This is a genomic window from Micromonospora sp. L31 (genome assembly GCF_052068075.1).
GTDB classification, from domain to species: domain Bacteria; phylum Actinomycetota; class Actinomycetes; order Mycobacteriales; family Micromonosporaceae; genus Micromonospora; species Micromonospora purpureochromogenes.
In genome coordinates this window covers 343495-400242 of sequence record NZ_JBQHDC010000006.1, presented here as the reverse complement: position 1 = coordinate 400242, position 56748 = coordinate 343495, and the positions used below count along the sequence as shown (strand labels likewise).

The following is a 56748-nucleotide window of genomic DNA, read 5'->3' as shown; positions in this document are numbered from 1 at the left end:
GCGCTGGACGGCGGGGCGGACGGGCTGGCCGTGCTGCGCCGGGTGGCCGCCGGGGCGGTGGACTGGCTGGCGCCCGGTGGGCACCTGGTGGTGGAGGTCAGCGAGACCCAGGCGGACACCCTCTGCGCGGCGATGAGCGTGCTGGGGCTGGTGCCGACGGTGGTGCGGGAGCCGGAGTGGGACGCCACCGCGGTCACCGCCCGCCGGCCGGGCTGACCGCCCGGCCGCCGGATCGGCGGGCGTGATGGCCGTTCGCGGCATGGCGGGGGCGAAAGACGGGAACTAGCCTCGTTCCAAGGTCGGGCGGGAGGCGGTGGCAGCGTGGACGTGCCGGTGGTGGTCGGTCTGGACAACGGTGGCACGAGCGACAACGCCACCGTGCTCACCCTGGACGGCCGGTTTCTGGTCGACGGGCTGCTGGAGATCCCCAGCGAGGTCCAGGCCGGCCCGGAGGCGGCGATCGAGGCGCTGGCCCGCGCGCTGGACGGCGTCCTGGCGCACACCGGCGTGCCCCGCGAGCTGGTGCGGGCGGTCGGGCTGGACACGCCGGGACCGGCCAGCGCGACCGGCGTCATCTCCTCGCGGGGGTCGACCAACTTCGCCCAGCCGGCCTGGCACGGGTACGACGTGCGCGGCGCGCTGGAGCGGCGGCTCGGCCTGCCGGTGGTCTACCACAACGACGGCAACGCGGCCGCGCTCTACGCCCACCACGTCCACTTCGGAGCGGAGGCGATGGTCCGGTCCTCGGTGTCGGCGATCGTCGGCACCGGGCTCGGCGGCGGTGTGGTGGAGAACGGTCGGGTGGTCACCGGCGCGGCCGGGATGGCCGGCGAGTTCGGGCACGTGCACATCCCGCTGACCGGGCTGCTCGCTCCCGGCCAGCCGGAGCCGACCTGCGCCTGCGGCTTCGTCGGGGACGCCGAGAGCATCGCCTCGCTGACCGGGATCCGGCGCAGCCTGCTGCCGTTCTGGCTGGGGCGCCACCCCGACCACCCGCTCGCCGCCGAGCCGGCCGACCGGGCCGCCAAGCTGCTGCGGGGGTACGCCGAGCGCGGCGACGAACTGGCCCGGGAGGTCTTCGCCCAGCAGGCGGCGGCGCTCGGCCGGCTGTTCACCATCGCGGCCAACTTCACCGACCCGCACGCGTACTTCGTCGGGGGTGGGGTGGTGGAGGCGGCGCCGGAGTTCCGGGAGTGGTTCCTGGCCACCGTGCGGGAGAACACCGTGCTCCGCGCCGAGCAGGCGGCGGTGGCCACCTTCGCCCTGGTGCCCGACCGCGACATGGCCGGCGCGCGTGGCGTCGCCATCGCCGCGTTGGAGGCGTTGCGCGCCGCTCCCGCCCCCCAGCCCACCCTGGCGGCCTGACCCGCCCCGGCCCCACCGGGTTGACCACTCCAGTTCGCGTCCCGGATCGGGCCATCCGGGACGCGAACTTCGTGACCAACCCGATGGGTGGGGCCGGGGTCAGGCGTGGGGTGGGGCGGTGGCGAAGGCGGCCCAGGCGGCCGGGGGGAAGAGCAGCACCGGGCCGGCCGGGTCCTTCGAGTCGCGGACCGCCACCAGGTCCGGCACGGTCGCCAGCTCCACGCAGGCGCCCTGGTCCCCGCTGTATGTGCTCTTGCGCCAGCTGGCCGTCGCCAGCGCCGCGCTGATCGTCGGTGTCATGGTCCTACCGTCCCTTCAACAGTTGCAGGAGCTGGTCGCGGCTGTCCGTCGGGCTGAGCGCGACGGTCCGCAGGTGTTCCATGATCTTGGTGCAGGTACGCAGGTCGCCCGGCCGGTCGAGGACCATCTGCCCGGCGACCGTCTCCACCGAGGCGATGATCGGGTCCTCGGGGTCGGCGAACTCGAGGATGTGCAGCGAGCCGCGGGTGCCCCGGTGGTAGCCCGCCGCCAGCGGGATGACCTGCACCGTGACGTTGGGCAGTTCGGCCATCTTGAGCAGGTGGTGCAGCTGCCGCTCCATCACCGAGCGGTCACCGACCGGGCGCAGCAGCGCGCCCTCGTCGATGATCGCGTCGAAGATGGGCGGGTCGTCGGCGGTGATCCGCTGCTGCCGGTCCAGCCGCAGCTGCACCCGCTGCTCGACCTGGTCGTCGCCGAGGGTGTGCGGCCCGCCGCGCATCACGCCCCGGATGTAGTCCGCGGTCTGCAACAGGCCGGGCACCACCGAAGGCTCGAAGTTGGCGATGCCGGTCGCCTCCGCCTCCAGGGCGATGAAGTCGATGGTGCGTTTGTCCAGCAGGTGCGAGTACGGCACCCACCAGCCGGGCTTACGGGTGTCCTTGGCCAGTTGCACCGCCGCCGCGATGTCGTCCGACCCGACGCCGTAGAGGCTGAGCAGCGCGCGCACGGTGGCCGGGCTGACCAGCGTCTGGGCGTTCTCGTAGCGGGACAGGGTGCTGCGGGTGCTGTTGATCTCGTCGGCGGCGGCCTCGAGGGTCAGGCCGGCGGCCTCGCGGTGGGTGCGCAGGGCGATGCCCAGCCGGCGGGCCCGGGCGGTCTTCGGAGCCATACGTCGATGGTGACATATGTTCACGGGAACGTGTGCATGAGAGAACGTCGATGAGAGTTGCATTCACGCGTGTCCACCTGTCAATCTGTGATGGCGTCCTCACCAACGGTTGTCGTGGCGACGGCGGTGGTGAGCGACCGGAGGGGATGGGGCGCGTGGCGATCGGGTTTACTCCCCCGTACCCGATCGCCACGTGCCACCGCCACCGTCCATCGCGGAGGGACTGCGGGATGAGGCTGACCGGATGGCAGGGCGAGCGGCGATGACCCGTTTCCTCGTGGTGCTCACGGACGTCCGCCCCGTCGAGGGCGAGGTCCGGGACGAGCGACGGGCCCCCGAGCGGCGCCGCCAGGTGGTCGGTGCGAGCAGCCGGGAGGCCGCCGACCGGATCGCCGGGGCGTTCATGGCGCTGGGCATGGTGCGCGCCGGGCGGCAGCGGGTGAAGGTCATCGCCGTCGGCCGCCGGCACGGCGCCGTCAGCGTCGGAGGCGACTGAGTCGACTACGCACCGTATCGGTACGGGTGACCGTTTGCGAGGGACGTACGCGTCCTCCCGGGTATCACCTTCGGCGCGCCGCCACCCACAGTAAGGTCGACCGGGTGAGCGCCGCTGGCGGCTCCGCAGTCGCGTACCGAGAGGTGACCCAGTGACCACCCCAGGCAAGACCCGCGTGGCGATCGTCTTCGGCGGCCGCAGCCCCGAGCACGGCATCTCCTGCGTCAGCGCCGGCAGCGTGCTCGGCGCGCTGGACCCCGACGAGTTCGAGGTGGTGCCGGTCGGCATCACCCGCCAGGGGCAGTGGGTGCTGGCCAGCGGTGACCCGGCCCGGCTCGCCATCAGCGACCGCAAGCTGCCGGAGATCACCGCCGGCTCCGGTGCCGAGGTGGTGCTCCGCGCCGACCCGACCGCGGGTGGCCTGATGGTGCTCGACCCGACCGAGGGGCCCCGGGCGCTCGCCGACGTGGACGTGGTCTTCCCGGTGCTGCACGGCGCGTACGGCGAGGACGGCACCATCCAGGGCATGCTGGAGATGGCCGACATCCCGTACGTCGGGGCGAACGTCTTCGCCTCCGCCGCCGCGATGGACAAGGAGTTCACCAAGAAGCTCTGCGCCGCCGAGGGCATCCCGGTCGGCCCGTACGCGGTGCTGCGCAACGGGATGACGCTCAGCGAGCAGGACAAGCAGCGCCTCGGCCTGCCGGTCTTCGTCAAGCCGTCCCGGGCCGGCTCGTCGTTCGGCATCACCAAGGTCGACGACTGGGCGCAGCTCGACGCGGCGGTCGCCACCGCCCGCGAGATCGACACCAAGGTGCTGGTCGAGGGCGCCATCGTCGGCCGGGAGATCGAGTGCGGGGTGCTGGAGGGCGAGGCCGGCGGCGCGCCCGAGGCGTCCGTGCTGGCCGAGGTGCGGGTGGTCTCCGGCCACGACTGGTACGACTTCGAGGCCAAGTACATCGACGACGCCTGCGAGTACGACATCCCCGCCGGGCTGCCGGACGAGGTGACCCGGCAGGTGCGCGAGTACGCCACCCGGGCCTTCACCGCGCTGGACTGCTCCGGCCTGGCCCGGGTCGACTTCTTCGTCACCCCGGAGCTGGACGTCTACCTCAACGAGATCAACACGATGCCGGGCTTCACCCCGACGTCGATGTTCCCCCGGATGTGGGCGGCCTCCGGCCTGGAGTACCCCAAGCTGGTCAACCGCCTCATCCGCACCGCCCTGCACCGCAACGCCGGCCCCCGCTGACCCGCGCACACCCCGCTCAAGATCCGCCCACTTCACGGAAAAAGTGGCCATCCGGGCGCGGATGGCCACTCTTTCTCAGAAAGTGCGCCCGAGTGGGGCGTGGGGCGGGGGGTCAGGCGGTGCAGCCGGCGGGGGTGTCGCCGGCGGAGGGGACCGAGGCGACCACGGCGTCGGCGAGCGGGGCGATCCACTGCAACGGCTGCTCGTACGCGCGGGGGACGGTCACCCGGACCGCGGTCTCCCGGTCGACGGTGGTGAGCACGGTCGCGTCGGCCTCCTCGGCCGCGTACCAGCAGACCTTGTTGATCGTCCAGACGTCGCCGGTGGCCGGGACGGCCGGCTCGGCGCCGCCGCAGGCCACGGTGAGCGCCGGATCACCGTACGCGGCGTTCTGCTCGGCGCCGGCGGTCACCGGCCGCTGGGCCAGGTCCCGCACCGACGGCGGGAGCTGCGACATCAGCGCCCGGCAGACGGTGGCCGGCCGGGCGGCCAGCGCCGGGGCGGCCATCTCGACCGGGGTGGTGGACTGCGGGCGGGCGGTGGTGGCGGTGGGGCTGGGCGCGGCGGCCGGGGTGTCCGGCGCCAGCTTGGCGAAGGTGAAGCCGGCCACGGCCACCGTCACCGGCACCGCGACCAGGGTGGCGACCAGCGCGGCCCGGCGGGTCGACCGGTCCCAGCCCGGCTTGCGGGCGGCGGTCGGCGCGGCCGGCTTGCGGCTGACGGTCTGCTCGGCCGGCTCGGCGCCGGCGGTCGGGGAGGAAGTCATCTCGTCCACTTACAGGCGCACCACCGAACACGTGAGGGTGCGGGTGATGCCGGGCACCATCTGCACCTTGCTGACGATGAGTTTGCCGAGCTCGTCGACGGTGTTCGCCTCGGTGAGCACCACCACGTCGTACGGCCCGGTGACGGCGTCGACCCGTACCACGCCGGCAAGGTCCGCGATCAGCCCGGCCACGTCACGCGCCCGGCCGACCTCGGTCTGGATGAGGATGTACGCCTGTACCACGACTCGACCTCCGTCCGTCGCCGCCCGTGGGCGGCCCGAAGGGTGAAAGTACCTTACGGAGCAGGCGTGATCCCTATCGGTGGTCGAGGGGAAGCAGTGAGCGAGCGCGGCGAGGGAGTGGCATGAGTGTCGGGGGTCTCGGGGAGTTCGGCCTGATCGACCGGGTGACCGCGCGGCTGACGTACGGATCGGGCTGCCTGCTCGGTCCGGGCGACGACGGCGCGGTGGTGGCCGCCCCGGACGCGCGGGTGGTCGCGTCGACGGACGTGCTGGTCGAGGGGCGGCACTTCCGGCGGGACTGGTCCGGCGCGCGGGACGTCGGCCACCGGGCGGCGGCGGCCAACCTGGCCGACATCGCCGCCATGGGGGCCACCCCGACCGCGCTGCTGGTCGCCCTCTGCATGCCGGCGGACCTGGAGACGGCCTGGGCGGAGGAGTTGGCCGACGGGCTGGCCGCGGAGGCGGCCACGGTGGGGGCGAGCGTGGTGGGCGGGGACATGTCCGCCAGCCCGACCCTGACCATCGCCGTCACCGCCCTCGGCGACCTCGGCGGCCGGGCGCCGGTGGTGCGCTCCGGGGCGCGGCCCGGGGACGTGGTGGCGGTGGCCGGGCGCAGCGGCTGGGCGGCGGCCGGGCTGACCGTGCTCTCCCGCGGGTTCCGCACGCCCCGGCTGCTGGTCGAGGCGTACCGGCGGCCGGAGGTGCCGTACGCCGCCGGCCCGCACGCGGCCCGGCTCGGCGCCACCTCCATGATCGACATCTCGGACGGGCTGGTGGCCGACCTGGGGCACGTGGCGAAGGCCAGCGGGGTCGGCCTCGACGTGCACCGGGACGCCTTCGAGGTGCCCCGGCAGATGCGCGACGCCGCGCAGGCGCTCGGCGTCGACCCGTACTCGTGGATCCTCGGCGGGGGCGACGACCACGCGCTGGCCGCGACCTTCCCGCGCTCGGTGGCCCTGCCCGACGAGTGGCGGCCGGTCGGCCGGGTGGTGGCGGGCGCCGGCGTCACCGTCGACGGTGAGAAGTACGACGGTCGGGGCGGCTGGGACCACTTCCGGTAAGGGGTGGTCGTACCCTTCACCCGTGAGTGAGATCGAGATTCGCCCGCTGGCCTTCGACTCGCCGGTGGCGCGGTCGCTGATCAGCGCGGCCCTGGCCGACCTCGGCGAACGGTACGGCGGCAGCGGCGACGACACGCCGGTCGACGCGGGCGAGTTCGTCCCACCGCAGGGCGCCTTCCTGGTCGCGTACCTCGACGGCGAACCGGTCGGCTGCGGCGGCTGGCGCAGCCACGGCGACGACACCGCCGAGCTGAAGCGGATGTACACCGCCCCGACCGCCCGGGGCCGCGGGGTGGCCCGCGCCGTGCTGGCCGCCGTCGAGGAGTCCGCCCGCTACCACGGGCGCAAGCGGATGATCCTGGAGTGCGGCGACAAGCAGCCCGAGGCGATCGGCATGTACACCTCGGCCGGGTACGAGCGGATCCCCAACTTCGGCTTCTACGCCGACGCGCCGGGCTGCCTCTCCTTCGGCCGTACCCTCTGACCCGGCCCGGCGGGCTCGGTCTCAGCCGACGCTGATCTCCACCAGCCCCGCCGCGTGCCGGGCGGCCCGGGTCGCCTCGGCGGGGTCGTCGCCCCAGGCCAGCACCAGACCGCTGCGCCGGGCCGAGCAGACCACCTCGCCGAGGGTGTCGCCGACCGCGACGTCCACCTGCGCGCTGAGCACCCCGGGCGCCCGCAGCGCGGCGCGCACGCCGGTCACCGCGGTCACCGTGCCGGGCGGGGCGAGCAGGAACTCCACCGCCGCCGCGCCCGCCGGGCGGGCCGGCAGCGCGGGCCGTTCGCCGCGCAGCAGCCGCAGGTACGCGGGGATGAACCCGCAGTCGTACGCGACCGAGACCAGCGCGGCGATCATGTCACCGGGCAGTCGGGCGGCGCACTCCACCAGGGTCGGCACCCCGTCGGCGAGGATCCACTCGCTGTGCAGCACCCCGGTGCGGAACCCGGCCGCCGCCGCCAGCCGGGTGGCGACCTCGACCAGCTCGGCCCGGGCGGTCGCGGGCAGGGCCGACGGCACGGTGTGACCGGTCTCGACCGGTCGGGGGCCCGGCAGCACCCGCTTGTCGGTGACGTTGGCGAAGCACACCTCGCCGTCGGCGACCAGCAGCTCGACGCTGTGCTCCGGGCCGACGACCAGCTGCTCGACCAGCACCTCGGTGGGCAGGCCCCGGTCGGTGGCCTCGGGCGGCTCCTCCGGCGTGGCGGTCGACGCCCAGGCCGCGGCGATCGCCGCCGGTTTGGTGATCAACTGCACGCCCAGGCTGCCGGAACGCCGGGTCGGCTTCAGCACGCACCGGCCGCCGAAGCGCTCCGCGAAGGCCGCCGCCCGCGCGGGCGTGCCGACGAGCTCGTACGCCGGGTTGGGCAGCCCGGCCCCGGCCGCGACCTGCCGCATCCGGTGCTTGTCGGCGAAGACCTCGGCGGCCTCCGGGCCGGCGCCGGGCAGGCCGAGCCGGTCGGCCAGGCGGGCGGCGGCCGGGACGGCGTACTCGATGCCGGGCACCACCAGCCGCGCGGCGGCCAGCCCCGGTTCCCGGGCCAGCAGCGCGTCGACGTCCAGCCCGGTCTGGTACTCGGCGGGCACCACCCGCGAGACGACGGGCAGGTCGGCCGCGAGCGCCGCGACCTCCCGACGGTGGATGACGTCGGGCTCCTCCACCAGCACCACGGCGCCGGGCGGGAGTTGCTCGTCGAGCCAGCGCAGCATGCCGAGCGCCGCGCCGATGAAGATCAGCTCGTCGCGGCCCAGGTCCAGGTCCACCGGTCGTCCTCCGTACGGCGTCGGTGCGCCGAGGCCGGAGACCGGTCGGTCGGGCGGCGCAGGCAGACCGTAGCCGGGCGCCCGGGGCTGGTCGAGAGAGTCGTCGGGGACCGGTCACCGGTGCGGCGAACGGCCCCGGACACGACAGAACCGGCGGACCGTCACGGCCCGCCGGTGCTGGCGAATGTTCGAGCTGGAGGCGTTACCGCGTCAGGCGCGGGTGACCTTGCCGGCCTTGATGCACGAGGTGCAGACCTGCATCTTCTTGGTGTTACCGCCACCGGCCGGGGTACGCACCGACTGGATGTTCGGGTTCCAGCGGCGGTTGGTCCGCCGGTGCGAGTGGGACACGTTGTGGCCGAAGCCCGGCCCCTTGCCACAGACGTCGCACACGCTAGCCACGGGATACTCCTGGGATTGATACGTTCATGAGGTCGCCGGCAGGCGCTGCCCGGGCAACCTGGCCAGGTTACCCGATGAACGGGGTGTCCGACCAACCGCCCCGGAGGGACCGGCCGGCTGTGAGCCGGGCCACCGTCACGGCGGGCGCGGGAGACACGCCGGGGCGGGCCGTCCGGCCCGGGCGGGTGTCGGTGCGCGACAGTAGGCTTCTGGCCGTGCTGGACACCCTCGACGCCGCCGCGGTGCGCCGCTGGTGCGCGGGTGGGCTCAGCGCGCTGCGGCGCCACCAGGGCGAGATCGACGAGCTCAACGTCTACCCCGTCCCCGACGGCGACACCGGCACCAACATGGTGCTCACCCTCACCTCCGCCCAGCAGGCGCTGGCGATGGACCTCGACACCCTCCCGGCGGACGGGCCCACCGCGCACGGGCACGCGCTGCGGCTGATGGCGCGGGGGGCGCTGCTCGGCGCCCGGGGCAACTCCGGGGTGATCCTGTCGCAGATCCTGCGCGGCCTGGCCGACGCGCTCGCCCCCGTCCCGGCCGTCGCCGGCCGGGAGTTGGCCGTCGCGCTGCGCGTCGCCGCCGACGCGGCCTACGCGGCCGTCGCCCGCCCGGTGGAGGGGACACTGCTGACCGTGGTCGCGGCCGCCGCGACCGCCGCCGAGCAGGCCGACAGCGACGACCTGCGCACGGTGGCCCGGGCGGCGGCGGGCGAGGCCGCCCGCGCCCTGGCCCGCACCCCGGAGCAACTGCCCGAGCTGGCCCGGGCCGGCGTCGTCGACGCCGGCGGCCGGGGGCTCTGCCTGCTGCTCGACGCGCTGGTCGAGGTGGTCACCGGGGAGAGCCCACCCCGGCCGGCGCCGGTGACCCGGGCGGTCCGCCCGCCGCTCACCACCGTCCGCGAGGCCGGCTCCGACGAGTACGCGTACGAGGTGCAGTTCCTGCTCGACGCCGACCACGAGGCGGTGGCCCGGATGCGCGCCGAGCTGGCCGGGCTGGGCGACTCGCTGGTGGTGGTCGGCGACGGCGCCTCACCGGCGGCCTCCACCACCTGGAACGTGCACGTGCACGTCAACGACGTGGGCGCCGCGGTCGAGGCGGGCGTGGTCGCCGGCCGGCCGTACCGGATCTCGGTGACCCGCTTCGCCGACCAGACCGCGCCGGCGCCCCGGCCCGGCCCGTCCGCCGCCGGTCGGGCGGCCGTGGTGGTCGCGGCCGGCGCGGGCATCGCGGAGCTCTTCGCCGGCGAGGGCGCCACGGTCGTGCCGGGCAACCCGTCCACCGGCGAGCTGCTGGACGCGATCCGCGCCACCGACGCGGCCCGCGTGGTGGTGCTCCCCAACGACCCGAACACCCAGGCCGTGGCGAGCGCCGCCGCGAAGGAGGCGCACCGGCTGGGCATCAAGGTCAGCGTGGTGCCGACCCGCTCGCCGGTGCAGGCGCTGGCCGCGCTCGCGGTGCGCGACCCCCGGCGGCGCTTCGAGGACGACGTGATCGCGATGGCCGAGGCCGCCGGCGCCTGCCGGTACGCCGAGGTGTGCCACGCCAGCCGGGAGGCGCTCACCGTGGCCGGCCCCTGCCGCCCCGGTGACGTGCTGGCGCTGGTGGAGGGGGAGGTGCACCTGATCGGCGCCGATCTGGTCGACACCTGCGCCGCGGTGGTCGACCGGATGCTGGGCGGCGGTGGTGAGCTGGTCACCCTGCTCACCGGCGCGGACGCCCCGGACGGTCTCGCCGACGCGGTGCGGGCGCACGTCGGCCGGCGCTGGCCGTTTGTCGAGGTGCAGGCGTACCCGGGCGGCCAGCCGCACTATCCGCTCCTGGTGGGGGTCGAATGACGTCCGAGGCGTCCACGGTGGACACGCCGTTGAAGAAGCTGGTCGGGGAGAAGACGGCCAAGGCCCTGGCCAGCCACCTCGACCTGCACACCGCCGGCGACCTGGTCTACCACTTCCCCCGCCGGTACGACGAGCGCGGCGAGCACACCGACATCCGCTCCCTCGACGTGGGCGAGCAGGTCACCGTGCTGGCCCAGGTGCAGCGCACGGCGGTGCGGCCGATGCGCCAGCGCCGGGGCAACCTGCTGGAGGTCACCGTCGGCGACGGCTCCGGCGGCGTGCTCACCCTGACCTTCTTCGGCAACCAGGCGTGGCGGGAGCGGGAGTTGCGCCCCGGGCGCTGGGGGCTCTTCGCCGGCAAGGTCACCGAGTTCCGGGGCAAGCGGCAGCTCAACGGCCCGGAATACCAGCTCCTCGGGGACTCGACCGACGGCGAGGCGGCGGCGAGCGAGGAGATCGAGGAGTTCGCCGGCGCGCTGATCCCGGTCTACCCGGCCGCCGCGGCCGTACCGACCTGGGTGATCGCCCGCTGCGTCCGGGTGGTGCTGGACACCTTCACTCCGCCGGAGGACCCGCTGCCGGCGACCGTGCGGGCCGGGCGCAACCTGGTCGGCATCGGCGCCGCCCTGCGGGAGATCCACCGCCCCTCCAGCAAGGAGGAGCTGTACCGGGCACGCCGCCGGCTCAAGTGGGATGAGGCGTTCGCCGTCCAGCTCACCCTGGTGCAGCGCAAGCACCGGGCGGCGTCCTGGCCGGCCCGGCCCCGCCCGCCGAAGCCCGGCGGGCTGCTCGACGCGTTCGACGCCCGGCTGCCGTACGAGCTGACCTCCGGGCAGCGCGACGTCGGCGTCGAGATCGCCGCCGACCTGGCCACCCCGCACCCCATGCACCGGCTGTTGCAGGGCGAGGTGGGTTCCGGCAAGACGGTGGTGGCGCTGCGGGCCATGCTCCAGGTGGTCGACGCCGGGGGGCAGGCGGCGCTGCTCGCCCCGACCGAGGTGCTCGCCGCGCAGCATTACCGGGGCATGCTCGACCTGCTCGGCCCGCTGGCCACGGCCGGGGAGCTGGGCGCGGCCGACGACGCCACCCGGGTGGAGCTGGTCACCGGTTCGCTCGGGGCGGCGGCCCGGCGGCGGGCGTTGACCGAGGTCGCGGAGGGGCGGGCCGGCATCGTGCTCGGCACCCACGCCCTGCTCTACGAGGGGGTGGACTTCGCCGACCTGGGCCTGGTGGTCGTCGACGAGCAGCACCGGTTCGGCGTCGAGCAGCGCGACGCGCTGCGGTCCAAGGCCGACCAGCCGCCGCACGTGCTGGTGATGACCGCGACCCCGATCCCGCGCACGGTGGCGATGACGGTCTACGGCGACCTGGAGACGTCCACCCTGTCCCAGCTGCCGCAGGGCCGCTCGCCGATCGCCTCGCACGTGGTGCCGGCGGCGGAGAAACCGGCCTTCCTGGACCGGGCGTGGCGCCGGCTGCGCGAGGAGGTCGCCGCCGGCCACCAGGCGTACGTGGTGTGCCCCCGGATCGGCGAGGGCCCGCAGAGCGAGGAGGAGCCGCCGCGGGAGGACGACAACGGGCGGCGGCCCCCGCTGGCCGTGACGGAGGTGGCGCCGCTGCTCGCCGAGGGGCCGCTGCACGGGCTGCGGATCGGTGTCCTGCACGGGAAGCTGCCCGCCGACGAGAAGGACGCGGTGATGCGCTCCTTCGCCGACGGCAACCTGGACGTGCTGGTCGCCACCACCGTGGTGGAGGTCGGCGTCAACGTGCCGAACGCCACCGTGATGATCGTGCTGGACGCCGACCGGTTCGGCGTCTCCCAGCTGCACCAGCTGCGTGGCCGGGTGGGTCGGGGCACCGCCCCCGGGCTCTGCCTGCTGGTGACCGAGGCGGCCGAGGGGTCCTCGGCCCGGGAACGCCTGGACGCGGTGGCCTCCACCACGGACGGTTTCAAGCTGGCCGAACTGGACCTGGAACAGCGCCGGGAGGGCGACGTGCTCGGCGCCACCCAGTCGGGGCGCCGCTCGCACCTGCGGTTGCTGTCCCTGCTGCGCGACACCGACCTGATCCGCGACGCCCGCGCCGAGGCGATCGCCCTGGTCGAGGAGGACCCGGAGCTGGACCGGCACCCGGCGCTGGCCGCGTCGGTCGCCGCCCTGGTGGACGAGGAACGCGCCGAGTACCTGGAAAAGGGCTGACCACCGGGCGTAGCGTCTCCCGCGCGGTTGCGTCCCGCGGGGCTGCGTCCCGCGCGGATGCGCGCCGCGCGGCTGCGCGCCCCGGCGGGGTGTGGGCCCGGGCGTTGCCGAATCGTCGGGCTGTCGGTCCGTCCCGCCGGGGCGAGGCCACGTCACCCCCTGCGCGTCCTTTCGAGCTGATGACGTAGACGATTCACGGCGGCCTTCCTCGCCCTCGCCCCGCGCCCCTTGGCGGCCAGCTTCGACCACCCCCTGCCGTGCCGCGGGGTTGCTGGTGGACCGGCGGGGTGAGCCGCACCACGTGCGTCTCTCTCTTACCGTGTGCGGATTTTGGCGGGTGCACGGGGGAGGCCGACGCCCGCGCCCCTCATCACCCAGCGTGAGTTCACGCCGCCCCCCGGCGTGCACTTTCGCGGAAAGCGTGGCTATTCCGCGCGCCGCTTGGCCACTCGTTCCCACGCCGGGCCGCGGGCATCGCCCCGCACCTGCCGCGCTGAATCGTTCACGTCATCAGCTCCAAAGGACGCGCAGGGGGTGACGTAGCCCCACGGGTCCGGCAGGCCGCGAGGACCGGGCGTCGGGCGCGCGCTGTCCGCACCGCCCGCACCGCCGCGCCGCCCGCACCGCCGCGCCGTCCGCGCTGTCCGCGCCGCCCGCGCTGTCCGCGCTGTCCGCGCTGTCCGCGCCGCCCGCGCTGTCCGTGCTGACCGCGCCGGCCGGCGTGGGCACCGGTCGAGCTGAGCCCCAGCCGGCGCTGCCGCGGATCCAACAGGGCGGGCGGGAACGGTGCGAGGGCGCGCCGACCGGTCGGTCGACGCGCCCTCGGCTTCAGGCAGGTGGTGCTCAGGCGGTGAAGCGCACCCGGCGGCGGCGGGCCACCACGAACAGGATCGCGCCCGCGGCCAGCAGCACGACGGCGCCGGCGGCGATGCCACCGGTGGCGGCGCCGGTGACCGGCAGGCCACCACCCTCACCCTCGTCGCACTTCTTCGGCTGGGTGTACTCGATGGTCTCGGAGCCCTCGACCACGTCGTAGGAGACGGTGACCTTCAGGCCCTGGTACGCGTCGAAGGTGACCGAGCTGGTCTTGCCCGGGGTCGACTCGAGCTTCTTGGTAACGCCCTTCTCGGTGGTGAGCGTGGCGGTGAAGGGGATGCCCTTCGCCGGGTTCTCCACGATGAAGGTCATCTCGTCGCAGGTCTCCTCGAGCCGGAACACCGGCTCCTCCGGCGCGCTCGGCGTGCTCGACGGCGTCGCGGTCGGGCTGGTGGTCGACGGCGACGGGGTGACCTCGGGGGACTTGGTCGGCTCCGGGGACTTGGTCGGCTCCGGCGTGGTCGGCGCGCTCGGCGACGGCGACTCGGTTGCGGCGCAGTCGCCGGCCGGCTTCGCGGCGACCGTGCGCTCCTCGGTGATGATCCGGTCGCCCCGCTCCCACCGGGCCTCGACGGTCAGCTTGAGCTCCGGCAGCGCGCCGGTGAAGGTGTGCGCTTGGGTGCCGGTCAGCGGGCCGTCACCCTTCTTGGGCAGCACCGCGTTCAGCGCCAGCGCGCCGGTGAAGCTACCCGGCACGGTCGACTCGAGCTTGGTGATGGTGCCGGCGAGGTCGGTCTCGCTGTTGCCGACGGTCCAGCTGACGACGATCTTGCCGTCGGGCGCGGCGCAGTAGGTGCCCGAGGGCTCGGGGTGGTGGGCCATCGCGGGTCCGGCGACCGTGGCGACGCCGGCGAGGCCGATCAGCGTGCCAGCGGCGATCGCCGCGACGCGCCGGAACTTCAGGCGGTTCACGTGTACTCCTGACGGGGGGAGATTCGCGGGGTGTGCGGCCGGGGAGGCGGGAGCCGGCGGGACCGAGCGGTCGTGCGGGACCGAGCGGTCGTGGCTCAGCGCGACCTCCTCGGGATCGCGGCGCGTCCGCGCGAGCGCGAGCGCGCCGGGTGACTGTACCGACGGGTAGTGAACGCTCCCGCCGCCGGAGGTTGTTGTTGCCGTTTCGAGATCATCGATGGACCGAGCGTCACCGGACGACTGCGCCTCCATGGTGGACGATCGATATGCGAAGGGCGCGCCGACCGGTCGGTCGGCGCGCCCTCAGGCGACCACAGTGGATCAGGCGGTGAAGCGGATCCGGCGGCGTCGGGCCACGACGAAGAGCACCGCGCCGGCCGCCAGCAGGGCGAGCGCGCCCGCAGCGATGCCGCCGGCCGCCGCGCCGGTCACCGGCAGGCCCTCACCGGGCGTACCGCCGCCAGCGCCGCCCTCGGCGCAGTCCTTCGGCTGCTCCCAGGCCAGCGGCCCGCCGGAGTCCAGGTCGCCGGTCACCGTCACGGTCAGGCCCTTGCTGGCCTTGAAGCTGACCGAGCCGGTACGGCCCGGCTCGACGGTCAGCGTCTTGGCCTCGCCCTTGCTCGGGGTGAAGGTCGAGGTGACGGTCGCGCCGTCCTCCGGGTTGCTGATCCGGAAGGTCATCGCGTCGCAGGTCGACTCGTAGACGGCGTCCGGCGCGCCGACCTCGGGCTGCTGGCAGTCCTCGGGCTTCTGCCAGCCGCCGGTGAAGTTCTTCATGCCCGCGGCGGTCACGGTGATCTCCTGCGCCTGCCCGGGGTTGAGCTTCCGGGTCTCGATCTTGCGCATGGGCACGGTGACGGTCTCGGTGAAGCCGCTACTGCCGGTGACGGCGAAGGTCGCCGCGGCGTTGCCGGTCCGGTTGACCAGGGTCAGCTCGACGCTGCCCTGGCAGTCGGACTCGGCGATCACCTCGGGCGCCGCCGAGCAGCTGCCCGAGCCGCCGTTGTACCAGCCCTTCGGGCCGGTGGACCGGGCGCCGATGCCGGCGGAGCTGCCGACCTTGCGGTCGCCGTACCGGTCGCTGGTGTCGGTGAGCGGGTCGATGATCGTGCTGCCGAAGAGGAAGTCGACCTGGGTGTGGCAGTTCGGCACCTCGACCCGGAAGTCCAGGGTGGCCACACCCAGCTCCCCGTCGGCCACGCCGACGAACTTCTTGATCGACTTGTCGAGCACGTACTGCGGCACGGCGAATGTGGCCGACGGCGTCACGTACGACACCAGGGCCAGTTCCTGCTGCTCGCCCGGGCAGAGCGGGCCGTTGGTGAGGGTGATCGAGGCTTCGCCCTTCGGGCCGTCGAAGGTGTGCGTGTATTTCGCGTCGTCGGCCTTGACGCAGTTCGGCGCCGGCTGCGTCGGCGTGCTCGGCGAGGCCGTCACGGTCGGGGAGGCCGACGGCGAGGGCGACGTGTTGGTGGCGCTCGCCGGCGCCGTGAGGGCGAAGGCCGTGGCGAGGCCGGCCAGCGCGGCGGCGGCCACGGCGAGCGGTCGCCGGAGCGACGGCTGGGGACGGATCACGCGTACTCCCGGGGTGAAGATGCGTCAGGGTGCGGCGTGGGGTGGCGGTGGCTCTGGTCCCGGTCGCATTGCGGCACGGCCCGTGACGGCGCGCTCCCCGGCGCCGCGCGGCCGGCGGAGCGTCGCCGGCACCCGGCCGACCCTAAAGGGATCGCCGTCGGCGTTACAACGCTCAGGAGGAGCTAAGGATCATGTTATGAATCTGAGATCACTGATATACCGGCAGTGATCATGGAGGTACCCGTCCGGGACGCACCGTGTCGGCCGGGCCGACCCGGCCGTCGCGTAGCGTCATCTCCATGAGCAGGGGTAGACCGTGACCCGGATCGTCGCCGGCACGCTCGGCGGCCGGCGGATCGCCGCGCCGCCCGGCGCCGGCACCCGACCCACCTCCGACCGGGTCCGCGAGGCGTTGTTCAGCGCGGTGCAGACCGAGATCGACCTGTCCGGCGCCCGCTTCGCCGACCTGTACGCCGGCTCCGGCGCGGTCGGGCTGGAGGCGCTGTCCCGGGGCGCCGAGCACGTGCTGCTGGTCGAGTCCGACCCGCGCGCCGCGCGCGTGATCAGGGAGAACGTCGCCGCGCTCCGGGCCGCCCCGGCCGCCCGGCTGGTCACCGGCAAGGTGGCCGGCGTGCTCGCGGCCGGGCCGGGCGGCGAGCCGTACGACGTGGTCTTCGCCGACCCGCCCTACGCGGTGCCCGACGCCGAGATCACCGCCATGCTGGCCGCCCTGGTGGAACACGACTGGCTGGCCCCCGGAGCCCTGGTGGTGGTGGAGCGCTCCAGCCGCACCGGCCCGGTCGAGTGGGTGGAGGGCGTCACCGCGGAGCGCAGTCGCCGTTACGGCGAGACCACCCTTTGGTACGGTCGCCGATCATGAGACGTGCGGTGTGTCCCGGCTCGTTCGACCCGGTCACCAACGGACACCTCGACATCATCGGACGGGCCAGCCGGCTCTTCGACGAGGTGATCGTCGGCGTGCTGGTGAACCAGGCGAAGAGTGGCCTGTTCACCGTCGAGGAGCGGATCGACATGCTCCGCGAGGTGACCTCCTCGTACGAGAACGTCCGGGTCGAGTCCTTCCGTGGCCTGCTGGTCGACTTCTGTCGGGCGCAGGAGGCCAGCGTGCTGATCAAGGGCCTGCGGGCGGTCAGCGACTTCGACTACGAGTTGCAGATGGCGCAGATGAACATCGGCCTCGCCGGGGTCGAGACGCTGTTCATGCCGACCAACCCGCTCTACTCCTTCCTCTCCTCCAGCCTGGTCAAGGACGTGGCGAAGTGGGGTGGCGACATCTCCGCGCACGTGCCGGACGTGGTGCGCCACGAGCTGGTCGCCCGGCTCGGCCCGGAGCGCCGGGGCTGACACCTCGCCACGCACCGCCGCCCGCCGGAACCGGCGGGCGGCGCGTCGCGACGCGCCGCGCCGGGGTGGATCGGGCGGGGCTCGCCCGCGCAGGACATCATGTGTGGAGCGGGAACCCGGCCGTAACCCGCATCATGTAGGTCGGCCGACGAACGACAGGAGTGAGGTACCGGTGGACCCGCTCGATCGCATCGACGAACTGATCGCCATGGTGGAGCAGGCCCGCTCCGTACCGATGTCGCGGAACAACTGCATGGTCGACCGGGGCGAGATGATCGCGGTCCTGGACGAGCTGCGCGCCGAACTCCCCGCCGACCTGCGCCGGGCCGCCGCGCTCCTGGAGGAGCGGGACAAGATCATGGAGGCCGGCAAGCGGGAGGCCGACCGGATCATCAGCGAGGGTGAGGCGGAACACGCCCGCCTGGTGTCGGTGAACGAGATCACCGTCTCGGCGGAGCACGAGGGCGCCCGGATCATCGCGGAGGCCCGGGCCGAGGCGCAGCGGCTGCGCGACGAGGTCGACGACTACGTCGACACGGCGCTGGCCAACTTCGAGCAGTTCCTGACCCGGGCGCTGGCCTCGATCGAGCGCGGCCGGGACAAGATGCACGCGCTGCGCGAGATCGGCACCTTCGGTGGGGACGAGGCCGAACGCCCGCTACCCTTCTGAGCGGCACCTCACCAGCCGACACTCGGGGCGGGGGTCGCCCCCGGTTCGACGCTGGGGCGGTCGCCCAGGTAACCTTTTTTGTCGGCCTCTCACCGGCCGGAGTCTGACTATGCCCAAACACTCGCCATCGACACTCAATCCCAGGTCGCCGCTGGTCCTCGACACGAGGGACCTGCCGCGTCGGCCTGGTGCGTTGCGTACGGTCAAGCGGGTCGCCTCGGCACCGGCGGACCTCGGCGTGGAGTTGATCGGCGTGCCGGAGGGCGCGGACCTCGACCTCGACCTGAGGTTGGAGTCGGTGTCCGAGGGCGTGCTCGTCTCCGGGACCATCAGCGGTCCCGTCCGGGGCGAGTGCGGCCGGTGCCTGCGCGAGATCAACGACTCGGTGGTCGTGAACATCCAGGAGCTGTACGCGTACGAGAACAGCACCACGGACGACACGACCGACGAGGACGAGGTGGGCCGGATGCAGGGCGATCTGATCGACCTGGAGCCGGCGCTGCGGGACGCGGTGGTGCTGACGCTGCCGACCAACCCGCTCTGCCGGGAGGACTGCCCAGGACTGTGCCCCGAGTGCGGGGTGCACTGGGACGATCTGCCGGTCGACCACAGCCACCAGCAGATCGACCCGCGTTGGGCGGGCCTGTCGCAACTGAACCGTACAGAGGAGTAGGAACCGTGGCCGTCCCGAAGCGCAAGATGTCGCGCAGCAACACCCGGTCCCGCCGGGCGAACTGGAAGGCGGCCGTGGTCGCGACCGTGGCCTGCCCGCAGTGCAAGTCGCCCAAGCTGCCGCACGCCGCGTGCTCCGTCTGCGGCACGTACAACGGCCGCCAGGTCCTCGAGGTCTGAGACCTGGACGCCGAGTGACGCCCCCGACCACGGGTCGGGTGGCGCGCGCACCCTGGCGATCGCCCGGTGCCCCGGCTCCTTCCGACGCCGGCCGGCCTGCTCCGGCCGGCGTTCCGATGGAGCCGGGCACCGCGCGGATCGCCGTTGACCTCCTCGGCGGGGACGATGCCCCCGCCGTCGTGGTTGACGGCGCTCTGCGAGCCGTACGCGCCGATCCGAACCTGCACCTGCTGCTCGTCGGCCCGACCGAGGTCGCGGCCGCGGTGACGGACGCCCTCACCCCGGCGCAGCGCGCCCGGACGACGGTCCGCCCGGTGCGGGCCGCCGCCGGCCCGGCGCACCACGCGCCGCGCGCCGACAGCACCGTCCGCGCGGCGGTCGCCGCCATCCGCGACGGTGCCGCCGACGCGCTGGTCTCCGCCGGCTCGACCGGCGCCACCGTCTCCGCCGCCGCGCTCGGCTTCGGCCGCTGGGCCGACGTCCGCCGGCCGGCCCTGGTGGCCACCCTGCCGGCCGTCGCCGGCCCGGTGGTCCTGCTCGACGTCGGCGGCTCCCTGGAACCCCGCCCGCTCACCCTCGCCCGGCACGCCGTGCTCGGTGCCGCCTACGCCGCGGTCGCGCACGCCGTCGACCGGCCCCGGGTCGGCCTGCTCTCGGTCGGCACGGAGGCCGGCAAGGGCGACCGTCCCCGCAAGGCCGCCGACGCCCTGCTCACCGCCGCGTCGCTGCCCTGCGGGGCGCGCTACGTCGGCCTGGTCGAGGGGTACGACGTCGCGCTCGGCGCGCGCGCCGACGTGGTGGTCACCGACGGGTTCACCGGTAACGTGCTGCTCAAGGCGATCGAGGGCGCGTACGCGATGGCCGGCGGCCCGCCCGCCGGCGGCGGTGCCCCCCGCGCAGCGGCCCTGCTCGGGGTGGCCGGGACGGTGGTGGTGTGTCACGGCGCCGCCGGGGCCGAGGACGTGGCCTCCGGCATCGCCCTCGCCGCCCACCTGTGGCGGCGGGGCGCCAGCGACCGGGTCCGCGCGCTGCTCGACGGCGCCGCCGTCGGGTCGCCGGCCGTGGACCGCATCGACGAGGTACGCCCGTGAGCGCGAGAACGGGGTTCGCGCCCCCGGCAGTCCCGAACGAAGAGGTAGGCACATGACGAACGACAAGCGGCGGCGTGCTCCCGTCGGTCACCTCGAGGCGGCGTTCGGTGTGACGCTCGACCCCGAACTGCTGGAGCGCGCGCTCACCCACCGCTCGTACGCGTACGAGAACGGTGGCCTGCCCACCAACGAGCGGCTGGAGTTCCTCGGCGACTCGGTGCTCGGGGTGGTGATCACCACCGCGCTCTTCCGCAACCACCCGGACCTGCCCGAGGGGCAGCTCGCCAAGCTGCGGGCCAGCGTGGTGAACATGCGCGCGCTGGCCGACGTGGCGCGCGGCCTGGGGCCGGACGGGCTCGGCGCGTACCTGCTGCTGGGCAAGGGCGAGGAGAGCACCGGCGGCCGGGACAAGGCGAGCATCCTCGCCGACACCCTGGAGGCGCTGCTCGGCGCGATCTACCTCCAGTACGGCCTGGAGACCGCCGCGATCGTCATCCACCGGCTCTTCGACCCGCTGATGGCGGAGTCGGCCGGCCGGGGCGCCGCGCTGGACTGGAAGACCAGCCTCCAGGAGCTCACCGCCGCGCTGGGGCTGGGCGTCCCGGAGTACCGCATCGAGGGCACCGGGCCGGACCACCTCAAGACCTTCACGGCCTGGGTGGTGGTGGCCGGCAACCGCTACGGCGGGGCCGAGGGGCGCAGCAAGAAGGAGGCCGAGCAGCGGGCGGCCGAGGCGGCCTGGCGGAAGCTGACCGAGCAGGCCGAGAAGGAGCAGGCCGAGCGGGCCGAGAAGGAGCAGGCCGAGCGGTCGGCGGCGGAGGCCGGAGCGGCCACCGACCCGGCCGAGGCGGGGCTGGGCCGTGCCTGAGCTGCCCGAGGTCGAGACGGTTCGGCAGGGCCTGGCCCAGTGGGTCACCGGCCGCCGGATCACCTCGGTCGAGGTACGCCACCCGCGCGCCGTCCGGCGGCACGTCCCCGGCGCGGGCCACTTCGCCGACGTGCTGACCGGTCGGACGGTCACCGACGTGCGCCGGCGCGGCAAGTACCTCTGGCTCCCGTTGGACAGCGGCGACGCCCTGATCGGCCACCTCGGGATGTCCGGCCAACTGCTGCTCCAGCCGATCGCGGCGGCCGACGAGCTGCACCTGCGGGTCCGGTTCCGGTTCGCCGACGACGGTCCGGAGCTGCGCTTCGTCGACCAGCGCACCTTCGGTGGCCTCTCGGTCAGCGAGGGCGGCGCCGAGCTGCCCGCGGAGATCGCGCACATCGCGCGGGACCCGATGGACGAGGAGTTCTCCGACGCCGGGTTCGTCGCGGCGCTGCGGCGACGGCGTACCGAGGTGAAGCGGGCGCTGCTGGACCAGACGCTGATCTCCGGGGTGGGCAACATCTACGCCGACGAGGCGCTCTGGCGGGCGAAGCTGCACGGCGCCCGCCCGACCGACGCGCTGACCGCGCCGGCGGCCACCCGGCTGCTCGGCCACGTCCGCGACGTCCTCGGCGAGGCGATCAAGCAGGGCGGCACCAGCTTCGACGAGCTCTACGTCAACGTCAACGGCGAGAGCGGCTACTTCGACCGGTCGCTCAACGCGTACGGCCGGGAGGGTGAGCCCTGCCGGCGGTGCGGTACGCCGATCCGGCGCGAGTCGTTCATGAACCGGTCGTCGTTCAGCTGTCCGCGGTGTCAGCCGCGGCCCCGCGGCGCCCTGAAGGGGTGACCCCGAGCCGGCTCGGGGTTGCGCCGGTGTGCCGTCCCCCGGCGTCCCGCAGATCCGCCCGGTTTGCCCGGCCGTCCGCTCCGATCACCCGCACGGCCGGCCTTCGCCGCGTCCGGGACGAGCCGGGGCCGATCCCCGATGTCCGCGCCCGCCGTTGTCCCTAGCGTCGACACGGTCGGCAGCGGGCCGACGCGTGGAGGGGGGCCCGGGAGATGGGCAGGAGACCGGTGACGGTGCGGGTGGCGCGGTGGAGCGCCGAGCACCCGTGGCGGGCGATCGCGCTCTGGGTGGTGTTCGTGGCGGTGTGCTTCGTCGGGGGCAACGCCGCCGGCATGAAGGAGGCGACGAGCGCCGACCAGGCGGTGGGGGAGTCCGGCCGCGCCGAGGCGATCGTCACCGAGGGGAACTTCGCCGACCCGGCGGTCGAGAACATCCTGATCACCTCCCGGGCCGGGGCGCTGGACCAGGCCGCGGCGAAGCGCGCGGCGGCCGACGCCGCCGACCGGCTCCGGCAGGTCACCGGGGTCGCGTCGGTGGGCACGCCGGTGCCGTCCCACGACGGCGACGCCCTGCTGCTGCCGATCACCATGTCCGGCGAGCGCGAGGACGCGTCCGACCGGGTGCAGCCGCTGCGCGACGCCACCGCCGAGGTCCAGGCGGCGCACCCGCAGCTGCGCGTCGAGGAGGTCGGCGGGCCGTCGATCAGCCAGGCGCTGGACGAGACCCTGGGCAAGGACTTCAAGCAGGCCGAGCTGCTCAGCCTGCCGGTCACCCTGGCCATCCTGATCGTCGCGTTCGGCGCGCTGATCGCCGCCGGCGTGCCGGTGCTGCTGGCGCTCTCCTCGGTGGCCGCCGCGATGGGGCTGTCCACCCTGGCCTCGCACCTGGTGCCGGCCACCGACACCACGGCCAGTGTGATCCTGCTGATCGGCATGGCCGTCGGCGTCGACTACTCGCTGTTCTACGTCCGCCGGGAACGGGAGGAACGGGCCAAGGGGCGCTCCGGGCTCGACGCGGTGGAGATCGCGGCGGAGACGTCCGGGCACGCGGTGGTGGTCTCCGGCTTCGCCGTGGTCATCTCGATGGCCGGGCTGCTGCTCGCCAACGACGCGGTCTTCTCGTCCCTCGCGGTCGGCTCGATCCTGGTGGTCGCGGTCGCGGTGACCGGCTCGCTGACCGTGCTGCCGGCGCTGCTGGCCAAGCTCGGCCGCTGGGTCGACCGGCCCCGGGTGCCGCTGCTCTGGCGGCTCACCGCCCCGCGTACCGGGCCGGACGGTCGGCCGGCGACGCCGCGCTTCTGGCCGGCCGTGCTGCGCCCCGCGCTGCGGGCGCCGCTGGCCACCCTGGTCGTCTCGGTCGGGCTGCTGCTCGCCCTGGCCGCGCCCGCGCTGGGCATGAAGCTGAACTTCCCCGGCATGGAGGACCTGCCGCGCACCACGCCGGCGATGCAGGCGTACGACCGGCTCACCGCCGCCTTCCCGAGCACCGGCACCAGCCACCAGGTGGCCGTGCGGGCGCCCGCCGAGCAGGCCGACCGGGTGCGCGCCGCGCTGACCGAGCTGGCCGGGCGGGCCGGTGCCGACCCACTGTTCGCCCCGGTCGAGGCGGACGGCCCGAAGATCGAGGTGTCGGCCGACCGGCGGGTGTCGGTGCTGGAGCTGGCCACCCCGTACGCCGGTCGGTCCGACGAGGCGGCGCGCTCGCTGGACGAGCTCCGCGACGACCTGCTGCCGGCGGCGCTCAAGGGCATCCCCGGCGTCGAGTACGCGGTCGGCGGCGAGGTCGCCGGCAACCAGGACTACGCCCGGCACATCGGGGAGAAGCTGCCGATCGTGATGGCCTTCGTGCTGGCGCTGACGTTCGCGGTGATGGTGCTGACGTTCCGTTCGGTGGTCGTCGCGCTCACCTCGATCGTGCTCAACCTGCTCTCCGCCGGCGCCGCGTACGGCCTGCTGGTGCTGGTCTTCCAGGGCACCTGGGCGGAGGGGCTGCTCGGGTTCACCTCGATGGGGGCGATCGTCTCCTGGCTGCCGCTCTTCCTCTTCGTGGTGCTCTTCGGGCTCTCCATGGACTACCACGTCTTCGTGGTCAGCCGGATCCGCGAGGGGGTCCGGGCCGGCATGTCGAACCGCGACGCGGTGGCGTACGGGATCACCTCGTCGGCGGGCGTGGTGACCAGCGCGGCGGTCGTCATGGTCGGGGTGTTCGGGATCTTCGCCTCGCTCAGCACGATCGACATGAAGCAGCTCGGCGTCGGGTTGGCCGCCGCGATCCTGCTGGACGCCACGATCATCCGGGCGGTGGTGCTGCCGTCGCTGATGACGCTGCTCGGCGACGCCAACTGGTGGGCCCCGCGCTTCCTGCGGCAGAAGGCGGCGGCCCCGCCGGCCGACCCGCCCGCCCCGACCCCGGAGCTGGTCGGCGCCCGCTGAAAATCCCCGCCGAGGGGCCCCTGCCGCAGCAGGGGCCCCTCGCGGCGTCAGGGGAGCTGGCAGGGGTCGCGCCAGGCGTCCAGCGACCGGTTCTTGCGGATGGAGGCGAAGCCGTACCCGAGGGTGGTCACGCAGAACGTCGCCGTGTGCCCGGTGTACTCGACGTGGAAGACCGGCTTGTCCGCGTCGGCGAACGGCAGCAGCTTGGCGCAGACCTTCAGCCGGACGCACTCCTCGACGACCGCGAAGTCGAAGTCGGGCGCGAGCGCGGCCACCTGGCCCACGTCGTTCATCAGGCCGGGGGAGAGGTCGAGGGAGCGGGCCAGCACCGCCAGCCGCCGGTTGAACGTCAGTTGTTCGTCGTAGCCGAGCGGGAAGCCGGAGCGGTGGGCGTACCCGTCGGCGTCGGCCAGCGCCACCGCGCCGAAGCCCTTGCCCCGGCAGAGCCGGAACCGGTCGGCCAGCACCGGCTCCAGCACGTCCCACCGGCGTACGTCGAGCCAGCGGCGCTGCGCCCGGCCGGTGGGGGTGCCCCGCACGGCCGTCGGGAAGCGGGTGGCGTCCGGGTCGGTGCCGGCGTATGAGCCGACGTGCACCTGGCAGACCAGCCGGCGGTCCCGTCCGCGCAGCGCGGAGGTCTCGGCGGCGGTGGTCCGTACCGGGTCGAGCAGGAAGACGTCCGCCGCGACGTCGGTGTCGACCGGTCCCTCGAGCTGCCACTGCCACTGCCACCGGTGCGCGTACGCGGACGGCCACGGCGTCGGCGCGCCCGGCGGGACCAGCGGCGTGTGGCAGGCGGGGGTCAGCAGGGTGAGCGCGACGGCGGCCGGCAGAGCCCGGCGGACGCCGCGCCGGGTCGGCGGTCGCCGGCGCGCGGCGCTCGGCAGCGGCCTGCTCCGCCGCGCGGACGCTGGCAGCCGGATCCGCATCGGCAGCTCCCGGGTCGTCGGGCGGCGCGACACCGCCCCGCGCCGTCCCGCACGGCGCACCTCACCCGGTCAAACGAGAGCGCCCCCGCCGACGACGCGGTCGCGTCGTGGACGGGGGCGCCCGCGGTACGCCTCAGCGCGGTGCGGCGAAGACCTGGGTCCAGTACGGCCCGTTGCTGCTGGCCACGCCGACGCCGATCTCGGTGAACGCGCAGTTGAGGATGTTGGCCCGGTGCCCGGAGCTGTTCATCCAGGCGTCCATCACCGCGGCCGGGGTCTTCTGGTTCCAGGCGACGTTCTCGCCGTAGGTGCGCCAGGTGTAGCCGACCCGCTCGATCCGGTCACCGGCGTCGCTGCCGTCGCTGCCGTCGTGCGACATGTTCTGGTGGTCGGCCTGGTCCTGGCTGTGCCGCTGGGCGGCCAGCATCAGCTTGTCGTCGATGCTCACCTTCCCGCAGCCGGCCTTGGCCCGTTCGGCGTTGACCAGGTCGACGACCTGCTGTTTCTGGCTGCTGACGCCGGGGCTGACGGAGTTCGGGGTCGACGCGCTGCTGGTCCGGGTGCTCTGCCGGGACGCGGCCGTGGTCCGCTTCGGCGCGGGTGTCGGCTTGACCGTCCGGCTCGGCGACGGGGTCGGGCGGGCGGTGGTCGGCGTGCCGGTGGGGGAGGCGGTGGCGGCGCCGGCCAGCGCGTCGGCGGGGGTCCCGGCGTCCGGCGCCAGCGGGGCGGCGGCGACGGTGTCGTCGACGGAGGCCGGGTCGGCCGCTCCGCCGTCGCCACCGGCCAGCGCCAGGGCGCCCACGCCGAGGCTCACCACCAGCGTGGCGGCCGCGGCGGCGCCGCCGATGACCAGCGGGCGCGGGAACCGGTTCCGCTGCCGGTGCCGGCCCTGCCCCTCGGCCGACGGCTCGGCGTCGACGGCCCGCAGGCTGCCGGTGGCGTGCCGCCAGTCGGCGGGCGGGGCGAACTCGGGGGCGGGCGCGAAGGGAGCACCGGGTGCGTCCGGGTACGCCGCCGGGTCGAGGTGACCGTTCGGCGGGCCGGCCGGGGTCCGGTCGGTCCACGCGTACGCCCGGTCGTCCGGTTCGGTACGCCACTGCGCGGTCGGGGCGTCCGCCAGGTCGTCGCCCGGCTGCTCCGGGTCGTCGCCGAAGAGGTACGCCGAGCGCGGCTCGGGACGGTCGGTCAGCCAGGCCGGCGGCTCGTCGGTGGGCGGTTGCGGGCGCCGGGGGGCGCCGTCCGGGTCGATCGGGTCGGTCCAGCCGTACACGCCTGTCGCCTCCACGGGGTCGGTTGTGGGCCGCGCTGACGCTACGGGTGCGCCCTGAACTGCGGCAACGTGGCTAAGGAAGAGTTAAGGCGATGTCGACTCACGTAGTGACCGTACGCACATTTCCCGGCGTACAGTTAAGGAGTCCGGACAGAGCGTGTCCGAGCCTTGCGGCCCCCCGGCAAGTGGACAGGGTAGACGTGGAGATGATCTACGGCCTGCGTGAACTTGACGAAGAGGGGGGTGTCGGCTCAATATGTAGGTGTCGCCAGTCGCGCCCAGTCATGCCCGGATTATGCCGGGGTGGCAGTCGCGGACAGTTATTGGGCGCGCGTTGGCCGGCCATTCCGGCAGCGCATATCAAGGAGTCAGCATGGCGAAAGCCCTCTACGGCCACGTAGGCGCAGCGCCCGACCGGCGTCTGCTCGACGAGGTCACCCGTCTGCGGGCCAGGGTTCAGGCACTCGAGTTCGAGATCACGCGGCTGCGTGCCGACAACGATCGGCTCGCCGCGGCCGCCGCGGAGGCCGACGACCTCCTCCGGCTGGCCGAGCCGGCCCTGACCTGATCCACGGGATCTGGAAAAACTGAATCGCACCACCGCGAAAACGCGCGCCGACACTTTTGTGCCGGCGCGCAGCTCTGTCTCCCGTGGCTTTCCGCCGCAATTTCCCGATCTTGTAGGCGTCGACTCCGCCATTCGCGGTCCGGTCCGCGCCCGGTGCCGTCCCGCGGGGCGGGTCGCGTGCCGACGGGTCGCCGCCGAGGGGTTAGTCTGCGGGTTTACCAGGCTCGCGCAGCCGGCGACGGTACGGCGGCCACCGGACGAGGATCGAGAAGGTGCATCTCAAGAGCCTGACGGTGAAGGGTTTCAAGTCCTTCGCCTCCGCCACGACGCTCAAGCTGGAGCCCGGGATCACCTGCGTGGTCGGCCCGAACGGCTCCGGCAAGTCCAACGTCGTCGACGCCATCGCCTGGGTGCTGGGCGAGCAGGGCGCCAAGGCGCTGCGCGGCGGCAAGATGGAGGACGTCATCTTCGCCGGCACCGCCGGGCGGGCGCCGCTGGGCCGGGCCGAGGTCACCCTCACCATCGACAACACCGACGGCGCCCTGCCGATCGAGTACACCGAGGTCTCCATCACCCGCCGGATGTTCCGCTCCGGCGAGAGCGAGTACGAGATCAACGGCGACTCCTGCCGGCTGCTCGACATCCAGGAACTGCTGTCCGACTCCGGCATCGGCCGGGAGATGCACATCATCGTCGGCCAGGGCCGGCTCGACGGCATGCTGCACGCCAAGCCGGAGGACCGGCGGGCGTTCATCGAGGAGGCGGCCGGCGTCCTCAAGCACCGCAAGCGCAAGGAAAAGGCGCTGCGGAAGCTCGACGCGATGCAAGTAAATCTCAACCGCTTGACCGACCTCACCGCCGAGCTGCGCCGCCAGCTCAAGCCGCTGGGCCGGCAGGCCGAGGTGGCCCGGCGGGCCGCCGCCATCCAGGCCAACCTGCGCGACGCCCGGCTGCGGCTGCTCGCCGACGACCTCGCCACCCTGCGCACCACCCTGGACCGGGAGATCGCCGACGAGACCGCGCTGCGCGAGCGGCGCGAGCAGGTCGAGGCCGAACACAGCGAGGTGCAGGCCCGCCTGGGCGAGCTGGAGGCGGCCCTGGCCGAGGACGCGCCGCTGCTCGCCGCCGCCCAGGACACCTGGTACAAGCTCTCCGCCCTGCAGGAACGGTTCCGCTCCATCGAGCAGCTCGCCCGGGAACGGCTGCGCCACCTCAGCGCCACCACCGACGACGAGCGGCCCGGCCGCGACCCGGAGCAGCTGGAGGCCGAGTCGCAGCGGGTCCGCGAGCAGGAGGAGGAGCTGCGCGCGGCGCTCACCGACGACCAGATCCGGCTGGCCGAGGCGGTGGAGCACCGGCAGGAGCTGGAACGGCAACTGGCCGCCGCCGAGCGGGAACTGGTCGCCGCCGCCAAGGCGATCGCCGACCGCCGGGAGGGCCTGGCCCGGCTCACCGGCCAGGTCAACTCGGCCCGGGCCCGGACCACCAGTGCCGGCGAGGAGATCGAGCGGCTCGCCGCCGCCCACGCCGACGCGCTGGCCCGCGCCGAGAAGGCCCAGGCCGACCTGGACGCGGTGGCCGAACAGTCCACCGAGGCGGACCGGGACAACGCCGAACTCGACGAGCGGCACGCCGAGGCCGTCGCCGTCCACGAGAAGGCCCAGGCCGCCGTGCGCTCCCTCGCCGACGCCGAGCGGGCCGCCGAGAAGGACGCCGCCACCTGGAAGGCCCGCGAGGAGGCGCTCGCCCTCGGCCTGCGCCGCAAGGACGGCGCGGGCGCGCTGCTGGCCCGCGCCGGCGACGTGCCCGGCCTGCTGGGCAGCCTCGCCAGCCTGCTCACCGTCGCCCCCGGCCACGAGGCGGCCCTCGCCGCGGCCCTCGGCGGGCTCGCCGACGCGGTCGCGGTCAGCGGGGTGGACGAGGCCGTCGAGGCGATGCGGCTGCTGAAGATCTCCGACGCCGGGCGGGCCGGGCTGCTGGTCGGCAGCCCCGCCGGCCCCGGCATGGACGGCCCGGCCGACGCCCTGCGCCCGAAGCTGCCGGACACCGCCCGCTGGGCGCCCGACCTGGTGGAGTGCGCCGCCGAGATCCGCCCGGCCGTGCACCGGGCGCTGCGCGACGTGGTGCTCGTCGCCGACCTCGCCGCCGCGGCCGAGCTGGTCGCCGGCAACCCGGAGCTGCGCGCGGTCACGCCCGACGGCGACGTGGTCGGGGCGTACGCGGCGGCCGGCGGGTCGGCCAAGGCGCCCAGCTACATCGAGGTGCAGGCCGCCGTCGAGGAGGCCCGCACCAACCGGCTCACCGCCGAGCGGACCAGCGCCGAGCTGCGCGACCAGCTGGTCGACGCGCGGGCCGAGGTGGCCGCCGCCAAGGAGGCGGTGCAGCACGCCGCGGCCGCCAAGCGGGAGGCGGAGAGCCACCGCAACGCCGCCGCCCGCCGGCTCGCCGAGCTGGGCGCCGCCGCCCGCTCCGCGAAGGCGGAGACCGATCGGCTCGGCGAGTCCCGTTCCCGGGCCGAGGCGGCCCGCGAACGCGACCTGCTCGCCCTGGCCGAGCTGGAGGAGCGGCTGCGGCTGGCCGAGGACACCCCGATCGACGCCGAACCCTCCACCGAGGAGCGGGACCAGCTCGCCGCGATGGTGCCCCGGGCCCGGCAGAACGAGATGGAGGTCCGGCTGGCGGTGCGTACCGCCGAGGAGCGGGTCTCCTCGATCGCCGGCCGGGCCGACTCGCTGGCCCGGCAGGCGACCGCCGAGCGGGCGGCCCGCGAACGCGCCGCGGCCCGGCGGGCGGCGCGCACCCGCGGCGCGGCCATCGCCCGGGCCGTGGTGGGCGGCGCGCGCGAGGCGCTCACCCGGCTCACCGCCTCGATCGCCGCGGCCGAGGAGCACCGCGACGCGGTGGCGCGCGAACGCGCCGGCCGCGAGGCCGAACTCCAGGAGGTACGCGGCGCGGCCAAGCGCCTCGGCGCGGAGCTGGAACGGCTGACCAGCCAGGTGCACCGCGACGAGGTGGCCCGCGCCGAGCAGCGGCTGCGCATCGAGCAGTTGGAGGCGAAGGCCGCCGAGGACTTCGGCCTGGACGTGGAGACCCTGGTCGCCGAGTACGGCCCGGACCAGCTTGTCCCACCCACCCAGGTGGACGTGGCGACGGCCGAACGCGACGGCCTGCCGGTGCCCGAGCCGGTCCGCTACGAGCGGCCGGTACAGGAGAAGCGGGCCGCCAAGGCGGAGCGGGAACTGGCCCTGCTCGGCAAGGTCAACCCGCTGGCGCTGGAGGAGTTCGCCGCGCTGGAGGAGCGCTTCAAGTTCCTCTCCGAGCAGCTGGAGGACCTGAAGGCCACCCGGCGGGACCTGCTCACCGTGGTCAAGGACGTCGACGACCGGATCCTGGAGGTCTTCGCCAGCGCCTTCGAGGACACCGCCCGGGAGTTCGAGCAGGTCTTCACCGTGCTCTTCCCCGGCGGCGAGGGCCGGCTGATCCTCACCGACCCGGAGGACCTCCTCACCACCGGCGTCGAGGTGGAGGCCCGCCCGCCGGGCAAGAAGATCAAGCGGCTGTCGCTGCTCTCCGGCGGCGAGCGGTCGCTGACCGCGGTGGCCATGCTGGTGGCGATCTTCCGCGCCCGGCCCAGCCCGTTCTACATCATGGACGAGGTGGAAGCGGCGCTGGACGACGTGAACCTCGGCAGACTGATCACGCTGCTGGCACAGTTGCGGGAGAAGAGCCAGCTGATCGTCATCACGCACCAGAAGCGGACGATGGAGATCGCCGACGCGCTCTACGGCGTGACCATGCGCAGCGGGGTCACCCAGGTGATCAGCCAACGGCTCAACCGGGCCGACGAGGACGAGCGGCCTGGCCGCGGCGAGGAGAACGGGTAGTGGCTCGGGAACGCGCGACGGCGCTCCTGCTGGACTTCGACGGCGTACTGCGCCGGTGGGATCCGGCGGTGGCCGCCGGTGTCGAGCGGGAGTACGGCCTCGCCGAGGGGGTGCTCGGCGAGATCGCCATGCAGTGGGGGCGGCTCCAGCCGGTGCTGACCGGCCGGGTCAGCCACGCCGAGTGGGTGAGCAGCGTCGCGGACGCGCTGACCGATTCGGTGGGCAGCCCGGAACGGGCCCGCGCCGCCGTCGACCAGTGGCAGCGCTACCGGGGTGAGGTCGACCCGGAGGTGCTGGCGTTCGTCCGGGAGGTCCGCGCGGCGGGCGTCCAGGTCGGGCTGGGCACCAACGCCACCGACCTGCTCGACGCCGACCTCGCCGCGCTCGGCCTGGTCGGCGAGCTGGACGTGGTGGTCAACTCCTCGGTGATCGGCGTGCACAAGCCGGCCAAGGAGTACTTCCAGGCGGCCTGCGACGCGCTGCAGACCCCGCCGGCCCGGGTGCTCTTCGTCGACGACGAGGACTGGGCGGTCCGCGGCGCCCGCGCCGCCGGGCTGTCGGCGCACCGGTGGGGCGGCCCGGCCGACCTGCGCTACCTGCGGGCGGCGCTGGCGTACTGAGCGCGGCACACGCTGACCCCGCTCGGGGAGCATCTCCTGCGGGCCGGGCGCGGCAGTTGACCGACGCCCGGCGGCGGGAGGGATCAGTCGCCGGTCACCCCGTCGAGGCGCTCGCGGATCAGGTCGGCGTGGCCGTTGTGCCGGGCGTACTCCTCGATCATGTGGACGTACACCCAGCGGACGTTCATCTCGTCGGCGCTGCCGTCGCGGCGCTTGCGCGCGAAGGTCTGGTCCAGCGACAGGTCGGCGGCGGCCTTGCGGGCGGCCTCGACCTCGGCGGCGAAGGTGGCGAACTCGGCCTCGGCGTCGGCGTCGGCGACGGCGTTGAAGTCGGCGTCCGGGTCCTCGTCCGTGCCGTAGATGCCGGCGATGTCCTGCCCGGCGGCCCGGATCCGGAACCACCAGCGCTCCACGTCCGCCATGTGTCGCACCAGCCCGAGCAGAGTCAGCCCGGACGGCTCCACGCTCGGCGTCCTGAGCTGCTCGGCGGTCAGCCCCGCGCACTTGAGCAGCAGCGTCTGCCGGTGGTAGTCGAGCCAGCCCTCCAGCATGGTGCGCTCGTCGCCGACGTACGGTTCGTTGGTCCGGTTGATCTCCGGTGCTCTCCAGGTCATCGGGACATCCTCGTCCTCGGGTGTGACACCGGCGAGTGGTTATCGCCGCCGGCTCGCGCTACCCGGCGGCGGTCCGCCCGACCTGGCCCCGCCAGTGCGCCAGGCTCTCGACCACCATGCCGGTCAGCGGGTGGTCCGGGCCCACCACCCGCAGGCAGTCGGTGACCAGTTCCGCCAGGGCGATGGCCGCGCCGGCCGGGTCGCCGGCCTCGCCCCGCCACCAGGCGAGGTTGCGGCGGGTGTCCAGCGTGCCGGGGTGGTCGACGCCGAGCAGCCGGACGTAGTCGTCGAGCAGCGCCCGCGTCTCCGCGATGGCGGCGGCGTGCTCGCCGGCCGCGCCGAGCTGCCACGCCAGCCCGTTGCGGGCGTTGAGCGTGGTGGTGTGCTCGGGCCCCAGCACCCGCTCGCAGTCGGCGAGCAGCGCGCGCAGGGCGGTGACCGCGCCGGTCCGGTCGCCCGCCTTGCCCCGCAGCCAGGCGAGGCTGCCCCGGGTGTTCAGCGTGTCCGGGTGCTCCGGGCCGTGCAGCCGGAGACGGTCGGTGAGGAGCTGGGCGGTGGCCTCGGCGGCCCCGGCGGCGTCGCCCGCCTCACCCCGCCAGTAGGCGACGTTGTGCCGGGTGGTGAGGGTCAGCGGGTCGTCCGGGCCGACCACCCGCAGGCAGTCGGTGAGCAGCTCGGCGAAGGCGTCCGCGGCCCCCGCGGCGTCCCCGGTCCGGCCCCGCCAGAAGTTGCGGTGGCCGCGGAAGGCCAGCGTCTGGCGATGGTCCGGCCCGAGCAGCCGGAGGCAGTCGGCGATGACCTCGTCCAGGCCGTCCACGGCGGCCCGGACGAGTCCGGACTCGCCGAGGCTCTCGTAGAGGCGGAAGAGCACCTTGTGGGCGCCGGCGCGCAGCAGCAGGTCGCCGACGTGGTCGCGCAGGGCCGCGGCATTGGCCCGGAAGGCCTGGCTGACCGGGGGCTCGACCTCGGTCGGCGGCCAGCGGTGCAGCAGCGCGGCGGCGGCGACCCGGACGGCGGCGACGAGCTGGGCGTCGGTGAGCCGGTCCCGGGCGGCCCGCTGCACCAGGGCGTGCACCCGCAGGCTGCCGCCGTGCGGGTCGTGGGTGACCAGGCTGAGCCGGTGCAGGTTGTGCAGCGCCCGGGCCACGTCGTCGACCTCCACCGGCGCCCCGTCCCCGGCGGCCCGGGCCGTGGCCAGGTGGGCCAGCGCCGCCGGGGTGGCGAAGAGACCGGTGGGTACGCCGTTCGGGTCCAGCAGCGCCGCCAGCTCCAGCAGCGGGCGGGCCAGGCCGACCGGCGCGGCCGCGTCGGCGGCGTCGATCGAGAGCGACCAGGTCGCCGCCACTGTCGCCCGATGGTCGTCGGGGAGGGCGTCCGGCTGCGGCACCAGGTCGTCGAGCCGGCGCTTGCGGTCGGCGAGCATCCGGCGGTACCCGGCGCAGTCCAGGCCCCGGTCCCGGATGAACGCGGCGGCCTGGGCGACGGCCAGCGGCAGGTGGCCCAGGTCGGCGGCGAGCTGCGCGGCCTCGGCGAGCCGGGCCGGGTCGGCGACCGCCCGGGTCAGGTAGCCGACCGCCTCGTCGCCGGTGAAGAGCCCGACCTCGACCAGGGTGCGGTCGTCGGCGCCGAGGACGGCGTCCCGCCGCCTGGTGGTGACGATGGTGCGGCCGTTGCGGTTGGCCGGTGGCCACCAGCCGGCGGCGTCGGCCGGCGCGTCGAGGTTGTCCAGCACCACCAGCCAGCGCCGGTCGGTGCGTTCGCACCAGCTCAGCAGGGCGGCGGCGGCCTGTTCCGGGTCGGCCGCCGGGTCGACCAGCCGCAGTTCCCGGGCCGCCTGGGCGTACGCGGCGACGATCGCGTCCCGGCTGATCGCGGTGGCCCAGACCAGCAGGTCCAGTTCGCCGCTGTCGGCCAGCCGGCGGGCGAACTGGGCGGCGAGCTGGGTCTTGCCCACCCCGCCCATGCCGGAGAGCACCTGGGTGAGCACGGCGGTACGACCGGACCGGGCCGCGCGGGCCAGGTCCAGCCGGGCGCGCCGGTCCTGGAACCAGGACGCCGGTTGCGGGATCCGACCGACCCGCACCGTGCGGGCGCCGCCGGCCGGTGGGCGATCGGCGGCGCGGGTGGTGCGCAGGGCCTGCACGGCGGCCACCGTGCCGACCAGGGAGAGCACCGCGCTGACGATGCCGGCGATCCAGCCGGCCTGCTCGGTGCCGGCCCAGCCGGGACGGGGCGCGAGCGCGGCCGGGGGCCGCCGGAGCAGCAGGGCCGCCGCGACGGCGGTCAGCAGGGCCAGGGCGAGCAGCACCACGACCCGCCGCCGCGGGGGACGGCGGCCGAAGATCTCACCCACCCCACCATCATCACGGGCGACCGCACCCCGGCCCCTCGGCGCTCCGGAGCGCATCGGCCGCCCCACGGACGGTGAGCGGATCCGAACAGGTGACCCGCCGGAGGTTCGTCCGGCCACAGTGGTGGCTCGATATGCCGCGCCGGGCGGGTCAGGGCACCACGACGACCGGCCAGCGGCCGGTGCGGACCAGCCGGGTGGCGACGGAGCCGACGAGGCGGTGCCCCGCCTGCTCCGACGCCCCGACCACGACCAGGTCCGCCCGGGTCTCGTCGGCCGCCGCGCACAGCTCGGTGTACGCGTCCCCGCGCCGGCAGAGCAGGGTGACCGGCACGCCGAACTCGTGCGCGCCCCGCCGGCACTCCCGGCGCAGCTCGGCGACCAGCTCGTCGTGGGTGCGCTGCAGCGCGCCGGCGTCCACGCCGGGGATCAGCGTGGTGAAGCCGGGCGATGAGCTGACGAAGACGACGACCAGGGCGGAGCCCTGCCGACGGCACGAAGATGGTCAGGGAGAGCTGGACCAGGAGCTTCTTGCTGGTCAGGTCGGCGAGCTTGCCCCAGATCGGGGTGGTCGCGGTGGTCGCCAGCAGCGTCGAGGTGACCACCCACGTGTACGCGGACTGACCACCCTTCAGCTCGGTGATGATCCTCGGCAGCGCGTTCGAGACGACCGTCGAGGAGAGGATGGCGACGAACATGCCCAGCAGCAGGCCGGAGAGGGCCTCCAGGATCTGCCGGTGGGTCATGTCGACGGCGGTCGCCCGGGTGGGCGCTGGCGCCTGGGTCATCGTGACTGCCTCCGGTGGGAGCGGAGAGAAGAAGTTGCCTCGGGCAACCGTATGGCCTGGTTGCCTTAAGCAACAGCTTGGTGGCCGGCACGGTATTCCGCCGGACGGTCGGGGTCAGAAGGTCTCGTTGAACCGGTGCAGCAGCCGGGCGAACTCCGCCACGTCTCTCCTCGGCCAGCTCTCCATCGTCCGGCGGATCTGCCCCAGCCGGGCCGCCCGGGCCGCGTCGAAGCGCCGGATGCCCTCCTCGGTGAGACTGATCAGCGCCGCCCGCCGATCGTCCGGGTCCGGGTCCCGGCGTACCAGGCCGAGCCCCTCCAGGCCGTGGATCTGCCGGCTGAGCGTGCCCTTGCCGATGCCGAGCCGGACGGCCAGGTCGGTCAACCGGATCGAACCGGAGCGCCGGAGCCAGAGCAGCAGCCCGTACGCGTTCGGCTCCAGGTTCGGATGCACCTCCCGGGCGATCTCCCAGGACAACGCGCGACCCCGGCGCAGCAACGCGGTCAGTTCGTCCTCCACCGCGCGCAGGGTCTCCGGCGGATGCTCTTCCACGGCACAGAGCGTACGGGGCCGGCTCAGGCCGCCGGGGTGAGCCGCTGCCGGGCGACCTCGCGCAGGTGGCCGTCACTGGTGGTGCCCTCGATCAGCACCTCGGCCTGCCGGCCGGTGTGCGCCAGCGTGGCCACCGCGTTGCCGAAGTACGGCCCGGCCAGCTTCCGCCAGCGGACGCTCGGCCGGCGTACCCCGGCGGAGCGGGCGAGCGCCCGGGTGGCCGCGGCTGGCCCCGGCGACCAGCCCAGCTTCATCAGCGGGCGCATCCCGGCCGGGACCTGGTTGTGGATCGGGGAACAGGTCAACTGGTGCACCGGGGTACGCACCGCCGGGTCGGCGAACCGGGCCCGGGCCACGTACGAGTGGTGCACGTCTCCGGAGAGCACGCTGATCGAGGCCGGCGGCGCGTACGCCGGGCCGGCGCCGACCCGCTCGCCCGGGCTGCCCGGAGCGCCGCTGCCGAGCCGGGCGAAGAGCGCGCCGAGCGCGTCGAAGGAGCGGCTGAACGCGGCCCAGTGCTCCAGGTCACAGGCCCGGCGAATCCGCTCGGAGAGCCCGGCCAGCCACGGCCGGCGGGAGTCGGCGAGCCGCTCGTTCCACGCCTCCACGTGATGGATCCCCGGGGGCAGCAGCCAGGGCAGCGAGGAGCCGACCACCAGGTGGTCGTAGACCCCGTGCGCCCGGTCCAGGAACCAGGACCACTCGCCGGGCGGGAGCATGGCCCGGTTGCCCGGCTGCAGCACCCGGCTGCACCGGTTGTCCAGCATGACCAGGCGGGTCCGCCCCAGGTCGAGGGCGTAGCTCCACTGGTACTGCACGGCCCGCCAGCGCTCGGTGTCGTGCGCCTCGTCCGCCTCGGCGTCCACCCGCTCGCCGAACTCGCGCAGCACGGTGGTGGCGTCCTCGGCGGCGACCACCTTGGCGTAGAGCGGGTCGTCGGCGACCTCGTCCGGGGAGAGGTTGCCCAGGTGCTGGTAGACCCAGTAGGAGGCGAGGCCGCTGCGGATCCGCTCGGCCCACCAGGGCTGCGTGCGCATCTCCGCCCGCCACGACGCGGAGGTGTTCCAGTCGTCGATGACCTCGTGGTCGTCGAAGATCATCACGCTCGGCACGGTGGAGAGCAGCCAGCGGATCTCCGGATCGCGCCACGACTCCAGGTAGAGCTTGGTGTACTCGTCGAAGCTCACCACCTGGTCGGTGGGGGCGTTCTTCGGACGCCGGCGGCGCCGCTTGAGCAGCCGCTTCACCGTGGGCGAGGTCACGTCGGCGTAGACCTGGTCGCCGAGCAGCACCAGCAGGTCGGGCAGGCCGGCCCGGTCCGGGTCGGCCATCAACCGCCGGGCGTACGCGTCGAGCGCGTCCGGGGGCAGCCGTCGGGTGGTGGCGTGCTGGGTGGTCTCCCGGCACGAGCCGAAGAGCAGCCGCACCGGCTGGTCGAGGTCGTCGACGGCCCGGGTACGGATCACGCTGGGCGGGAAGCCGTCGCGCGGTACCGGCCAGGCGACCTCGCCGTCGACCAGCACCTCGTAGCTGGTGGCGCTCTCCGGAGTGAGCCCCTCGACGACCACGAGCGCGTAGTGGTGGTCGTACGCGGAGAAGGTCGGCGCGGAGCCGGCGGCCCCGTCGGCCGTGCGGACGGTGACCACGGCGGGCGCGCTGGTCTCGACCCAGACGGTGGCCCGCGTGCCGACCACCCGCCGCAGCAGGGGGCCGATGAGCAGGCATGGGGCGGGCATGGTGAGACCTCCGAGGTGAGCGGACTTCATCTTTACTACCCCGCCGGCGGTCGCACCACTGCTGGCTGTGGCCGAGCCTACCGCCGGAGCCGGCCGACGCCACGGGGTGCGGTCGATGAGACGCCGCCGCCGGCATCTGACAGGATTTCGGCATGACGGAATACCTCCTCGTCGCGCTCGCCCTGCTCGCGGTGCTGATCCTCGGCGGCCTCAGCCTGGTGGTGCCCCGGCTGCGCCGGCGCCCCGAGCCGCCGCTGCCGAAGACCGAGGTCGACACCCGGGCCGAGGAGGACCTGGCCGGTCCGCCCGTCCAGGCGCCCGAGGCCGAACTCTCCACCGGCATCCTGGTCGAGCCGCCGGTGATCGAGGTGCCCGCGCTGGAGGTGCCCGAGCCGACCGCCGGCCGGCTGGTCCGGCTGCGTTCCCGGCTGTCGCGTTCGCAGAACGCCTTCGGCAAGGGCCTGCTCGGCCTGCTCAGCCGCGACCACCTCGACGAGGACACCTGGGAGGAGATCGAGGACAGCCTGATCACCGCCGACGTCGGCATCGACGCGACCCGGGAGATCGTCGACCGGCTCCGCGAGCGGACCCGGGTGCTCGGCACCCGCTCGGCCAACGAGCTGCGCGCGCTGCTCGCCGCCGAGCTGGTCAACGCCCTCGACCCGACCCTGGACCGCGCCCTGCGGACCGCTCCCAAGGACGGCCGGCCGGCGGTGCTGATGGTGGTCGGCGTCAACGGCGCGGGCAAGACCACCACCTGCGGCAAGATCGCCCGGGTGCTGATCGCCGACGGCCGGACGGTCACCCTCGGCGCGGCCGACACCTTCCGGGCCGCCGCGGCCGACCAGCTGGAGACCTGGGGCGGCCGGGTGGGTGCCATCACCGTGCGCGGCGCGGAGCGCGCCGACCCGGCCAGTGTCGCCTTCGACGCCGTCCGCGAGGGCATCGAGGCCGGCACCGACACCGTCGTGATCGACACCGCTGGTCGCCTGCAGAACAAGATCGGCCTGATGGACGAGTTGGGCAAGGTCAAGCGGGTGGTGGAGAAGCACGGCCCGATCGACGAGACACTGCTCGTCCTGGACGCCACCACCGGCCAGAACGGCCTGGAGCAGGCCCGGGTCTTCACCGAGGTGGTCAACGTGACCGGGGTGGTGCTGAGCAAGCTCGACGGCACCGCCAAGGGCGGCATCGTGATCGCCGTGCAGCGCAAGCTCGGCATCCCGGTCAAGCTGGTCGGGCTGGGCGAGGGCGCGGACGACCTGGCCCCGTTCGACCCGGCGCAGTTCGTCGACGCGCTGCTCGGCACCGAGCCGCTCGCCCGGGACGCGTAATCTCGCGGTGACGACTGACGATCGCGCGTTCGCCGGGTGGCGTGACCCTCGCCACGCGCCGCCGGCCCTGGGGAGACCGTACGTGACCTCGCAGGAGATCCCGCTGCACGGCGGGAACGTGAGCACCGTGGTCCGGGTCGGCGACACCGTCCGGCGCAACGCCGGCCCGTGGACGCCCTCGGTGCACGCCCTGCTGCGCCACCTGGAGTACGTCGGGTTCACCGGCGCGCCCCGCGCGCTCGGCATGGACGAGCGCAACCGGGAGGTCCTGTCGTACCTGGAGGGGGAGTGCGGGGAGTACCCGCTGGCCCCGCACTGGGTCACCGACGAGGCGCTGGTGACGGTGGCGACCATGCTGCGGATGTTCCACGACGCGCAGTACGGCTTCGCCCCGCCGCCCGGCGCGGTCTGGCGCTCGTTCGGCCCGCCGCCGCCGGACACCGAGGTCATCTGCCACCACGACGCCGCCCCGCACAACGTCATCTGGCGGCCGGACGGCACCCTCGGGCTGATCGACTTCGACCTCGCCTCGCCCGGCGCCCGGATCTACGACGTGGCGTACGCGGCCTGGACCTGGGTGCCGATCTTCTCCGACCGGGACTCGATCACCCTCGGCTGGAAGCACCCGGACCGGCCGCGCCGGCTGCGGCTCTTCGCCGACGCGTACGGGCTGATCCCGCGCGACCGGCACCGGCTGATCCGGACCATCCGCAAGCGCATCGTCGACCACGTCGAGGGCATCCGTCGGATGGCGGCGGCCGGTGAGCCGGCGTTCGTGCGGATCGTGCACAAGGGCCACCTGCGCCGCCCGATGCGCGACCTGCGGCTGCTCGACTACGAGCGGCACGCCCTGGAGTACGCCCTGCGCTGACCCCGGTCGACCCGACAGGAGTGGCCGTCGCGCGCGCGACGGCCACTCACGTCGTTTCGGGGAGCCATGATCGACGTTCTTCACATGCCCGAAACAAGCCGTCACGCGTCGGAAATCGAGCGGTGTCGGTGAAGGAAACAGGCGGCGGCGAAGCTTCCCGCCAACCGGCTGACGGGCGATGCTGCCAGGTTCCAGTCGGATGGGAGGACTTCCACACCGAGAGGAGGCAGCGTGGAGATCAACACCGGCAACACCGCCTGGTTGCTCCTGTCGTCTGCGCTCGTGCTGCTCATGACGCCGGGGCTGGCCCTGTTCTACGGGGGGCTCAACCGGTCCAAGGGCGTACTCAACATGATGATGATGAGCTTCTCTTCGATCGGGCTCATCTCCGTTCTCTGGGTCATCTACGGCTTCACCCTCGCGTTCGGCACCAACGACAACGCGGGCGTCAACAACGTGATCGGCAGCTTCACCCAGTACCTCGGCACCGAGACCAGCTTCATCGGCGAGGAGTGGCTCTTCCTCGGCGCGGGGACCGGCATCCCCACGTACGTCTTCCTGGTCTTCCAGATGATGTTCGCGGTCATCACGGTGGCCCTGATCAGCGGCGCGGTCTCCGACCGGCTGAAGTTCTCCGGGTGGCTGCTCTTCGCCTTCGCCTGGTTCACGCTGGTCTACATCCCGGTCGCGCACTGGGTGTGGGGTGGCGGCTTCATCGGCGCCAAGATCAAGGCACTGGACTTCGCCGGTGGCACCGCGGTCCACATCAACGCCGGCGCCGCCGCGCTCGGCCTGGTGCTGGTGCTCGGCAAGCGGCTCGGCTGGCCCCGGGAGAGCTTCAAGCCGCACAACGTCCCGCTGGTCGCGCTCGGTGCCGGCCTGCTCTGGTTCGGCTGGTTCGGCTTCAACGCCGGCTCCGAGCTGACCGTCGACGGCACCACCGCGGTGGCCTTCGTCAACACCCAGGTCGCCACGGCCGCCGGCCTGGTCGGCTGGATCATCGTCGAGTGGCTGCGCAACGGGAAGCCGACCCTGGTCGGCGCCTCCTCCGGCGCCGTCGCCGGCCTGGTCGCCATCACCCCGGCCTGCGGCTTCATCGCCCCGCTGCCGGCGGTGCTGCTCGGCCTCATCGCCGGCGCGGTCTGCGCGGTGGCGGTCGGCCTGAAGTACAAGCTCGGGTTCGACGACTCGCTCGACGTGGTCGGCGTGCACTTCGTCGCCGGCTGGATCGGCTCGCTCTCCATCGGCTTCTTCGCCACCCTCCAGGTCAACTCGGCCATCGAGGGCCTGGGCGGCAGCGAGGGCCTGTTCTACGGCGGCGGGCTGACCCAGCTCGGCCGTCAGGCGCTGGGCAGCGGCATCGTCTCGGTCTACTCCTTCGGGGTGGCCGTGGTGATCGCGCTCGCCGTCAAGGCGCTGATCGGGCTCCGCTCCGACGCCGAGGACGAGGTCGCCGGCATCGACGTGGCCGAGCACGCGGAGAGCGCGTACGACATGTCGCCGACCACCGGCAGCGCCGGCGGTGGGGCCTTCGCGCTGGCCGGGCTCACCCCGGGCGCCGGGAAGCCGGCTTCGGGCGAGGCCGGCGAACCGGCCACCGAGCCGGTCAACGAGAAGGTCGCCGGTTAACGTTCCTGGGATGGAGGGGTTGGACATGAAGCTGGTGACCGCGGTCATCAAGCCGTACCAGCTGGACGCGGTGAAGGAGGCCCTGCACGCCCTCGGCGTGGCCGGCCTGACCGTCAGCGAGGTCCAGGGGTACGGGCGGCAGAAGGGGCACACCGAGGTCTACCGGGGTGCCGAGTACACGGTCGAGTTCCTGCCCAAGATCCGGGTCGAGGTGCTCACCGACGAGATGGACGTCGACAAGATCGTGGACGCGATCGTCGCCGCCGCCCGGACCGGCAAGATCGGCGACGGCAAGGTCTGGGTCACCGGGGTCGAGGAGGTCGTCCGGGTCCGTACCGGCGAACGCGGCCTCGACGCCCTCTAGGAGCCACCATGACCTCGTTGATCAAGAGGAATGCGTCAGGAAACACCGACAACGGTGACGCAAACCTCTTGATCAACGAGGTCGGTGGCATCGGGGAGGCGGCGCGGCGGGAGCGGGCTGCCGGGTTTGACCGGTGGCTCGGGTCGTTGGTGCCGGGGCGGGAGGGGATCGCGCTGGTCGCGGTCGGCGGGCTGGGACGGCGGCAGTGCGCGCCGCACGGCGACCTCGACCTGGTGCTGCTGCACGCCGGGGTGCCCGGCGTCGACGAGTTCGCCGCGTCGCTGTGGTACCCCATCTGGGACGCTGGCGTGCGGCTCGACCACTCGGTGCGCACCCTCGCCGAGGCGCTCTCCGTGGCCCAGGACGACGTCAAGGTCGCCCTCGCGCTGCTCGACGCGCGCTTCGTCGCCGGCGACCGGGCGCTCGCCGACACCCTCATCCGCACCGCCGCCGACCACTGGCGGCGTACCGCCGTCCGCCGGCTCCCCGCCCTGCGGGAGATCACCGAGAGCCGCTGGCGTACCCACGGCGAGCTGGCCTTCCTGCTCGAGGGAGACCTCAAGGAGGCCGCCGGCGGGCTGCGTGACGTGGGCCTGCTGCGGGCCATCGCCACCGCCGGCATCACCGACGCGCTGCGCCCCGCCGTCCGGGCCGCGCACCTGCGCCTGCTGGACACCCGCGACGCCCTGCACCAGCAGGTCGGCCGCCGGGTCGACCGGCTCATCGCCCAGGAACGCGACGGCGTGGCCGGCCTGCTCGGCCTGCGACAGTCCCCGCCCGGCGGGTCCGACGACGCGCAGCAGCCCGGCGCCACGGCCAGCGACGGTGACGTGCTGCTGCGCCGGGTCGCCGGGGACGCCCGGACGGTCAGCCACGCCCTCGACGACGCCTGGCGCGCCGCCGACCGGTTGCGCTCCGGCCGCCGCCGGGGCGGCGACGGCCGCCCGGTGCGCCGGCCCGTCGCCCGGGACGTCGTCGAGCACGACGGGGAACTGGTGCTGGCCCGCACCGCCATCGGCGCCCGCCCCGACCCGAGCCTGTCGCTGCGGATCGCCGCCGCCGCGGCCACCACCCGGCTGCCGATCGCCCGGGCCACCTGCGAGTGGCTGGCCGCGTACTGCCCGCCGCTGCCCGCGCCCTGGCCGCCGGCCGCCCGCGCCGCGCTGATCACCCTGCTCGGGGCCGGTCCCGGTCTGGTGCCCGCCTGGGAGACCTGCGACCGGTACGGCCTGATCGACGGCTGGCTGCCGGAGTGGACCCGGCTGCGCAGCCTGCCCCAGCACAACCCGGTGCACCGGTTCACCCTCGACCGGCACCTGGTGCAGACCGCGTACGAGGCGAGCCGGCACACCCGCGAGGTGGACCGTCCCGACCTGCTGCTGCTCGGCGCGTTCCTGCACGACATCGGCAAGGGGTTACCCGGCGACCACAGCACCGTGGGGGCGCCGGTGGCCGAGGCGGTGGCCGCCCGGATCGGCCTGCCCGCGCCCGAGGCGGCGCTGATCGGCACGCTGGTCCGGCTGCACCTGCTCCTGCCCGACGTGGCCACCCGGCGGGACCTCGACGACCCGGTGACCATCGCCGGGGTCGCCGAGCGGGTCGGCGACACCACCACGCTGGACCTGCTGCACGCCCTGGTCCGCGCCGACGCGGCGGCCACCGGGCCGGCCGCCTGGTCGGACTGGAAGGGGCGGCTGGTCGCCGAGCTGGTGGCCCGGGTGCGTACCGCGCTGGACACCGGCGCCCTGCCCGCGCCCCCGGCCCCGGACCCGGCGCTGGTGGCGGGGCCGCTGCCGGTCGTACACCTGACCGAGGACCGGGTGTCGGTGGCCGCGGCCGACCGGCGCGGCCTGCTCGCGACGGTGGCCGGCTGCCTGGCCCTGCACCGGCTGGAGGTACTGGCCGCGGACGCCTCCACGGTCGATGGCCGGGCCCTGGTCGAGTGCCGGGTGCAGCCCCGCTACGGGCTCGCGCCGGACCCGATCGCGCTCAGCGCCGATCTGCGTCGCGCCGTCAACGGGGACGTCTCCGTCACCCAGCGGCTGCGCGGCCGGGCTCTCGCGGCGCGGGGGGAGGGGGCCGCGCCGCGAGTGGTCTGGCACCGGGAGGCGGCCACCGACGCGGTGCTGCTGGAGCTGCGCGCCGCCGACGCCGCCGGGCTGCTCTACCGGGTGACCTGCGCCCTCGACGAGGCCGGCGCCCAGGTCCGCGCGGCCCGGATCTCCACCCTCGGCGGCGACGTGGTGGACGCGTTCTACCTGGTCGGCGGCTGGCCCTCCGACGCCGAACGGGTCCGGCTCGAAGCCGCCGTGCTGGCCGCCGTCTGACCCGACCGCCGACCGCGGGTACGTCCGGCGGCGTAGCCGTGGTGCCGCGCGCGGGCGGACGACGCCCGCCCGGACCGGGGGCAGAATGACCGGCATGCGCCTGCGGGAACACTCCGGCAGCCGTCGCCAGGAGGCGGCGGCCGACCTGGCGCTGGCCGTGGTCCTGCTGCTGCTCGGCCTGCTCGCCACCGGCCCGGCCGGCCGCAACCAGCCCGGTGCCGCGCCGGTCGACGCCGGCTGCCTGGCCCTGGTCACGGTCGCCACCCTCGCGCTGACCGGGCGCCGCCTCGCCCCCCGCGCCACCCTCGCCGTGGTCACCGTCGCCGTCTCCGCCTACCTGGTGCTCGGCTACCCGTACGGGCCGGTGCTGCTGACCTTCCTGGTCGCCGTCTACACGGTGGCGGTCCGGCTGCCGATCCGGCCGGCCGCCGTCGCCGGGGCGGCGGCGCTCGCGGTGATCCTGGTGCACGTCTTCTGGTCCCGGGGCGCCTCGCCCGGCCTGCCCGGGGTGCTGCCCGGATCGGCCTGGGTCGTCGTACCGTTCGCGCTGGGGGTGGCGGTGCGGACCAACCGGGAGACCGTCACCCGGGCCCGGGCCGAGCAGGCCCGCCGGCAGGCCGACGAGGAGCGGCTGCGCATCGCCCAGGAGGTGCACGACGTGGTGGGGCACGGGCTCGCGGCGATCAGCATGCAGGCCGACATCGCGCTGCACCTGATGCCCAAGCGGCCCGAGCAGGCCGAGGCGGCGCTGACCGCGATCAGCCGGACCAGCCGGGAGGCCCTGGATGAGCTTCGGGTCACCCTCGGTGCGGTCCGGCGGGGCACCGAGCGGGGGCCGGTGCCGGGGCTGGCCCGGCTCGACGCCCTGCGGGAGCGGTTGGCCGGGGCGGGCCTCGCCGTCGACCTGCGGGTGACCGGCGAGCCACGGCCGCTGCCCGCCGCGGTGGACCTGGCCGCCTACCGGGTGGTGCAGGAGGCGCTGACCAACGTGCTGCGGCACGCCCGGGTCGCCGCCGCGCGGGTGCGGGTCGACTACGGCCGGGAGGAACTGGTGGTGGAGGTGACCGACCGGGGCGTGGGCGCGCCCGGCGCGGCGGGGCACGGGCTGGCCGGGATGCGGGAACGGGTCACCGCGCTGGGCGGCTCGCTGACCGCCGGCCCCGGCCCCGACGGCGGCTTCCGGGTGTCCGCCCGGCTGCCGGTGGAGGTGCGGCGGTGATCCGGGTGGTGGTCGCCGACGACCAGGACCTCGTCCGGATCGGGCTGCGCGCGCTGATCGAGAGCGAGGACGACCTCACCCTGGCCGGCGAGGCCGCCGACGGGCTGCGGGCGGTGGAGCTGGCCCGCCAGGTACGCCCCGACGTGGTGCTGATGGACGTCCGGATGCCCGGTGTCGACGGCATCGAGGCCACCCGCCGGATCGTCGCCGACCCGGAGCTGGCCGGTACCCGGGTGATCGTGCTGACCACCTTCGAGCTGGACGAGTACGTCTTCGACGCGCTGCGGCACGGGGCGAGCGGCTTCCTGACCAAGGACACCCGGCCGGCCGAGCTGCTGCGGGCGGTGCGCCTCGTCGCCGAGGGGGAGGCGCTGCTCTCGCCGTCGGTGACCCGGCGGGTGGTGCGGGAGTTCGCCACCCGGCCGGCCCGGGTGCCCCGCCCGCACCCCCGGCTGGACACCCTCACCGAGCGGGAGCGGGAGGTGGTGGGGCTGGTCGGCGAGGGGCTGAGCAACGCCGAGATCGCCGACCGGCTGGTGGTGAGCCCGGCCACCGCGCGTACCCACGTCAGCCGGGCGATGGTCAAGCTGGCCGCCCGGGACCGGGCCCAGCTGGTGGTCTTCGCGTACCAGTCGGGGCTGGTCAGCTCGTGATCGTCTGGCTGAACGGGGCGTTCGTGGTCGACAACCATGGCCGGTCCCCGGCGGAGGTGGCCGCGGACATCCGCACCCGGCTGGGCCTGCGCCGCTGATCCCCGGGACGGCGGGGTGCGCCGGGCGGCGCCCTGCCGTCGCTCGGAGGGGGCGGAGGGCCCCGCAGACGCTGTCGAGCTGATGACGTAGACGATTCAGCCGTCGCCGTGCGGGCCGGCCCGGGCGACGGGACCGGGCGGGTCCGGCGGCTGGGCCGGGCTGGTACGCGGGTGCGGGCGGCGGGCTACCCTAGCGGTGGCCGGCCGCTGTACACCGGCCGGGTAGTGCCCGCCGTAACACCGACAAACGGGATGTTCGCGTGTTTGACACCTTGAGTGACCGCCTGTCCGGGATCTTCACCAAGCTCCGCGGCAAGGGTCGGCTCACCGACGCCGACATCGACGCCACCGCGCGCGAGATCCGCATGGCGTTGCTGGAGGCGGACGTCGCGCTGCCCGTGGTCAAGGGCTTCATCGCCAACCTCAAGGAGCGGGCCCGCGGCGCGGAGGTCTCCGAGGCGCTCAACCCGGCGCAGCAGATCGTCAAGATCGTCAACGAGGAGCTGATCAACGTCCTCGGCGGCGAGGGGCGGCGGCTCCAGTTCGCCAAGCAGGCGCCGACCGTGATCATGCTGGCCGGCCTGCAGGGCTCCGGTAAGACCACCCTCGCCGGCAAGCTGGCCCGCTGGCTCAAGGCCCAGGGTCACCAGCCGCTGCTGGTCGCCGCCGACCTCCAGCGCCCCAACGCCGTCGGGCAGCTCCAGGTGCTCGGTGGCCGCGCCGGCGTCGAGGTGTACGCCCCAGAGCCCGGGAACGGCACCGGCGACCCGGTGCAGGTCGCGCGTGCCTCGATCGAGCACGCCCGGCGGGCCGCCCGGGACATCGTCATCGTCGACACCGCCGGCCGCCTCGGCATCGACGCCGAGATGATGCAGCAGGCCGCCGACATCCGCGACGCGGTCGACCCGGACGAGGTCATCTTCGTCATCGACGCGATGGTCGGTCAGGACGCGGTCCGCACCGCCGAGGCGTTCCGCGACGGCGTCGGGATCACCGGCGTGGTGCTGTCGAAGCTCGACGGCGACGCCCGCGGTGGCGCCGCGCTCTCCGTCCGGGAGGTCACCGGGCAGCCGATCCTCTTCGCCTCCACCGGCGAGAAGCTGGAGGACTTCGACGTCTTCCACCCCGACCGGATGGCCAGCCGGATCCTTGGCATGGGCGACGTCCTCACTCTGATCGAGCAGGCCGAGCAGGCCTTCGACTCCGATCAGAAGGAGAAGATGACCGCCAAGCTGATGGGCGGCGAGCAGTTCACCCTGGAGGACTTCCTCGACCAGCTCATCGCGGTCCGCCGGATGGGCCCGATCGCCAACGTGCTGGCCATGATGCCCGGCATGGGGCAGATGAAGGACCAGCTCGCCGAGCTGGACGACAAGCACTTCGACCGGGTCACCGCGATCATCCGGTCGATGACCCCGGCCGAGCGCACCACCCCGAAGATCATCAACGGCTCCCGCCGGGCCCGCATCGCGGCCGGTTCGGGTGTCACGGTGATGGACGTCAACCAGCTGCTCAACCGCTTCGCCGACGCGCAGAAGATGATGAAGCAGATGGGCGGCATGATGGGCCTGCCCGGCGCGGGCCGGCGCAAGGCGACCAAGTCGCCGAAGAACAAGCGCAAGGGCACCAAGGGCGGCGGTCGGCCGCGTACCGGGGCGGGCGCCGGGCTGCCGGGCGGCTTCCCGGGCGGCATGCCGCAGCTCCCGCCGGGGCTGGACCCGGGTGACCTGGCCGGCGGTCAGGGCCTGCCGCCGGGCTTCAAGCTCCCGAAGATCGACTTCAACAAGCTCGGCAAGGGCGACAACCGCCCCCGTTGACGCGTGGCGGTGGCGGTGGTCGACGAGATCAACGCTCAGGGTGGTGCCGACCTGCCGGAGCTCACCGTGCGCGTGCGGGACTCCTTGCGCGAGGCGGAGTAACCGCACCGGACCGACCTGCTCAGCGGTGGCCGGCTCCCGCCACCTGCGGCAGTCGTGGGGCCCGGCCGGAGTACGGCCGGGCCCCACGCCACCCTCCTGGTCAGGACACCAGGTCCGGGCGGTTCGTCACCCGCAGCGCGTTGAGGATCGGCTGGCCGTAGCCCTTGTGCGTCACGAACCGCACGTTGAGCTGGCCGTCGGTCACCCGCACGGTGTACGACCTGGTGAGTGCGGCGAGACTGCCGACCTCACCGGCCACGTCGAGCGACGGCAGCACCTCCTGGCCTTCGAGCAGCACGTCGAAGACCCGCTTGTCGGGGGCCTGCCTGCGTACCTCGGCGAAGTCCAGTTCGACGGTGTAGACGCCGTCACTGAGCCCGTCGACGCGGTACTCGTACATCCCCTCCCGCAGGTCGGCGAAGCGGGCCGGATCATTGGTCCCGGTGATCGGGCTGCTGGTCGACTGCCGGTTGGAGTTGCCCAGATATCCCGCGCCGCCGGCGGCCCAGGGCTGGTCGGGCGACCACGTCTGGCCCTCCACGTCGGTCCGTCCCGCCTGCGCTCCCGCGTTGATCGCCAGGGCGTAGCTCGGCACCACCAGGGTGACCGGGATGACCAGGACGGGCTGGCGGCCGCTGGCCGAGGCGACCCGCACCTTGGCCTTGTGGTAGGTCCCCGGTGACAGGCCGGCGGTGCTGACCGCCACGCCGACGGTGTGTCGGCTGCCGCTGGCCAGCGTGCCGCTGGTGCCGGAGAGGCTCAGCCAGCCGATGTCCTGCGGCACTCCGTCGGCGTTGAGCTCGGTGACCGTGAACTCGGTACCGAGCGCCCCGGTGTTGCTCAGGCCGATCTCCCGGGCCCGGGTCTGTGCCGCTGGCGCGACGACGGCCAGCTCGCTGACCGGGGTGCCGACCCGGGCGGTGCGCAGCGCCGCCGAGCGGACGTCCGCCCCACCGGCCGCCACCGCGACCGCAGCGTTGGCGCTCTCGTAGTGCTCCTTCTCGACGCTGAGCTCGATTGCGCCGGCCGGGGCCTGGATCAGGTACGAGCCGTCGGCCTCCGTGGTCTCCGTGGCGGTCGCCCCGCCCACCCGGGCGGTCACCGTGGCACCGACCACCGGTTGCCCGTCGTTGCCGTCGGTGACCACACCGGTCAGCACGCCGTTGCGGGTGGTGCGGAACGCGATCGCGGTACCGTCGGCGAGCGCCGCGGTGTTGTACGAGTACTCGAAGCCGACGGTGCCGTCGACGTTCTCCAGTCCGATCGTCGCGCCGGTGCCGGTTTCCGGGCCGGTGCCGGCGATGTCCCGGTACCGGTAGGTGATCGAGCCGTCCTCGCCGATGGCCGCGCTGAAGGTCAGTCGCGTCGAGCGGTCGCTGAAGATGGAGACGTTGCGCCACTCCACCACGAAGGAGCGGTGCGGCCTGACCCCGGTGACGGCGGTGTAAATGCCCGAGTCGGCCTCCACGTAGAGGTCGTCCCAGAACGGGAAGAGCGCGAGGTCCGGGTTGGTGGTGTTCGGCAGGGCGGTGTTGGCGCGGCTGGTCGACGAGGTGCCGAAGCCGAGCACGCCGTTGGTGCTCACCCAGGCGTCCCGGTACGACCTGCCGTAGAGCGGCACCCGGAAGGGCAGCGTGACGGCGCTGGTCCGGTCGTCCCCGGTCAACGGCATCAGCTCCGTGCCGCTGACGAAGGAACCGCCGGCCGCGCCGCAGGCGTAACCGAAGGCGTCCACCCGGTCGGGCATGCCGACGTCCAGGACGGTGTCCGCGTTGACCGTCGCCGGACGGGTCACCACGTCGGCGCAGCGGTAGGCGTGGGCGAAGCGGACGTCGTACTGACCGTGCGGCACCCTCACCTGGTAGCGACCCTGCTCGTCTGCGGTCGCGGACAGCGGGGTGCCGAGGATGGTGACGCGCGCGCCGCCGGCCGGACCGGCCGAGGTGGTCACCGTGCCGCTGAGCGTGGCCGACGGGGCCTGCTCGACGGTGATGTCCGCCTCGACGGACTGGTTCTCGGTGACCGTCACCGACCTCGTCGCCGTCAGGTAGCCGAACTTGCTGACCGAGATGTTGTAGTCGCCGACCATCAACCGGTCGAACCCGTACGACCCGTCGGCGGCGGTGGTGGTGGTCCGGCCCATCGGGCCGGCGACCGTCACGCTGGCCCCGGCCAGCGCGTTCCCGCCCGAGGTCACCTGACCGCCGAGCGCGCCGAGCGCGCCCCGAGGGGTGGCGTTGACCGCTGCGTACGCGTCGAGCCGACCCTCGCCGAAGACGTTGTTGTCGTCCACCGTCCCACCGCAGGTGAGGGCGTTGACGTCGATGGCGGTGTCGTCCAGGATGCGCCTGGTCTCGGTGATGTCTCCCTGGATGGCTGGCGAGGCCGACCACATCAGCGCCACAGTCGCCGCGGTGTGCGGCGAGGCCATGGAGGTACCGCTGAAGGACGCGTAGCCGCCTCGCACGGACGAGCGGACGTTGGCGCCCGGCGCGGCGATGTTCGGCTTGATGTCGCCGTTCTCGCCGGTGCCCCGGCTGGAGAAGCTTGCGATCGCGTTGTTCACGTCGAACGCGCCGGAGCTGTAGCTGATGGTGTACGACCCGGGGCTGCCGGAGGTGTTGCAGCTCGGGCCGCTGTTGCCGTTGGAGAAGGCCGGGAAGATGCCGGCGGCCAGCCACGACGAGACGGTCTCGGTGTACCACGGGTCGTAGACGCTGGAGCCCCAGGAGTTGTTCACGACGTCGGGGGCGAGATCGGGGCGGGGGTTCGCACCGGTGAGGTCGGTGGGGGCGACGATCCACTGGCCGGCGGCGAGCAGCGATGCCCGCGAGCAGCTGGTGGTCTCGCAGCCCTTGGCGGCGATCCACTTCGCCCCTGGGGCCACGCCGATCACGTTCGCGCCGTCCGCGCCGACCATCGTGCCCATGGTGTGTGTGCCGTGGTCGTTGTTGTCGCACGGTGCCGCGGTGGGGCAGACGCCGGCCGGGTCGAACCAGTTGTAGTTGTGGTTGGTCGTTCCATCACCGTTGCGGCCCCGGTAGCTCGCCGCAACGGCCGGGTGGGTGGCGTCCACCCCGCTGTCGATGTTTGCCACCACGATGCCCTCACCGCGTACGCCCAGCTCGTTCCACACCCGGGGGGCGCCGATGCGGTCGATGTTCCACTCCACCGCGTCGGTACTGGGGACGACCTCGCCGGGCAGTGGTTCGGGGATGTGTACCGGGTCGTCCGCGAGGATCTCGGCGACGTCGGAGCGTACGGCGATGTCGCCGAGCAGGTCGGCGTCACCGGTCACCTTGATCGTGTTGGCCAGCCAGAAGGGGGTGAAGTCGGCGCCCCGCGTGGCGAGCATCGAGCGCAGGCCGGCCTGGCTGCGGTTGGCGTGCTCGGTCTTGATCCGGTAGACGTGCGCGGCCTTGTCGGCCTTGTGGCGGAGTTTGGCCGCGCCGGAGAGGTTGGCCTTGCTGTCCAGGAAGACCCAGAAACTTGACTTGCCGTCCTTGGCCAGCTGGCTGGTGACCTTCTTGTCGACCTTCGCGGCCACCGCCTCGGCTTCGGCCTTTTCGGGGGTCTGATCGGGGCGGGCGGCGGCGGGTGGTGCGCCGGCGCCGATCGGGAGGAGGAGGCCGGCCGCCAGGCCGGCCGCTGCCGTACGCCATCGTCGTGATGCCACTGTCTCGACGCTCCTTTGTGAGGCGAAACTGTGCGAGCCCTGAGGTGCGGGCGCTTTCGCAGCATCCTGGCGACGAAGGATCTTTTCATCAAGGCATGCTTAAATAAATAAATCTGTCAATCAACTGTTCGTCTCTTAGCGTGCTCTCCCGGCTACCGTGCGGAATCGGGGCTGTTGGGTGACCCGGACTCGGGAAGACGGGAAGGTTGATCGCGGCACCACTTCTGACGTCGAGACGGAGGACGGATGCCCTGGCGGGTCCGCGGCGTGGCCGCCGGACGACGAGGTTCGGGATCTGTGGCCGGTCGGCGACCGGGTCACCTTCGAACCGGTGCCCCGACGCGGAGGCCGTCGTGGACGACGGGTTGGTGCTGCCCGGCCTGGTCGATGCGCGCTGCCACAGCGGCATCGCTCCCGGCGGCGCCCCGATCAGCTCGCACGACGAGGCCCGCGAGCTGGCCCGTACCGATCGGGACGCGGGGGTGCTCGCCATCCGGGACGCCGGCTGGCTGTTCCCGTACCCGGAACTCGACGACGAGCCGGATTTGCCGCGACTGGCCCGTGCCGGGCGGCAGGTCGCCCCGCCGCAGGTTTACCTGCGCGACATCGGCGTGGAGGTCGGCGCGGCGGAGGTGGCCGCGACGGTGATGGCGCAGGCCGCCGGCAACGGCTGGGTGGAGGTGGTCGGCGGCTTGCGCCTGCTCAACCGCTCTGCCGACGCGCAGAAGATGATGAAGCAGACGGGGGCGTTACTGGGACCTGCCCGGGTGGTGGCCGGCGCAAGGCGAGCACGTCGCCGAAGAACAAGCGTGAGGGCACGAAGGGTGGCGGCCGGCCTCCGTCGCCGGCACCCGGGGTCCGTCGGGTCGGCCGGGCGGCGGCCGCTACCGCCACCCGGCCCCGGGTCACCGGCCCCGCGACCGCTTCGGTGGACGCTGACCCAGGATGCTCTCCCGCCGCGCCTCCTTGTGCTCGGCGCGGCGCCGCTGCCGCGGTGTCAGCTGCGGCCGGCCACTCTGCCGCAGGTAGTTGGGCACCCGTCGGTCGTTCGGAATCGGCATGCTCATCGCGCGACCTCCTTGTCGGGGTGGACGGCGAGGGGGATGTCCCGCAGCGCGGGCACCTCCTGCCGTTGCGGCTCCCGGGTCAGGGTCGCGGTGAGCCGCTCCGAGCTGACCTCCAGGTACGGCGGCGCGTCGCCCCCGGCGTGCTCCGCCACGGCGATGGCGACCGGCGCGCGGCACTGCCGGTCCGGGCGCACCTGGATGGTCTGCCCCGGCTGGACCAGGTACGAGGACCGGTTGACCTTGCCGCCGTCGACGGTGAAGGTGTTGTGGGCGACGAGATCCCGCGCCGCGTCGACCGAGGGCGCGAAACCGGCCCGGTGCACCAGCGCGTCGATCCGCTGTTCCAACTGCCCGACCAGGTTCTCCGTCGCGTCGCCCGGCTGCCGGCCGGCCGTCACCACCGCGCGGGCCAGCTGCCGCATGCGCAGCTCGTACGCCGACCGGACCTGCCGCTGGTCGTTGTCGGTCAGATGGAACCCGCGCGGGGCGCGCCGCGGCCCGCCGCGGACGCCGACCGGGTGCCGCTGGCGGCGCAGCAGGTAGCCGTACGCCGGGTGCAGCGGGACCTCGTCGGTGGGCGAGGGACGTGCCGTCGTCCGGACAGCCATGTTTCCTCCCTGACCTCTCGGGGTCCGACCACCGTCCACCGGCACCGGGTGAGGCCGCCCCACCCCATCCGGGTGAGCCTGCCGGGGTGACTGCCGGGGCGGCTCCGGCCCGGCGCGGCACGGCGGGGGGTGATCGGGTAGGACTGTGCACATGGCTCTGCATGTGCGCGGTGTGCTCCTGCCGGACGACGAGGTCCGGGATCTCTGGCTGGTCGGCGACCGGGTCACCTTCGAACCGGTGCCCGGCGCCGAGACCGTGGTGGACGGCGGGTACGTGCTGCCCGGACTGGTCGACGCGCACTGCCACATCGGCATCGCCCGGGGCGGTTCCCCGATCACCTCGCTCGACCAGGCCCGCGAGCTGGCCCGGATCGACCGGGACGCCGGGGTGCTCGCCATCCGGGACGCTGGCTCGCCGTACCCGTACCCGGAACTCGACGACGAGCCGGACCTGCCGCGCCTGGCCCGCGCCGGGCGGCACGTCGCCCCGCCGAAGCGCTACCTGCGCGACATCGGGGTGGAGGTCGGCGCGGCGGAGGTGGCCGCGACGGTGGCGGCCCAGGCCGCCGCCGGCAACGGCTGGGTCAAGCTGGTCGGCGACTGGATCGACCGGGGCGTCGGCGACCTGGCGCCGTCCTGGGACGCCGACACGATGACCGCGGCCGTCGCGGCCGCGCACGCCGCCGGGGCCCGGGCCGCGGTGCACACCTTCTCCGAGTCGGCCGTGGAGATCATGGTGCGCGCCGGGGTGGACTCGGTGGAGCACGGCACCGGCCTGAGCCTCGACCTGATCGACCTGATGGCCCGGCAGGGCACCGCGCTGATCCCCACGATGATCAACATTCGGACCTTCGGCGGCATCGCCGACCAGGCCCGGGCCAGGTTCCCCGGGTACGCCGACCACATGCTCACCCTGCGCGACCGCTTCCCCGAGGTGGTCCGGGCCGCGTACGAGGCCGGCGTGCCGATCTACGTCGGCACCGACGCGGGCGGCGGCATCGACCACGGGCTGGCCGCCGAGGAGATGCTGCTCCTGCACGAGCAGGCCGGCATGTCCGCCACGGACGTCCTCGCCGCCGCCTCCTGGGGCGCCCGCGCCTGGCTCGGCTTCCCCGGCCTGGTCGAGGGCGGCCTCGCCGACCTCACCGTCTACCCCGAGGACCCCCGCCGCGACCTCCGCGTGGTCCGCACCCCCTCCCGCACCATCCTCCGCGGCCACCCCCTCCACTAACCCCCCCCGGGGCTCCGCCCCGCGCCCCGCGAGCGCCCCCAACCCGCCCCGCCCGGCCGTGCACTTTCCCGGAAAGCGTGGCCATTTCGGGCCGCTTAGCCACTCATTCCGGGAAAGTGCACGCCGATCTGGGGTGGGGTGGGGGAGGGGGATCCGGGTCAGGGGGTTGCGGCCGTGAGGAAGAGGTGGAGGGCGAGGTCGGCCAGGGAGGAGGCGGTCTGGTCGATGGGGGCGCGGGGCAGGACGATGTGGCTGACCACGAGGCGGACGACGGTGTCGGCGGCGAAGGCCAGGGCCGCCGGATCGGCGGCGGGCAGGTGGTCGCCCGCCCAGTCCAGCAGGGCGCCGGAGGCCTCGGTGAGCACCAGTTCGGCGCGGGTGGTCAGGTACGGCAGCAGCGCGTCCGAGCCGCCCCGGGCGCTGGTCAGGATCGCCTTGATCAGCGGGTTGCCGGCCGCCTCGGTCAGCGTGTGCCAGATGGCCGCGTACGCGCCGGCCCGCACGTCGGCGCCGTGCTCGCGCAGGGCCGCGCGGACGTCGGCGACGAACCGGTCCACCTCGCGTCGGGCGAGCGCCTCGGCCAGCCCCGCCTTGCTGCCGAACTCGTTGTAGACGGTCTGCCGGCTCACCCCGGCCGCGGCCGCCACCCCACCCATCCGCACCCCGTCCCAGCCGGACGCGACGGTCTGCGCGCGAGCGGCGTCTACGATCGTGTCGCGCAGCCGCTGCCGGGCGGAATCCCTCAGCTCAACCATGGTGGTCGAAGTCTACGATCGCCCGGCGGACCCCGCGTCTGCGCGACCGACCCGGCCCGGCGCCGCCGGCCGTCCGGCGACGCGGACGCGGCGCGCCGCCTCCCGGGCGCAGCGGCGGGGCGGACGCCGCCTAGGATGTGCGGTCATGGCACGCGTGCTCACTCCCCGTGCGGAGGACTTTCCCCGCTGGTACCAGGACCTGATCGCCAAGGCGAAGCTGGCCGACAACGGCCCGGTCCGCGGCACCATGGTCATCCGACCGGCCGGCTACGCCATCTGGGAGCGGATGCAGGCCGAGATGGACGCCCGGATCAAGGCGGCCGGCGCGGAGAACGCGTATTTCCCGCTCTTCATCCCGGAGAGCTACCTGAAGCGCGAGGCCGAGCACGTCGAGGGCTTCTCGCCGGAGCTCGCCGTCGTCACCCACGGTGGCGGCAAGCAGCTCGCCGAGCCGGTGGTGGTGCGCCCCACCAGCGAGACGGTGATCGGCGAGTTCATGGCCAAGTGGATCGACTCGTACCGGGACCTACCGCTGCTGCTCAACCAGTGGGCCAACGTGGTCCGCTGGGAGCTGCGCCCGCGGATCTTCCTGCGGACCAGCGAGTTCCTCTGGCAGGAGGGGCACACCGCGCACGCCACCCGCGAGGATGCCCGCGCCTACGCGCGGCGGATCCTGCACGAGGCGTACGAGGACCTGATGGTCAACGTGCTCGGCATCCCGGTGGTGGTCGGTCTGAAGACCGCCCGGGAGCGCTTCGCCGGCGCGACCGCCACGTACACCTGCGAAGGCATGATGGGCGACGGCAAGGCCCTCCAGCTCGGCACCAGCCACGAGCTGGGGCAGAACTTCGCCAAGGCCTTCGACATCAGCTACTCCTCCGCCGAGGGCGGCCGCGAGCACGCCTGGACGACCTCCTGGGGCACCTCGACCCGGATGCTCGGCGGCCTGATCATGGCCCACGGCGACGACAACGGCCTGCGGGTGCCGCCGAAGCTGGCCCCGATCCAGGCGTACGTGATGATCGTCAAGGACGGCGAGGGCGTCGCCGAGGCGGCGGCCAAGCTCCGTGACGGCCTGCGGGACGCTGGCGTCCGGGTCGCGCTGGACGACCGCACCGACACCGCGTTCGGCCGCCGGGCCGTCGACGCCGAGCTGCGCGGCTATCCGGTACGCGTCGAGGTCGGCCCCCGCGACCTGGCCGCCGGCAACGCGGTCGTGGTCCGGCGTACGGACGGCTCGAAGGCCCCCACCCCGGTGGCGGACGTGGTCGGCGCGGTGCTGGCCGCCCTGGAGGCCGACCAGCGGGTGCTGCACGACCAGGCCCTCGCCCACCGCGAGTCCCGCACCGTCGAGGTGTCGACGCTGGCCGAGGCGATCGAGGCGGCGGCCACCGGCTGGGCCAAGGTGCCGTGGTCGGCGGTCGGCGTGGCGGGTGAGGCCGAGGCGAACGGTCAGGGCGTCACCGTGCGCTGCCTGCTCCGCGCCGACGGCTCGGTGCCCGACTCGGAGGACGAGTCGGACCTGGTCGCCATCCTCGCCCGCGCCTACTGACGTGCGCCCCGGCGCTCCCGCCGACCGGTTCGCGCCGGGTCGTCTGATCATGCACCGCAACGTGCGGCACGGCCGGATCGGCTGGGTCCGGCCGGGCCGGGTGGTCA

General features: G+C 74.1%; 50 protein-coding genes and 2 pseudogenes (2 of these 52 cut by a window edge). 32 read left to right on the top strand and 20 right to left on the bottom strand.

Going from position 1 to position 56748, the window contains the following annotated elements; all coding sequences use genetic code 11:
* Positions 1 to 216, top strand: the final stretch of a protein-coding gene (locus ACTMS9_RS19295; RefSeq protein WP_441165611.1) for a putative protein N(5)-glutamine methyltransferase. It extends 576 nt beyond the left edge of the window; only the last 216 of its 792 coding nucleotides appear in the window; its start codon lies beyond the left edge, outside the window; its stop codon occupies positions 214 to 216.
* 105 nt (positions 217 to 321) lie between these two features.
* Positions 322 to 1365: an ROK family protein gene (locus ACTMS9_RS19290; protein ID WP_307849278.1), complete on the top strand. Its 1044-nt coding sequence runs from the start codon at positions 322 to 324 to the stop codon at positions 1363 to 1365.
* Between the two features lie 99 nt (positions 1366 to 1464).
* Here the strand turns inward: ACTMS9_RS19290 and ACTMS9_RS19285 are convergent, their stop codons facing one another.
* Together ACTMS9_RS19285 and ACTMS9_RS19280 are read right to left on the bottom strand one after the other, a co-directional pair.
* Positions 1465 to 1665 carry a DUF397 domain-containing protein gene (locus tag ACTMS9_RS19285; protein WP_441144577.1) on the bottom strand — a complete coding sequence of 67 codons (201 nt, stop codon included), beginning with the start codon at positions 1663 to 1665 and terminating at the stop codon, positions 1465 to 1467.
* Between the two features lie 4 nt (positions 1666 to 1669).
* Positions 1670 to 2515 carry a helix-turn-helix domain-containing protein gene (locus ACTMS9_RS19280; RefSeq protein ID WP_154943380.1) on the bottom strand — a complete coding sequence of 282 codons (846 nt, stop codon included), beginning with the start codon at positions 2513 to 2515 and terminating at the stop codon, positions 1670 to 1672.
* A gap of 262 nt (positions 2516 to 2777) precedes the next feature.
* On the opposite strand from ACTMS9_RS19280, the gene ACTMS9_RS19275 reads away from it, so the two are divergent.
* A complete protein-coding gene (locus tag ACTMS9_RS19275; protein ID WP_154943382.1) occupies positions 2778 to 3011 on the top strand; it encodes a hypothetical protein in 234 nt (77 codons plus the stop codon).
* Between the two features lie 151 nt (positions 3012 to 3162).
* Positions 3163 to 4263, top strand: a complete 1101-nt coding sequence (locus ACTMS9_RS19270; protein ID WP_154943384.1) for a D-alanine--D-alanine ligase family protein — start codon at positions 3163 to 3165, stop codon at positions 4261 to 4263.
* A 112-nt stretch (positions 4264 to 4375) separates the two neighbouring features.
* Here the strand turns inward: ACTMS9_RS19270 and ACTMS9_RS19265 are convergent, their stop codons facing one another.
* On the bottom strand, positions 4376 to 5038 hold the full coding sequence (locus tag ACTMS9_RS19265; protein ID WP_441144573.1) for a DUF3515 family protein: 663 nt from the start codon (positions 5036 to 5038) through the stop codon (positions 4376 to 4378).
* Positions 5039 to 5272 (bottom strand): Lrp/AsnC ligand binding domain-containing protein, encoded by a 234-nt coding sequence (locus tag ACTMS9_RS19260; RefSeq protein WP_013284547.1) that lies wholly within the window; start codon positions 5270 to 5272, stop codon positions 5039 to 5041.
* Between the two features lie 122 nt (positions 5273 to 5394).
* On the opposite strand from ACTMS9_RS19260, the gene ACTMS9_RS19255 reads away from it, so the two are divergent.
* Both ACTMS9_RS19255 and ACTMS9_RS19250 read left to right on the top strand, forming a co-directional pair.
* Positions 5395 to 6333 (top strand): thiamine-phosphate kinase, encoded by a 939-nt coding sequence (locus ACTMS9_RS19255; RefSeq protein WP_441144569.1) that lies wholly within the window; start codon positions 5395 to 5397, stop codon positions 6331 to 6333.
* A gap of 22 nt (positions 6334 to 6355) precedes the next feature.
* A complete protein-coding gene (locus ACTMS9_RS19250) occupies positions 6356 to 6817 on the top strand; it encodes a GNAT family N-acetyltransferase (RefSeq protein ID WP_441144567.1) in 462 nt (153 codons plus the stop codon).
* A gap of 21 nt (positions 6818 to 6838) precedes the next feature.
* Here the strand turns inward: ACTMS9_RS19250 and ACTMS9_RS19245 are convergent, their stop codons facing one another.
* A complete protein-coding gene (locus ACTMS9_RS19245; protein WP_441165610.1) occupies positions 6839 to 8095 on the bottom strand; it encodes an ATP-grasp domain-containing protein in 1257 nt (418 codons plus the stop codon).
* 210 nt (positions 8096 to 8305) lie between these two features.
* A complete protein-coding gene (gene rpmB, locus ACTMS9_RS19240) occupies positions 8306 to 8497 on the bottom strand; it encodes a 50S ribosomal protein L28 (RefSeq protein WP_088963534.1) in 192 nt (63 codons plus the stop codon).
* 215 nt (positions 8498 to 8712) lie between these two features.
* Between rpmB and ACTMS9_RS19235 the strand changes: the two genes are divergently transcribed.
* Both ACTMS9_RS19235 and recG read left to right on the top strand, forming a co-directional pair.
* Positions 8713 to 10338: a DAK2 domain-containing protein gene (locus ACTMS9_RS19235; protein ID WP_441165609.1), complete on the top strand. Its 1626-nt coding sequence runs from the start codon at positions 8713 to 8715 to the stop codon at positions 10336 to 10338.
* Positions 10335 to 12536, top strand: coding sequence for an ATP-dependent DNA helicase RecG (gene recG, locus ACTMS9_RS19230; protein ID WP_441165608.1), 2202 nt, complete (start codon positions 10335 to 10337; stop codon positions 12534 to 12536). Before ACTMS9_RS19235 ends, recG begins: the two co-directional genes overlap by 4 nt.
* Positions 12537 to 13379: 843 nt before the next feature.
* On the opposite strand, the gene ACTMS9_RS19225 is transcribed toward recG, so the two are convergent.
* A complete protein-coding gene (locus ACTMS9_RS19225; RefSeq protein ID WP_441165607.1) occupies positions 13380 to 14324 on the bottom strand; it encodes a cell wall anchor protein in 945 nt (314 codons plus the stop codon).
* 321 nt (positions 14325 to 14645) lie between these two features.
* On the bottom strand, positions 14646 to 15899 hold the full coding sequence (locus ACTMS9_RS19220) for a cell wall anchor protein (RefSeq protein ID WP_441165606.1): 1254 nt from the start codon (positions 15897 to 15899) through the stop codon (positions 14646 to 14648).
* Positions 15900 to 16215: 316 nt separating this feature from the next.
* On the opposite strand from ACTMS9_RS19220, the gene rsmD reads away from it, so the two are divergent.
* The 9 genes from rsmD to ACTMS9_RS19175 all read left to right on the top strand — a co-directional run bounded on the left by rsmD (position 16216) and on the right by ACTMS9_RS19175 (position 24027).
* Positions 16216 to 16779, top strand: a complete 564-nt coding sequence (gene rsmD, locus ACTMS9_RS19215; RefSeq protein WP_441144555.1) for a 16S rRNA (guanine(966)-N(2))-methyltransferase RsmD — start codon at positions 16216 to 16218, stop codon at positions 16777 to 16779.
* Entirely contained in the window at positions 16776 to 17264 is a 489-nt protein-coding gene (gene coaD / locus ACTMS9_RS19210; protein WP_441165605.1) for a pantetheine-phosphate adenylyltransferase, read from the top strand. The genes rsmD and coaD overlap by 4 nt, the downstream gene beginning before the upstream one ends.
* Positions 17265 to 17436: 172 nt before the next feature.
* Positions 17437 to 17934, top strand: coding sequence for a hypothetical protein (locus tag ACTMS9_RS19205; protein ID WP_154943401.1), 498 nt, complete (start codon positions 17437 to 17439; stop codon positions 17932 to 17934).
* Between the two features lie 109 nt (positions 17935 to 18043).
* Positions 18044 to 18607, top strand: coding sequence for a YceD family protein (locus tag ACTMS9_RS19200; protein ID WP_357618590.1), 564 nt, complete (start codon positions 18044 to 18046; stop codon positions 18605 to 18607).
* A gap of 5 nt (positions 18608 to 18612) precedes the next feature.
* Positions 18613 to 18786, top strand: a complete 174-nt coding sequence (gene rpmF / locus ACTMS9_RS19195) for a 50S ribosomal protein L32 (RefSeq protein WP_088646032.1) — start codon at positions 18613 to 18615, stop codon at positions 18784 to 18786.
* A gap of 116 nt (positions 18787 to 18902) precedes the next feature.
* Positions 18903 to 19877, top strand: a complete 975-nt coding sequence (locus tag ACTMS9_RS19190) for a phosphate acyltransferase PlsX (RefSeq protein WP_441144552.1) — start codon at positions 18903 to 18905, stop codon at positions 19875 to 19877.
* 52 nt (positions 19878 to 19929) lie between these two features.
* Positions 19930 to 20745 carry a ribonuclease III gene (gene rnc / locus ACTMS9_RS19185; protein WP_441144550.1) on the top strand — a complete coding sequence of 272 codons (816 nt, stop codon included), beginning with the start codon at positions 19930 to 19932 and terminating at the stop codon, positions 20743 to 20745.
* Positions 20738 to 21595, top strand: a complete 858-nt coding sequence (mutM, locus tag ACTMS9_RS19180) for a bifunctional DNA-formamidopyrimidine glycosylase/DNA-(apurinic or apyrimidinic site) lyase (protein ID WP_154943408.1) — start codon at positions 20738 to 20740, stop codon at positions 21593 to 21595. The genes rnc and mutM overlap by 8 nt, the downstream gene beginning before the upstream one ends.
* A gap of 212 nt (positions 21596 to 21807) precedes the next feature.
* Positions 21808 to 24027 carry an MMPL family transporter gene (locus ACTMS9_RS19175; RefSeq protein ID WP_441165604.1) on the top strand — a complete coding sequence of 740 codons (2220 nt, stop codon included), beginning with the start codon at positions 21808 to 21810 and terminating at the stop codon, positions 24025 to 24027.
* Between the two features lie 47 nt (positions 24028 to 24074).
* Here ACTMS9_RS19175 and ACTMS9_RS19170 read toward each other — a convergent pair whose 3' ends face one another.
* Both ACTMS9_RS19170 and ACTMS9_RS19165 read right to left on the bottom strand, forming a co-directional pair.
* Positions 24075 to 24956, bottom strand: coding sequence for an endo alpha-1,4 polygalactosaminidase (locus ACTMS9_RS19170; RefSeq protein WP_441144546.1), 882 nt, complete (start codon positions 24954 to 24956; stop codon positions 24075 to 24077).
* A gap of 133 nt (positions 24957 to 25089) precedes the next feature.
* A complete protein-coding gene (locus tag ACTMS9_RS19165; protein ID WP_441144544.1) occupies positions 25090 to 26241 on the bottom strand; it encodes a CAP domain-containing protein in 1152 nt (383 codons plus the stop codon).
* Between the two features lie 358 nt (positions 26242 to 26599).
* Here ACTMS9_RS19165 and ACTMS9_RS19160 point away from each other — a divergent pair, with 358 nt between their 5' ends.
* The 3 genes from ACTMS9_RS19160 to ACTMS9_RS19150 all read left to right on the top strand — a co-directional run bounded on the left by ACTMS9_RS19160 (position 26600) and on the right by ACTMS9_RS19150 (position 31298).
* Positions 26600 to 26794, top strand: a complete 195-nt coding sequence (locus tag ACTMS9_RS19160) for a hypothetical protein (protein ID WP_007456482.1) — start codon at positions 26600 to 26602, stop codon at positions 26792 to 26794.
* Positions 26795 to 27066: 272 nt separating this feature from the next.
* A complete protein-coding gene (gene smc / locus ACTMS9_RS19155) occupies positions 27067 to 30678 on the top strand; it encodes a chromosome segregation protein SMC (protein ID WP_441144541.1) in 3612 nt (1203 codons plus the stop codon).
* Positions 30678 to 31298: an HAD family hydrolase gene (locus ACTMS9_RS19150; RefSeq protein ID WP_441165603.1), complete on the top strand. Its 621-nt coding sequence runs from the start codon at positions 30678 to 30680 to the stop codon at positions 31296 to 31298. The genes smc and ACTMS9_RS19150 overlap by 1 nt, the downstream gene beginning before the upstream one ends.
* Positions 31299 to 31381: 83 nt before the next feature.
* Here ACTMS9_RS19150 and ACTMS9_RS19145 read toward each other — a convergent pair whose 3' ends face one another.
* From ACTMS9_RS19145 to ACTMS9_RS19120, 6 genes and pseudogenes are all read right to left on the bottom strand, one after another.
* Positions 31382 to 31912, bottom strand: coding sequence for a DinB family protein (locus ACTMS9_RS19145; protein WP_441165602.1), 531 nt, complete (start codon positions 31910 to 31912; stop codon positions 31382 to 31384).
* Between the two features lie 58 nt (positions 31913 to 31970).
* Positions 31971 to 34265 (bottom strand): tetratricopeptide repeat protein, encoded by a 2295-nt coding sequence (locus ACTMS9_RS19140; RefSeq protein ID WP_441165601.1) that lies wholly within the window; start codon positions 34263 to 34265, stop codon positions 31971 to 31973.
* Positions 34266 to 34413: 148 nt separating this feature from the next.
* Positions 34414 to 34695 (bottom strand): universal stress protein, encoded by a 282-nt coding sequence (locus ACTMS9_RS19135; RefSeq protein ID WP_441165668.1) that lies wholly within the window; start codon positions 34693 to 34695, stop codon positions 34414 to 34416.
* Positions 34696 to 34756: 61 nt separating this feature from the next.
* Positions 34757 to 35050: pseudogene (locus tag ACTMS9_RS19130) on the bottom strand (MFS transporter); the annotation flags it as partial.
* 114 nt (positions 35051 to 35164) lie between these two features.
* Positions 35165 to 35602 carry a MarR family winged helix-turn-helix transcriptional regulator gene (locus ACTMS9_RS19125; RefSeq protein WP_441144533.1) on the bottom strand — a complete coding sequence of 146 codons (438 nt, stop codon included), beginning with the start codon at positions 35600 to 35602 and terminating at the stop codon, positions 35165 to 35167.
* 23 nt (positions 35603 to 35625) lie between these two features.
* Positions 35626 to 37338, bottom strand: coding sequence for an alkaline phosphatase D family protein (locus tag ACTMS9_RS19120; protein WP_441165600.1), 1713 nt, complete (start codon positions 37336 to 37338; stop codon positions 35626 to 35628).
* Between the two features lie 152 nt (positions 37339 to 37490).
* Here ACTMS9_RS19120 and ftsY point away from each other — a divergent pair, with 152 nt between their 5' ends.
* The 8 genes from ftsY (at position 37491) to ffh (ending at position 47650) form a co-directional block, all read left to right on the top strand.
* Positions 37491 to 38672, top strand: a complete 1182-nt coding sequence (gene ftsY, locus ACTMS9_RS19115) for a signal recognition particle-docking protein FtsY (RefSeq protein WP_441144529.1) — start codon at positions 37491 to 37493, stop codon at positions 38670 to 38672.
* A 7-nt stretch (positions 38673 to 38679) separates the two neighbouring features.
* Positions 38680 to 39543 carry a phosphotransferase gene (locus ACTMS9_RS19110; protein ID WP_179803565.1) on the top strand — a complete coding sequence of 288 codons (864 nt, stop codon included), beginning with the start codon at positions 38680 to 38682 and terminating at the stop codon, positions 39541 to 39543.
* Positions 39544 to 39774: 231 nt separating this feature from the next.
* The gene (locus ACTMS9_RS19105) at positions 39775 to 41172 is read left to right on the top strand and encodes an ammonium transporter (protein WP_441144526.1); all 1398 of its coding nucleotides are present in this window, start codon (positions 39775 to 39777) and stop codon (positions 41170 to 41172) included.
* 25 nt (positions 41173 to 41197) lie between these two features.
* Positions 41198 to 41536 (top strand): P-II family nitrogen regulator, encoded by a 339-nt coding sequence (locus tag ACTMS9_RS19100; protein ID WP_170285500.1) that lies wholly within the window; start codon positions 41198 to 41200, stop codon positions 41534 to 41536.
* Between the two features lie 8 nt (positions 41537 to 41544).
* Entirely contained in the window at positions 41545 to 43863 is a 2319-nt protein-coding gene (locus ACTMS9_RS19095; RefSeq protein WP_441165599.1) for a [protein-PII] uridylyltransferase, read from the top strand.
* A 94-nt stretch (positions 43864 to 43957) separates the two neighbouring features.
* Positions 43958 to 45082, top strand: a complete 1125-nt coding sequence (locus ACTMS9_RS19090) for a sensor histidine kinase (protein ID WP_441165598.1) — start codon at positions 43958 to 43960, stop codon at positions 45080 to 45082.
* Positions 45079 to 45735, top strand: coding sequence for a response regulator transcription factor (locus ACTMS9_RS19085; RefSeq protein WP_441144520.1), 657 nt, complete (start codon positions 45079 to 45081; stop codon positions 45733 to 45735). Before ACTMS9_RS19090 ends, ACTMS9_RS19085 begins: the two co-directional genes overlap by 4 nt.
* A gap of 358 nt (positions 45736 to 46093) precedes the next feature.
* Positions 46094 to 47650, top strand: coding sequence for a signal recognition particle protein (ffh, locus tag ACTMS9_RS19080; protein WP_441144519.1), 1557 nt, complete (start codon positions 46094 to 46096; stop codon positions 47648 to 47650).
* Between the two features lie 202 nt (positions 47651 to 47852).
* Here ffh and ACTMS9_RS19075 read toward each other — a convergent pair whose 3' ends face one another.
* Positions 47853 to 51428, bottom strand: a complete 3576-nt coding sequence (locus tag ACTMS9_RS19075; protein ID WP_441165597.1) for a S8 family serine peptidase — start codon at positions 51426 to 51428, stop codon at positions 47853 to 47855.
* 246 nt (positions 51429 to 51674) lie between these two features.
* Between ACTMS9_RS19075 and ACTMS9_RS19070 the strand changes: the two are divergent.
* Positions 51675 to 52117, top strand: a pseudogene (locus ACTMS9_RS19070) (amidohydrolase family protein); the annotation flags it as partial.
* A 216-nt stretch (positions 52118 to 52333) separates the two neighbouring features.
* Here the strand turns inward: ACTMS9_RS19070 and ACTMS9_RS19065 are convergent.
* Positions 52334 to 52495 carry a hypothetical protein gene (locus ACTMS9_RS19065; RefSeq protein ID WP_350795382.1) on the bottom strand — a complete coding sequence of 54 codons (162 nt, stop codon included), beginning with the start codon at positions 52493 to 52495 and terminating at the stop codon, positions 52334 to 52336.
* Entirely contained in the window at positions 52492 to 53103 is a 612-nt protein-coding gene (gene rpsD / locus ACTMS9_RS19060) for a 30S ribosomal protein S4 (RefSeq protein ID WP_441165596.1), read from the bottom strand. The genes ACTMS9_RS19065 and rpsD overlap by 4 nt, the downstream gene beginning before the upstream one ends.
* A gap of 151 nt (positions 53104 to 53254) precedes the next feature.
* Here rpsD and ACTMS9_RS19055 point away from each other — a divergent pair, with 151 nt between their 5' ends.
* On the top strand, positions 53255 to 54334 hold the full coding sequence (locus tag ACTMS9_RS19055) for an amidohydrolase family protein (RefSeq protein ID WP_441165595.1): 1080 nt from the start codon (positions 53255 to 53257) through the stop codon (positions 54332 to 54334).
* Positions 54335 to 54492: 158 nt separating this feature from the next.
* Here ACTMS9_RS19055 and ACTMS9_RS19050 read toward each other — a convergent pair whose 3' ends face one another.
* Positions 54493 to 55089, bottom strand: a complete 597-nt coding sequence (locus ACTMS9_RS19050) for a TetR/AcrR family transcriptional regulator (protein WP_280838764.1) — start codon at positions 55087 to 55089, stop codon at positions 54493 to 54495.
* 145 nt (positions 55090 to 55234) lie between these two features.
* Between ACTMS9_RS19050 and proS the strand changes: the two genes are divergently transcribed.
* Positions 55235 to 56641 (top strand): proline--tRNA ligase, encoded by a 1407-nt coding sequence (gene proS / locus ACTMS9_RS19045; RefSeq protein ID WP_334568819.1) that lies wholly within the window; start codon positions 55235 to 55237, stop codon positions 56639 to 56641.
* 49 nt (positions 56642 to 56690) lie between these two features.
* A protein-coding gene (locus tag ACTMS9_RS19040; RefSeq protein ID WP_441144509.1) for a DUF402 domain-containing protein crosses the window boundary here: on the top strand, positions 56691 to 56748 show its start. Its footprint extends 563 nt past the window's final position; only the first 58 of its 621 coding nucleotides appear in the window; its start codon is at positions 56691 to 56693; the stop codon falls past the right edge of the window.

What these genes read in the sequence shown, in the direction of transcription:
- ACTMS9_RS19160 (WP_007456482.1), top strand. Translation starts at nt 26,600, where the DNA reads ATGGCGAAAGCCCTCTACGGCCACGTAGGCGCAGCGCCCGACCGGCGT.
- ACTMS9_RS19170 (WP_441144546.1), bottom strand. Translation starts at nt 24,956, where the DNA reads ATGCGGATCCGGCTGCCAGCGTCCGCGCGGCGGAGCAGGCCGCTGCCG.
- ACTMS9_RS19120 (WP_441165600.1), bottom strand. Translation starts at nt 37,338, where the DNA reads ATGCCCGCCCCATGCCTGCTCATCGGCCCCCTGCTGCGGCGGGTGGTC.
- rnc (WP_441144550.1), top strand. Translation starts at nt 19,930, where the DNA reads ATGACGAACGACAAGCGGCGGCGTGCTCCCGTCGGTCACCTCGAGGCG.
- proS (WP_334568819.1), top strand. Translation starts at nt 55,235, where the DNA reads ATGGCACGCGTGCTCACTCCCCGTGCGGAGGACTTTCCCCGCTGGTAC.
- ACTMS9_RS19090 (WP_441165598.1), top strand. Translation starts at nt 43,958, where the DNA reads ATGCGCCTGCGGGAACACTCCGGCAGCCGTCGCCAGGAGGCGGCGGCC.
- ACTMS9_RS19175 (WP_441165604.1), top strand. Translation starts at nt 21,808, where the DNA reads ATGGGCAGGAGACCGGTGACGGTGCGGGTGGCGCGGTGGAGCGCCGAG.
- rpsD (WP_441165596.1), bottom strand. Translation starts at nt 53,103, where the DNA reads ATGGCTGTCCGGACGACGGCACGTCCCTCGCCCACCGACGAGGTCCCG.
- ACTMS9_RS19280 (WP_154943380.1), bottom strand. Translation starts at nt 2,515, where the DNA reads ATGGCTCCGAAGACCGCCCGGGCCCGCCGGCTGGGCATCGCCCTGCGC.
- ftsY (WP_441144529.1), top strand. Translation starts at nt 37,491, where the DNA reads ATGACGGAATACCTCCTCGTCGCGCTCGCCCTGCTCGCGGTGCTGATC.
- ACTMS9_RS19255 (WP_441144569.1), top strand. Translation starts at nt 5,395, where the DNA reads ATGAGTGTCGGGGGTCTCGGGGAGTTCGGCCTGATCGACCGGGTGACC.
- ACTMS9_RS19275 (WP_154943382.1), top strand. Translation starts at nt 2,778, where the DNA reads ATGACCCGTTTCCTCGTGGTGCTCACGGACGTCCGCCCCGTCGAGGGC.
- ACTMS9_RS19050 (WP_280838764.1), bottom strand. Translation starts at nt 55,089, where the DNA reads ATGGTTGAGCTGAGGGATTCCGCCCGGCAGCGGCTGCGCGACACGATC.
- ACTMS9_RS19200 (WP_357618590.1), top strand. Translation starts at nt 18,044, where the DNA reads ATGCCCAAACACTCGCCATCGACACTCAATCCCAGGTCGCCGCTGGTC.
- ACTMS9_RS19285 (WP_441144577.1), bottom strand. Translation starts at nt 1,665, where the DNA reads ATGACACCGACGATCAGCGCGGCGCTGGCGACGGCCAGCTGGCGCAAG.
- coaD (WP_441165605.1), top strand. Translation starts at nt 16,776, where the DNA reads ATGAGACGTGCGGTGTGTCCCGGCTCGTTCGACCCGGTCACCAACGGA.
- ACTMS9_RS19145 (WP_441165602.1), bottom strand. Translation starts at nt 31,912, where the DNA reads ATGACCTGGAGAGCACCGGAGATCAACCGGACCAACGAACCGTACGTC.
- ACTMS9_RS19065 (WP_350795382.1), bottom strand. Translation starts at nt 52,495, where the DNA reads ATGAGCATGCCGATTCCGAACGACCGACGGGTGCCCAACTACCTGCGG.
- ACTMS9_RS19190 (WP_441144552.1), top strand. Translation starts at nt 18,903, where the DNA reads ATGGAGCCGGGCACCGCGCGGATCGCCGTTGACCTCCTCGGCGGGGAC.
- recG (WP_441165608.1), top strand. Translation starts at nt 10,335, where the DNA reads ATGACGTCCGAGGCGTCCACGGTGGACACGCCGTTGAAGAAGCTGGTC.
- ACTMS9_RS19095 (WP_441165599.1), top strand. Translation starts at nt 41,545, where the DNA reads ATGACCTCGTTGATCAAGAGGAATGCGTCAGGAAACACCGACAACGGT.
- ACTMS9_RS19100 (WP_170285500.1), top strand. Translation starts at nt 41,198, where the DNA reads ATGAAGCTGGTGACCGCGGTCATCAAGCCGTACCAGCTGGACGCGGTG.
- ACTMS9_RS19055 (WP_441165595.1), top strand. Translation starts at nt 53,255, where the DNA reads ATGGCTCTGCATGTGCGCGGTGTGCTCCTGCCGGACGACGAGGTCCGG.